Source organism: Melioribacter sp. Ez-97 (genome assembly GCF_051488665.1).
Classification (GTDB): Bacteria; Bacteroidota; Ignavibacteria; order Ignavibacteriales; family Melioribacteraceae; genus Melioribacter.
The window spans coordinates 1-41,958 of record NZ_JBPSEG010000019.1; the positions used below are offsets into that span (position 1 = coordinate 1).

Genomic DNA, 41,958 nt, shown 5'->3' on the forward strand with positions numbered 1-41,958 from the left:
TTCAGAGACTCCTTTTAATTTTTTTTTGTTATTTGCTTAAACAATATTACAAATTATTTGGAGTCTCTTCTTTTTTTATTTTCAACTAAGTTTGAATATACATCCAAAACGACGAAACGAGTTTGCGGGGGAATGACATCTTAAAGATTCTTTGAAAATTTCCTTCTTCATAAATACAGGTTGTCGGTTCGCTATTTATTTCTTGAGCGCTTTTCGTTTACACGTGAATGACTGCCTGTATGTTACTTGGAGATTTCGAGAATGATAAGTTTCTTTCCTTTTTCGTTGCGGCAGTTGGTCGGTTTGTATGCCAGTTCGAAGATGGTGTCTTTCTTAATATATGCTTTATATTTTGTAGCGGCGGTTTTAAGTTCGTCTGACAAGTCTCCGCCTTTAAGCGAAACCAGATACGCTTTTTCTTTAATCAACGGAAGCGCGTAGCGAATCAATATTATCAACGGCACGGTAGCCCGGCTTACGACCATGTCGAAACTGTCGGCGTATTTTTGTATAAACTCTTCGTTTTCGACGCGTGAATTTTCGGCTGTTAAATTAGTGAGTTTGAGTTTGTCGATAAACTCTTTTACGGCGTCGATCTTTTTTGCCGTGGAATCGACAAGCACGCCTTTGAGAAGCGGACGCGTTATTGCGAGCGGTATTCCCGGAAATCCGCCGCCCGTTCCGATATCGATAAATCTTGTTACTTTTTTAGGTATGAATTCGGAAATAAAAGAGGAAATAAATACATGATTCTCGATTATGTTATCAGTGTCTTTTCTGGAGATTAGATTTACTTTCGAATTTTTTTCTACGACCAGTTCGGCAAAGCGAGCAAGCCTTTCGAGTTGATATTCGTCGGGAACTATATTGTTTTCCCAGTAGAAGGTTTTCAGTTCTTTCAGGTATTGTTCAAATAAATCCAAAAACACCTCAAAATTTAGCCCTTCAAATATACTAATAAAACTGAAATATCCGAAGGCGAAACGCCCGAAATGCGAGACGCCTGACCGATAGAACGGGGGCGAACCCTGCTCAGTTTTTCGCGACCTTCGGCGGAAATTGCTTTTAAATTATTATAATTAAAATTAGAAGGAATAAGCAGGTCTTCCATCTTTTCCATCTTTTCGATCAATTCGAATTGGCGTTGAATGTAGCCTTCGTATTTAATTTCAATTTCAACCTGTAGCAGAGCTTTCGGGTCGTTCATCAGCTCTTTGAGCAATTTGTTCTCGCCGTGATTTAAAGAAAGACGGCTCAACAATTCGTCGATTTTTACTTCCGGTCGCTTCAGGACTTTTGCAATTTGTTCAGAGTTGTTGAGCGGAGAGGAGCCGATATTCTCCAAGAGAGGATTGATTTCGTTGGGATGAACTTTTGTATTCAAAAGAAAGTCTTTTGATTTTGTAATTAATATTTCGCGTTGTTGCAAATCATTGTAAAGCTCGTCGGGTATCAAGCCGAATTGATATCCGTATTTCAATAGACGACGGTCTGCATTGTCCTGGCGCAGCACAAGCCGGTGTTCGGCTCTCGAAGTAAACATCCGGTAAGGTTCGTCTGTCGATTTGTCCACAAGATCGTCAATCAAAACGCCGATGTATGCTTCGCTTCTTTTAAGTACGAATTCCGGTCTGCCCTGAATTTTCAGAGCGGCATTTATACCCGCGACGAGTCCCTGAGCCGCAGCTTCTTCGTAACCTGAAGTTCCGTTGATTTGTCCTGCAAAATAGAGTCCTTCGATCAATTTGGTTTCAAGCGTCAAATCGACCTGATAGGGAGGAAAGAAGTCGTATTCAACTGCGTAGCCCGGACGAACCATTTCGACTTCTTCGAGTCCTTTTATTTTCCGGAGCGCTTCGAGTTGAATTTCTTCCGGCAGCGAAGTCGAAAAGCCGTTGATATAAATCAGGTCGGAATCCAAGCCTTCGGGTTCCAGAAAAAGTTGATGTCTGTCTTTGTCGGAAAAGCGGTAAATCTTGTCTTCGATAGAAGGGCAGTAACGGGGTCCGCGACCTTTTATAATGCCCGTAAAAAGGGGGGAGCGTTCAAAACCTTTTTCCAGAATTTTATGAACTTCAGTATCGGTGTAAGTTATGTAGCAGCTCAATTGAGGTTGATACGGAAACTCGTCGGGTGGAGTTCTGAGCGAAAAAGGCTGTGGCGGATTGTCGCCGGGCTGTTCCTGCAGAATATCCCAGTTTATCGAATCTTTTTTGAGGCGGGGAGGAGTGCCGGTTTTAAGTCGTCCCGCTTCGAATCCCATTTTTACAAGCGACTCGGTTAAACCGACTGCGGGCGGTTCGCCGTATCTTCCGCCTTTGAATGCGTTAAGTCCCGTATACATCAATCCGTTCAAAAACGTGCCGGAACAGACAATCAAAGCTTTGCATCCGTATTCGACCCCTTTGGCTGTTTTAACGCCCTTTATTTTTTTGTTCTCTTCAAAAGCCTCTGTTACGGAATCTTCGATAATTTCGATGTTGGGAGTCGTTTGAACGACGCGGGAAGCTTCGGCAGAATAGAGTTCCCTGTCGTTCTGGCTTCGTCCAGCCCAGACGGCCGGACCTTTCGATTTATTCAATGTTCTGAATTGAATTCCGGTGCGGTCTGCAATCAAGCCCATAACGCCGCCGAGGGCGTCGATTTCGTGTACGAGGTGTCCTTTTGCGCTGCCTCCTATAGCGGGATTACACGACATCCTGCCAAAGCCGTTTTTATCCATTGTGATTACGGCTACGGAACAGCCCATTTTGGCGGCTGCTACGGCACCTTCGATTCCGGCGTGTCCTCCGCCAACTACTATTAAATCATAACTTTTCATAATGCTTCCTTTCCGTTTCACGTGAAACGACGGCGAGTTAAAATCAGTTTTTACGAACGAGAGGTTTCACGTGAAACTTCACTTCCCGATACAAAATTTTGCAAATATATTGTTGAGAATATCGTCCGTTGTTACTTTTCCGATAATTTCCCCGAGTGAATTTTCGGCGTTTCTCAGGTCGACCGCCACGAATTCGCCGGTCAGTCCTTCGTTGATCGAATTCTTGGCTCCGGTAAGATGTTCTTTTGCTTTTTTCAATGCATTGTAATGGCGTAAATTTGTTACAACCGCGGATTTCTCGGTATAAGTTCCGCTTCCGAGCGCTTTTTCTTTTAATTTTTTAAACAACTCCTCGATTCCTTCCCCGGTTTTTGCTGAGATGCCCACGTCAAAGCTTTCGTCGAGCCCGGGTTTCAAATCTATCTTGTTTGCCACTTTTAAGATGCGTTCTTCTTTCTGAAGTTTGAGAAGTTCGTCGTATATGTCGATGTCGAAGCCGTGGGTAGAATCGTTGAGAAAAAGGACTACGTCTGCTTCGCTGACGGCTTTGCGGCTCCTTTCGACTCCTTCTTTTTCGATAACGTCTTCGGTAAGCCGGATTCCCGCCGTGTCGTATAATTTGAAAAGGATGCCTTCGATTGTAACTTCTTCCCGGATAATGTCGCGAGTAGTGCCGGGAATTTCGCTTACGATTGCTCGGGCTTCCTTCAATAAATAATTGAGAAGCGAAGACTTCCCTACGTTCGGTTTGCCTACAAGCGCTACATTTATTCCGTCGCGTATTACTCTTCCGAACCGAAATGATTTTAGAAATTCATCGATCTCTTCTTCGATTTCTTCGATATTGGAAATTATTTTTGTTAACGGCAGCAGTTCTATGTCTTCCTCTGCAAAGTCGAGTTCGAGTTCGATAAGCGAGGAGGTGTTGATCAGCTTATTTCTCAATGCGTCGATTTTTTGTGAAAGCAGTCCGTCTAACTGATTTCGCGCGCCTCTGAGCGAGGCGTCGGAACGCGAATTTATAATGTCGGCAACCGCTTCGGCTTGAGCTAAGTCGAGTCTGCCATTTAAAAAAGCGCGCTTTGTAAATTCGCCCGGCTCGGCAATTTTGATTCCGTTTTCGACGAGCAAACCGATAATCTTTTCTGCAATCAATTGACTTCCGTGTATGCTTATTTCGACCGAATCCTCGCCCGTGTATGAGTTAGGCGATCTGAAGACCGACACCAATACGTCGTCAATCACTTCGCCGTCGGCAGCGACGATCGTTCCGTAATGGATTGTATGCGTTTTGCACTCGGAAATTCTTTTCTTTCCTCTGAAAATCAAATCGACTTTCGAAAAAGTATCCGGCCCGCTTACTCTGATTACCGTTATTGCCCCCGAGCCCGGCGGCGTGGCAATTGCCGTAATTGTATCTTCGTTTGTTGATATTGTGTGTGTCATATTTTTAAAAAAATAAATATTGCAAAATTATAATAATTATATCACTTTCGATAGTCTATTTTGAATCCGGCTGCTATATATAATGCAAATTCTGTTTGTTACTAATTAATATTATACTAATTAGTAATATTTTTTTTTGTTTTAGAAACTTTTTATTCTTATACTTTTTATAAGGGCAAAAAAAATTAGGATGAAAAAATGGCATACAACTTTAACAAATTTACAATAAAGGCTCAGGAGACAATACAGAACTCGATTGAGATTGCGCAAAATTACAACAATCAGATAGTCGAGCCCGAGCATATACTTGCAGCGATATTGCAGGACGGCTCGGGAGTAGCGTCTTCGATTATACAGAAAGCCGGAGGCAGTATCGACAAGCTGAAGATAAAGACTGCGGAACTGCTCGAACGGCTGCCGAAAGTTACCGGCGCGGGTTTGGGCAATCAGCAATTGTCGATGAACACGGCAAAAGTATTCGACCGGGCGGTTGAAGAAGCAAAAAGTTTAAAAGACGAATATGTGTCCAACGAACACATATTAATTGCGCTGAGCGACGACAAAGGAGCGGTCGGAAAACTGCTCAATGAAAACGGAGTAAACAAGAACGTTATACTTGCCGCATTAAAAGAGATAAGGGGAAATCAAAGAGTAACGTCTCAAAATCCGGAAGACACTTATCAGGCTTTAAAGAAATACGGGCGCGATTTGAACGAGCTGGCGCGCACAAATAAACTCGATCCCGTAATCGGAAGGGACGAAGAGATTCGCAGAGTGCTGCAGGTGCTCTCGCGCCGCACGAAAAATAATCCCGTTTTAATCGGGGAACCCGGAGTGGGTAAAACCGCCATAGCCGAAGGAATTGCGCACAGAATAGTTTCCGGCGACGTGCCCGAAACTCTCCGCTCGAAAAGAATTGTCGCGCTCGATATGGGCGCGCTGGTTGCGGGCGCTCAATACAGAGGTCAGTTCGAAGAACGCCTGAAAGCAGTAGTTAAGGAAGTGCAGAATTCAAACGGCGAAATTATACTCTTTATCGACGAAATACATCAACTGGTAGGCGCCGGCAGAACCGAAGGAGCAATGGATGCGGCAAACATATTGAAGCCCGCTCTGGCAAGAGGAGAGCTTCATGCAATAGGTGCAACGACTCTCGACGAGTACAGAAAATATATCGAAAAGGACGCCGCGCTCGAAAGACGATTCCTGCCTGTGTTTGTTTCGGAACCGAGCGAGGAAGACGCCATTTCGATTCTCAGAGGCTTGAAAGAACGTTACGAAGTTCATCACGGCGTTCGTATAACCGACGGCGCTATTGTAGCCGCCGTTCAACTTTCCAATCGGTATATTACCGACAGGTTCCTGCCGGATAAGGCAATCGACCTGATCGACGAAGCTGCGTCGAAACTCCGTATCGAAATCGATTCGATGCCTGAAGAATTGGACGCCTTAGAAAGAAAAATAAAACAACTCGAGATAGAACGCGAAGCGTTGAAGCGCGAAAAAGACCCGGACTCCGCCTCGCGTCTGGAAGAACTTCAAAAAGAATTGAATGAATTGATTGCCGAGCGCGACAGGCTGAAAAGCCACTGGATTCTCGAAAAAGAAAAGATCCAGAAAATCCGCGCTATGAAGAGCGATATAGAAAAAGCCAAAGCAGACGCGGAAAGGTACGAACGCGAAGGAGACCTCGGTAAAGTAGCCGAAATCAGATACGGCGTTATTAACGAACTCGAAAGACAGCTTAAGAAAGAGACCGAAGAGCTCGCCAAAATACAGAAAGATATGAAAATGCTGAAAGAGGAGGTTGACGCCGAGGACGTTGCCGAAATCGTAGCTAAATGGACTGGAATTCCAGTCAGCAGAATGCTCGAAAGCGAGCGTTCGAAACTGCTCCGGCTCGAAGAAGAATTACATAAACGCGTAGTCGGGCAGGACGACGCCGTCGCCGCTGTTGCTAATGCAATCAGAAGGTCGAGAGCGGGTCTGCAGGATCCTAATCGACCGATCGGATCGTTTATCTTTATCGGCACTACGGGCGTCGGTAAAACCGAGCTGGCGCGAGCTCTGGCTGAGTTCCTTTTCAACGACGAGCACGCCATGATTCGTATCGACATGAGCGAATATATGGAGAAACATTCGGTCTCCAGACTTATCGGAGCTCCTCCGGGATATGTCGGCTACGAAGAAGGCGGACAATTGACAGAAGCCGTCAGAAGAAGACCATACTCTGTGGTTCTGCTCGACGAAATTGAAAAAGCTCATTCGGACGTTTTCAATATTTTGCTGCAGGTGCTCGACGACGGGCGTTTGACCGACAACAAAGGCAGAACCGTCGACTTCAAAAATACGATTATTATAATGACGTCTAATCTCGGTTCGCATCTAATTCAGGAAAAACTGAGCGAGATTAACGAGGATAATTTCGAAAACATTATGGGCGAATTGCGCATTTCTTTGACAGAGCTGTTGCGTAAGGCTATTCGTCCCGAATTTTTGAACCGGATCGACGAAGTGGTTCTTTTCAAACCGTTGCTGAAATCCGAAATCAACCAGATTGTGGATATTCAATTGCAGCGCGTAGGCAAAATGTTAGCCGAAAAAGGATTGACTCTGGAAGTGGAAGAAGAAGCGAAAGATTTCCTGGTAAGTCACGGATACGACGTAACATACGGCGCGAGACCGTTGAAACGGACTATTCAGAGATATCTGGTAAATCCGCTGGCAAGCGAATTATTAATGAATAATTTCGAAAGCGGCGATACGATCGTTGTGCGATACGACGGCGGAGGTCGTCTCAGCTTTTCGAAGAAGTAAATTTACTTTAAAAAAGAGTATAAGCATATCTTCGGGGATGCTGACTTAGTCGACATCCCCTTTTTTTCACACAGAATTTATAAAATCTTGTAAATAAGAGACAGAGAACTTATATTTGCAATCATTATTTTGACTAAGTCTAAATTAAAATTATGATCAAATATAAATTCCTCTTTTTTATTCTGGTATTATGTTCTTATAGCGCTATTTATGCACAAAAAGGCTCAGCCGTAATTTTCGGAAGAATAACCGATGTAAACGGAGAGCCTCTGCCGGGTATCAATGTATTTATTAAAAGCAGCGGGGTCGGGGCGGCTACGAATGCCGACGGCGCCTACAAAATTTCAAACGTGCCTTCGGGAAAAAACATTATAAATGTCTCCGGAATCGGATTCCTTACTATCACTAAAGAAATTTTAATTTCGGAGGGAGACACTCTGAATCTTAACTTCGAAATGACGGAAAAAGCGGTAGAACTCGGAAGCGTCCTGGTTGAAGGCAAGTCGGAAGCGCAGCTCTTGAGAGAAAGAGGATTTTCTGTTTCAGTTCTGGAAAGCAGAGAAAAGAAAAATTTACCCGTTGACGGAAACCGTCTGCTAAGTTCGGCTCCGGGAATTCATTTGCGTGAAAGCGGGGGCTTGGGTTCCGGCTTTAATTTGAGTATGAACGGACTTTCGGGAAATCAAATCAGATATTTTATCGACGGCATACCTCTGGAGAATTTCGGTTCCGCTCTCGCTTTGAATAACTTCCCCGTTAATTTGATCGAGAAGATAGAAATTTACAAAGGAGTCGTCCCCATATCTCTCGGCGCCGACGCGCTCGGAGGCGCGGTCAATATTGTTACAGGCTACTGGAAAACTTCTTACCTGGATGCATCTTATTCTCTCGGTTCTTTTAACACTCACCGTTTTTCTTTGAACAGTCAGTATGCCGACAATACAAAGAAATATTTTCTCAAAGCTTCTTTGTTCTGGAATTATTCGGACAATGACTTCATTATGAAAAACGCGCCGGTTTACGACCTAAAGCTCGGCAATTTTATTAAGAATATCGATATCAGGCGCTTCCACGACAGTTATAGTTCAATGATGATTAACGCCGAAGCGGGCTTGTTCGAAAGAAAGTATGCCGATAAAATTTCGTTGAGAATAATAGTGGCGGGCAATAATAAAGATTATCAGCACCCGGATAATAATATTTACAGAGTATTCGGTAGATTTCATACGACAAATCAAACTGCAATTGCAGGCGTCAATTATTTGAATCAATTTGACAACCTTGAACTCAAAGCATATTCGGCGGCGGGTATAGTCAGCGAAAGCGTTGTTGATACGTCTCATTTCAAATTTAATTGGGCGGGTGAGTCGATTAAACGCGACGAGGGCGACCCGAAAGGAGAGCTCTTCGAACGTAAATCTTTATTCGAATTTTCCGATTTTATTATTTCCAATAATATCGGAGCGATTTATAAATTTTCTCATTTCCATTCTCTTGGAATTAATTTAGTCCAGAATTATGTCGTTAGAAAGGGAAAGGACAAAGTCGACGAATTTAATCGCTCGTTCGAATCTCCCAATTATATCAACAAGATTCTTGCGGGAGCAGATTACACATTCAAATATAACGACCGCTTTGAGTTCAATCTCTTTGCCAAGAGTTATCTGTACCGCGCAAAAATAATTACTATCGATTATGACGATACGGAAATAATAACCGAACCGGAACTGTTTCGCTCGGGTTACGGTTTTGCCCTGTCATACAGCCCGTTCGAAAATTTACTTATCAAGAATTCTTTTGAGAAAGCCTATAGGATACCGGAAAGTTACGAAATATTGGGCGACGGCATTTATGTTTTGCCTAATCCGAATTTAAGTCCCGAACGAAGCTATAATCTTAATCTTGGGGTCGACTACCGGTTCGAGTCGGGGCTATGGGAGTTTAAAGCCGGAGTAAATTATTTTTATCGTTTATCGAAAGATTTTATACGGTTTAATCCGTTGGGACCCTTCGGGGAATATGAAAATCTAAGGAACGTAAAAACCGACGGAATTGAAGGAGCGTTTTATTTAAATTACGATGATTTCGTATCGTTAAACTCCAATATTACATATCAAAATTTGTTGGACGATACCGAATTCGACGAAGGCTTGCCGAATACTAACTATAAAAGCCGTATTCCGAACGTGCCGTATTTCTTTTTCAACAACTCGCTGGGAATTAGTTTGAGCCGGAAATCATCTCCTAGAAAAATAAACCTCCATTATTCATTGCGTTATGTGCACCAATTTTTTCTGACGTGGGAAAATTTAGGCGATGCGAGAGGAAAGAATGTTATTCCTTCTCAGCTCATTCAGGATATTCATGTCGAAATCAGTATGAATGAAGGCAGGTACAATGTTACATTTTCGATTGCCAATATCTTCGACAAGCTGGCGTACGATAATTTTATGATACAAAAACCCGGAAGGGCATTCAATATAAAACTCAGATATTTTTATAAATAATGCGAGGTATAACATGTCTAATATTGTTTTCAAAAACAAACTCAAATTAATTTTATCAATTATGTTTTCTGCGTTAATCGTCGTATCGTGCGGGGAGTCCGGAACTACCGACCCCGTAGAGCCGGAAGTTACAAAGGGAATTACAATGGCGTTTAAAACCACAGGCGGCGACGAAACAGAATATCTGATAACACAGGAAAACATAATGGAGGGTGAAATTTCCGCCGTCGGACAGGGAATAGAACTGACCGGGTGGAGATTTTTTCATAAAGTAGGCAATACTCTTTTTGCATCGGGATACAGTGAAGACAATCAGTGCGCCGCTTACGTAAAAGATCAAAACGGCAATATTATTAAAAAGGGCGAGTTCATATTTGAGAATTCGCTTGAAATGTTCGGCAATTCGGACGACAATCAAACAATGCTTGCAATGGAAATACCGCGCGCCGGATTTGCAAACAGAAGGCTCTATTTTGTGGACGTGAATAGTGCGCTGGTAAGCAAAATAGTAGGTACCCGGATTTTCGAATCTCAGGAAGACTCGTTAGTCGCCTGGCCTACGGCTTTGCAGGTGAGAGGGGACAAACTTTTTATACCCTTTCATAAACTCGACGCCAAAGGATGGTTTACCACTCCGAGTCCCGACAGCGCATTTATTGCAGTTTATTCGTACCCCGACGTCGGAGCTGTGCCGGAGAAAATAATTTCCGATCCGCGCACGTCGAACATCGGCGTTAACGGCGCGGCAACCGGATTGATTCAAACCGAAAACGGCGATCTCTATTCGTTTTCGTGCGGAGCCTCGATGGCGGGCTTTTCGCCGGCGTCGTCAAAACCTTCGGGCATTTTAAGAATCAAAGCGGGCAGCACCGACTTTGACCCGAATTATTTCTTTAATGTAGAAAGTATTACGGGAGGAAAAATCTTCTGGTTTGACTATCTGGGAAATAATAAAGCGCTTGCCAGGATTCTAACGGACGACAACGGCGGACTGTGGACCGCCTTCGGCAGAACCGTTTTCAACCAAAAACTTGTCATTCTCGACCTTGTTAATCAGACCGTAACAGACGTGGCAAATATTCCGCTCCATGCGAAAAGATATACCTCGTCTCCGCTGCTTGTGGAAGACGGAAAGGTTTATGTAAGCGTTGAAACTGCAGGCGACGCTTACGTCTATCAAATTGACATCGAATCCTCTTCGGCGGTAAGAGGAGCTAAAATAAACGGCAAAACCATTAAAGGCTTTTTTAGAATGTAGTTGAATATAAATGCGGGACTGCACAAAAACCGATTTGGCGCAGTCCCCGCAATTTTTTGAAAGGGGCGGAATGAAAAAAATTATCCTAAAAATACACGAAATTATAGGACTGTTGACGGGCGTCGTTGTTCTGATTGTTTCTTTAACCGGGAGTCTCTGGGTCTTTAATGAAGAAATAAATAATCTGATATACGGGGAGCTCATCGTACCCGTTAGAAACCAGCAGCCATTGACTCCGAGCGCCGCAAAAGAAATTGCCTCGAAAGTTTTTCCCGGAAAATCGATTCACGGCATTTACTACGGCAAAGCCAACGAACCTCTTGAAGTGATTTTTTATGAGCCGGAGCCTGAATTTTACAGCAGCGTATATCTGGATCCGTACAGCGGCAATATACTCAAAAGCGAAAATCATCTGGAAGGTTTTTTTGCTTTTTTGCTTGAAGGGCACCTTAGTTTGTGGCTACCGGAAGAAATCGGCTCGGAGATAGTCAAAGTATCCGTCCTCCTTTTTATGATTGCGTTAATCAGCGGATTTTATCTGTGGACTAAAGGAAAAAATAAAAAAAGACGATTGTGGTTCAATTGGAATATTAATACAAGGTGGAAAAGAAAGAATTACGACCTTCATTCAATTATCGGCTTTTATATTTTCTTTCTTGCTTTCATTATCGCTTTTACGGGCGCAGTAATGGCTTACGATTGGTTTTACTATATAGTTTATAAAGGAGCCGGCGGAGAAAAAGACCCGCGTTTCATTATACCGAACAATGTCTCGATTGGAAAAAACGAAGAAATGCAAACTCGTATTGACGAGCTGCTTCCTATATTGAAGAGCAGTTATCCTGATGCTGACGGATACGAAATCCATTTTCCGCATTCCGATTCTGCATCTATATACGCAGAAGTATATAAAAAGAAAGGGGTTTACTACAACGCCGACTATCTTTTTTTCGATCAATATACTCTGGAAGAAATAAACACCCCGGGTTTATACGGCAGAGAAGAAGATGCGGATTTTGCCGACTCTATTATTAGAATGAACTATGACGTTCACGTAGGCGCAATCGGAGGAATAGCCGGCAAAACCGTTGCATTCTTTGTAAGTCTTTTCAGCGCTTCTCTTCCCGTAACCGGATTTTTGTTATGGTTTGGTAAAAGAAAAAAATAGAACGGTCACCCGCAAATATTTTCCGCCAGCCAATTGTGCAGCGGCAGTAAATCTTTCAGAGTGCGAATGCTGAGTTTTACCGGATCTTTGTCTTCCAAAAAAGACACTTCTTTTTCGTCGTATGCGTAAAGACTGCCGTAGAGCAACAATTCCGAATATTTATAATCTTTGTCGAATCCTCTCGGAATCTGCTTGTAACTTTTGCCTCCGATTGTATATCCTTTCTTTTCGATCTTCTTAAGTAACCGGTTTAATTCTTCGGCGTAGGCTTCAGTCGCCACGGTCTCCCGGTATTTTTTTAATTGTTCTTTGGTAAACTCGTACATTCCCGCCGCAATGAAGAATGATTCGGGATCGACATGAAAATAGAGTCCGCTCGACTCCATTTTCTTACCCTTTCCTTCCCAGAAAAGGATGCCCAGATTGGTTTTGTACGGTTTTTTGTCCTTACTGAATCGAACGTCGCGATGGAGTCTGAAAATCGACTTGTCGATTTTGGGAATTGCCTGGAAGGCGGGTTTGATTTCGATTAAATGCATTGCCATGATTTCGACAAAAGCCTGAGCCGGTTTGAGGAAGTCTTCTTCGTATTCGCGGCGATGTTCTTCGAACCAATTTCGGTTGTTGTTCTTTTTAAGTTTTTTCAAAAAGCTTAGCGGCGCCGCGGGAAATTTGCTCATGTAATTCATATCTGTCATAACAGAACGCTCCTTCCGGAATATTTATTTTATAACTGATTTTTCTTTGCCGGTTTTTTCAAAATCAATCTATCTATGATAGTTTTTTCCATCAATTTAACGGGCGCCAGCGATTTTTCAAGTTTCATTCTCATAATGGCGCCTTCCCAGCTGTTAACTATTAATTGCGCGGTCTTTTTTGTGTTCACGGAAATATCGATTTCGCCGGCGGCAATGGCGTCGTCGAGACAAGCTTTGACGAACGATTCAATTTCTTCAAAAGCCCGGGATACTTTTTGTCTGAATTTTTCATTCAGGTCTCCCATCTCCTGGGCAAGATTGCAGAGCGGACAGCCTCCCGAATAATTCTCGGATTCGAAAATATCGTTGAAGACGGCTATGAGTTTTTTTATTCTTTTGATTCCCGACTTCGATTTGCCGGACGTTATTTCTTCTATCTTGGAACGGAAAAACTCGAGATAAAAATCGATTAATTCGATTCCAAGTTCTTCCTTGCTTTTGAAGTAATAATAAAACGAGCCTTTCGGTACGCCTGCCGTATCAAGAATTTCCTTAATGCCGGTATGATTGAATCCATTTTTTCGTATCAGAAACGCGGCGCTTTGAAGTATTTTGGTTTTTGTGGAATTCATAAATTTAAAATAGACCGGTCGTCTATAAGTGTCAAGATAATTTTTCTTCTTTGCTTTTCACGGGACGGGTTTTTATTTTGAATCGCATTAAAAGTCTTTTTATGGGATTTTATACCCGACATATCAAATATGCCGTATTAATAATTCTGACGTTAATGACGGCATGTAACGAAGCGCCGACGAAGAGCGAAGCAATAGAAATCGGCTTGTTATTCAATACGTGGTACGATTCGTACGAGGAGAAGACCGACAGTACGGATATATTCCGTCCGGAAGGATACAAAGAATTTCCGGTTTCAAGGTTTCGCAGAACAATTGTTTTCAACGACGACGGCACGTGCAGATGGCTGGTTTTGGATCCCGCCGACCGTCACTATTTCGAGAACGGCACATGGAAATTCAACGGCGCCGAAAGATTGATTTTTATTTACAATGATAAGGGCGAGGAAGTCCACATACTGAAAATTCTCGAACTTAACCGCGAATTGCTGAGAGTGTTAATGATTAAATACAGTTACAATTAAATCCGGTTTATGATAAAAAAAGAAACAATATTTAATATACCCGCAGCTTCTCTTACGGCTGTAGCCGGAATTGCCTATTTGTCCGTGCATAAATTAATTTATACGATACAGCCGACGCTCGGCTACGACGCATCGGTACGGTTTACAACGTCTGTTCTCTGGGCGATTTCGAACTTGTCGATTGTTTATATTGCTACGGCGCTTTTAATCAACGAAAAAAGATTGTCTGCCGGCGCAAAGCTTTCTCTAAGGCTGGTGAGTATTTTTATCGCTTCTTTGATACTGTTGAGGATACTCGAAGAGTTGTTCCCCGATTGCCTTCGCGAATTCAGAATAGCAGCCGAGATACTGCGATTGCTCAATTCCCTGGCAATAGTTTTCTTCTTCCTGTTTTTCAGAAGAATAACGAGCGGAAGAAAGCGCTTGAGAAGAGCCGTTAATCTCGTATTGCTGCCCGTTCTGCTGCTGGTAATTATTAATGTGAGAAGCATTTATCATTATTACCTTTTTTTGAAAGAAGGGGTTGTTTTTCGCCCGGGCTTTCAGGTGGAAGTTATTGCCGGAATCGTATTTATAATTGCCTACACCGTCGCCGTTAATTTTCTCTTTGTGCTCTATTCGGAATATAAAACGGATAATTAGAAATTCCGAAATAATTTGCTTGACAAGAAGTAATAATTCCGTTATTTTTACTTTATAAAACAAAGTGCTTTGCAATAGGAGGAAGCGTGGACGGCAACAGGGCGTTGGAGGATCTTAAGTTTATCAGAAAAGTTATTGAAGAAACAAAACGGGAAGTGGTTCATAACGGCAAGGATTATATCTTCTGGGGAATTCTTGTTATTGTCGGTATGCTTGCTATGTATATCCCGATTAAACTTCGTCTTCATTTTAACTATTTCTATATCTGGGTCGTATTGATTCCGGTCGGCTGGCTCTACTCATTTTATAATAAAAGAAAAACGGAGAAAAATTCTCCGATGACATATGCGGGAAAATTGATTTCTTCGGTTTGGCTCGCCGCGGGAATCAGTATGACTTTAATCGGATTTGTCGGCACTCTTTCCGGCAGCATTACACCGCCGTCCATCAATCCGCTTTTATCGGTAATAATGGGCATCGGATATATGGTTACGGGAAAAATTCTCGAGAGCAAATGGTTGACCAACGTATCTGTAGGCTGGTGGTGCGGCGCTCTTATACTTTTCTTTGTTCGCTCGGAAATGCAATTTCTCTTAATGGCTTTAATGATGCTGGCGTTTCAAACCGTCCCCGGAATTGTGATTTACAAAAAATACAAAAAGGAGATGGAGAACAGAATTGACCGATAAATCCGGAAACGATTTTAATTATCAAAAGCTCGATGAAGTTATCCATTCGAGAATACGGCTTGCCATCATGTCGGTTTTGATCGGTCTGGAAGAAGCGGAATTCAATTTTCTCAAAGAAAAAGTAAAAGCCACCGACGGCAATCTCAGCGTTCACTTGCGCAAACTCGAAGACTCGGGTTATATTAGTTCGAAAAAGGAATTTATCGACAGGAAGCCGAAAACAACGTATAAATTGACCGCCAAAGGAAAAAAAGCTTTCGAAGCCTATATCGAACAACTTGAAAAAATAATAGGAAAGAAGTAAGAAATTTTTTTGTTTAATTACTTTATTTTTTAAAGTACTTTGAGGAGGAAAAATGAAATCATTAATTTGTCTGTTCGTTTTGGTTGTATCGTCTGTATTGTATTCTCAAGTTGAGCGCGTCGACAGTCTGATCGGTCTTGCAAAAGGCGCGTATTTGAAATACGACTCGACGGAACTCGAAAAACTCCGCGCCGAATTTAGCGAAGTTTCCTATTCCGGTCAGAATAACATTGCCTCATATTATAACGCGCTTCTCGGTTACAAATTGCTCGAAATGAATATGGGCGACAAGGAAGCTTTCGATCAAATTTACGAAAACGCTTTGAGAGAAGCGGAACGGTTGATCGATATTGACGGGTTTAAAGCCGACGGACTTGTATTGCAGGCTGCCGTTTATATGATGAAAATTGCAACGAATCCGATAAGCGCCGTTACTCTGTCGTCCAAAATTCATCAACTTCTCGACGAAGCTCAATCGATCGACTCCGCTAATCCGTATTCGTACGTAATAAGGGGAATGATGAAATTCAATACGCCTGAAATGTTCGGCGGCAGCTACGAAGAAGCTCTTAAGAATTTCAGCAGGGCTGTTCTTCTTTTCGAAAACAACGGCGAACGTCCCGCATGGGGATACGCCGAATCGCTCGCCTGGCTCGGCAGGACATACGTTGAATTGGGCGACTATCAATCCGCTCTTTTTACATACAGACGGGCTTTGAACGCCGAACCTGAATACGGCTGGGTGAAACATGTCCTCCTGCCGGAAGCGGAAAAAAAATATAAGGAAAGCAAGAATGAATAATCTTTTTTTGAAGACATTAATGTGTCTCCTTATAGCTTGGAATATTATGGTTGCGCAGAACAATTCGACAATTAAAGGCTATGTCAGAGGCACGGACGGCAAACCGATTCCGTATGTGAACGTATTTATAGAAGGCGCTTTCGAAGGCGCGATGACAAACGAGTCGGGCTACTTTGAATTTACTACGTCAATGAAAGGCAGGATAATTTTGAGCGCAAGTATTATCGGATACGAAAAATTTATAAAAGAAATCGAATTGAACGGAAGCGGGCAAATAGAACTGAATATTGTATTAAAAGAAAAAGAAGTCGAACTGAAAGAAACCGTTATATCGGCAAGTTCTTACGGCTCCGAAAAGGAGAAGGGATTGGTAATAAACAGAATGGACGTTCTTACCACGCCCGGCGGAGCCGCGGATTTATATCAGTCGCTCAAAACGATGCCCGGCATCACTCATGTTTCCGAAAGCGCCGAACTTTATGTAAGGGGAGGCGACCCGCTGGAAACCGTTACAATGATAAATCAAACCCCGGTTTATCATCCGTATACGCTGGAGTCCTCTTACGGAGGACTCTTTTCGAATTTGAAACAGAGCGCAATCAAATCGGTTTATTTTTCTAGCGGAGGATTTTCCGCCAAATACGGGAACGTACTCTCGGGCGTGCTCGATATCGAAACAAGAGACCTTCCGGTTAATAACGGCGGAAGCTTCGGGCTGTCTCTTGCAAGTCTGGACATTTCGTTCGGCTATATGCCGGAAAGCGAGTCGGTCGGAATTTACGCCGATTTTTCGAAGAGTTATACGGAACCGATTTTCTGGCTAAACGGAGGAAGCGAAAGAATGACTGTCGCTCCCGTATCCGGAAATTTAACTGCGGGAGCAATTATAAAATATGCCGGGGCTTCGAGACTTAAACTCTTTATTATGGCGGCGGACGACAAACAGGGCGTTAATGTGGAAAGAGCCGAGTACAACGGCGTCTTTAACGGAAACTCTTCTAATTACCTTGTCAATTTGCAATCGATTAATCCTGTCTTCAAAAATTTTCTTATCAAAACCGCCGTCGGGTATAACAGGTTTAACAATTTATGGAGAATCGGCGCGCTCGACGTTACAAAAACTGAAAATGTGATTTCCTTCAGGAGCGATGCGGAATATCAGATAGCGGGAAACGTTAAATTGCTTGGCGGCATCGAATTCGAATCGAGAAAAATCAACTATCTCGGTAAAGTTCCGTATTACGATTACGATATCAGACCGGACGCGGAATACACAAATATTGACGCTAACATTAACGGCGACAGGGCTGGATTGTATGCCGAACTTCAATACGCAGACTTATTCGGTATAAAAAATTTTTCGACTGCCGCAGGTATCCGATACGATAGAATTATTCAATTAAATGCGGAATGGGCGGATCCGAGAATTTCATTCAGCTACAGACCGTCTGAAAAATCTACATTTCGATTGGGTGCGGGAATGTTCAGACAAATGCCCGACCCGCGTCTGCTGAATCCCAACGACGGAAATCCCGGCTTGAATCCGATGAGCGCGGAGCATTATATTTTCTCGTATGAATTTACTCCTGACGATCATAACTCGCTCCGTCTTGAATTTTATTACAAAGATTACGACGACCTTCCGGCTGAAAACAATTTTGCTAATTATGACAATTCCGGATACGGTTTTGCAAAAGGAATCGATTTTATATATAAAGGGATTTTTCCGTACGGAATTACAGGCTGGATTTCGTACAGTTATATCGACACAAAAAGAAAATGGATCGATTTCGAGAATTTAACGCTCAGTTCGTACGATATTACTCACAATTTGAATCTGGTTATGAAATTTACTCTTTCGGATTATTTTCAATTGGGATTTACCTGCAGATACGCTACCGGCAGACCATACACTCCCGTTGTGGGAGCGGTCTATAAGGAAAAATACGACATCTACGAACCGGTTTACGGAGACGATAATTCAGTCCGCTTTCCCGACTATAAACGAATCGATCTAAGATTGACTTATTACAATATGCTCTTTAGTAAGTATTATCTTGTCGTTTATGCGGAAGCGTTGAATATATTCGGCTTCAAAAACTTATTCGGTTACAGTTACACGTTCGATTACGGACAAAAAAAAGAAATCGAAAGTTATTTCGGAAGACGCATGCTCGTATTCGGTTTTATGCTGCAAATCTGATCTCTCAAAATTTATTTTCTGTATGCGCCGAAGAATATCCCTCTAAATTCTTATCTTTCGATAAAAAAATCGGAATGACATTCGAGAACAAAACCGTATTGATTACCGGCGCTTCGAGCGGCATTGGCAAAGCTCTGGCTGAAAGTCTGTCGCTCAAAAATTGCAGACTCGTTCTCTGCTCCAGAAATATCGATCGACTCGATTTAAGCGGCGAAAAGATTCTTAAATTAAAATGCGACGTTACAAAAAAAGAAGAAGTGAACGCGGCGTATAATGCCGCAATCGAAAAATTCGGAAAAATCGATATCGCTATTTTAAATTCGGGCGTCGGGCACAGAATGAACGTCGAAAATTATAACTCGCAATTTGCGGAAGAAACATTCTCGGTTAATCAGCTCGGTATGGTCTATTGGATTGAAAAGTTACTGCCAGATTTTTTGAAAAGAAGAGAGGGAGTAATAGCGGGAGTGTCGAGTCTTGCGGACAATCGCGGATTTTCCGGAAGCGGTTTCTACTGCGCCAGTAAAGCCGCAGCCACAATTATGCTAGAAGGTTTGAGAGTCGAATTGAAGCCTTACAGCGTTAAAGTGATTACCATTAAACCCGGCTTCGTTAGAACTCCGATGACCGACAAGAACGAATTTAAGATGCCGTTTCTTATGAAACCCGAAAAAGCGGCGAAAATTATAGTAAAAGGAATTGAAAAAGAGAAAAGAATTATTCAATTTCCATTGCCGACGGTATTGATGTCTAAGTTTGTGGGAATGTTGCCGTCGGGTGTATATGAATTTTTAGCGGCAAAAATTAAAACATGATAAATAACGAGGGAAGTATGAATTACAGAGAACTCGGACGAACAGGATGGAAAGTATCCGAAGTTAGTTTCGGCGCGTGGGCTATCGGCGGTTCGTGGGGAAAAGTCGACGACAAGGATTCGATAAAAGCGCTTCATAAAGCCGTCGAAATGGGCGTGAATTTTTTTGATACCGCCGACGTCTATGGCGACGGACGCAGCGAACGCCTGCTCGCCAAACTGAGAAAGGAATACAAAGACAAAATTCATATAGCAACAAAAGCCGGCAGACGGCTCGATCCGCATACAGCCGAAGGCTACAACCGGCAAAATTTGACTTCGTTCGTGGAGAGAAGTCTTAAAAATCTTGATACCGATTCGATCGATTTGTTACAGCTTCACTGTCCGCCTACTCAGGTTTATTATATGCCGGAAGTTTTCGATATACTCGACGATCTTGTTAAGGAAGGGAAAATTAAGTATTACGGAGTAAGCGTTGAAAAGGTAGAAGAAGGAATTAAAGCAATCGAATATCCGAACGTTCAGTCAGTTCAGATAATTTATAATATGTTCAGACAGCGACCGGCGGAGTTGTTTTTCGAACTGGCTAAAAAAAAGAAAGTCGGAATACTCGCCCGCGTGCCTCTTGCATCCGGACTTTTAACCGGTAAAATGAAGCCGGATACGAAATTCGAGCCCGACGACCACAGAGCTTTCAACCGTCACGGCGAATCTTTCGACAAAGGAGAAACTTTCGCCGGCATCGATTACGAAGTCGGTTTGAAAGCCGTCGAAGAATTGAAGTCGATTTGTCCTTCGGGAATGACGATGGCTCAATTTGCTTTAAGGTGGATTTTGATGAACGACACTGTTACTTGCGCCATACCGGGAGCTAAAAATGAGAAACAAGCCCAAGACAATTTTTCGGCGGGAGATTTTCCACCCCTTCCGGATGAAATTATGTCGAAAGTAAAAGAGATTTACGAAAAGTATATTTACAATTATGTGCACCATCGATGGTAGTCAAAAAGGATAACATGCTGGTTGAAAAATTTATAAAATATCCGCCCGAAAGGGATGTGGTTTTTGTTCTGGGAGCTGGGGCTTCAAATCCGGACGGCGTGCCTCTTCAAAAGGAACTGCTGCCTCAAATTTTAAATCCCTCGCTCGAAGAAATACGGAATTCGACCATCGGAAAAGTTGTAATCGAATTCATCGAAGAAAATTTCAAGTTCGACAGAGAATTGAATCTTTATCCCAGGCTCGAAGCCGTCTTCGGATTCATCGATTATTTTATTCAACATAACGAGAGTTTAAACAGCAAATACAATGTGGCGCGCATACGGGAAATCCGCGAATATCTTATAAAGCTAATTCATTACATAGTTAATCTGAATACGGACAAGAAAAGTCACTATTATCATCTTTTCTGGAAAAACATAATCGGCAAAGCGCCGAATTCTTCCATAATCACATTAAATTACGACACTCTGCTCGAGCAGGCATTCGAGACCAACGGCGATAACGAATCGTTTTTCGATAAAAATTTCTATCTCGACTATTGCATGCATTTCATGAATTACGAAAAGATTCCGCAATTAAAAGAATATCATTACTGGATAAATCCGAGAGAGCCGCTTCTGCTGGACGAATCGATTGAGCCGAAAGCATTTAAAATCATAAAGCTGCACGGAAGTCTCAACTGGAAGTACTGCAGTTGTTGCAATCAGACGCTGTTGACTACGTGGGATCGAAAAATCGATTTAAACAGGGGAAAATTTTTGGGTTATACTCATCCCGACAGAGTGGAATACGAATATCGTTGTCCGATAGACGGAACCGATTTCGAAACGTTGATAATGCCTCCTTCTTATTTGAAATCGTTGCATCATCCCGTGATTTCTCAATTATTGGTTGAGGCGTCCAAAGAGATACGGGCGGCTAAAAAGATAGTGTTTATCGGATATTCGCTTTCGGAGAGCGATCTGCACATAAAAGCGCTGCTCAAAAAAAACATCAGACCGGGCGCCGAATTGATAGTAATTAATCCGAAAAAAAAGGAATCCCTGGAATTGAATTACCGGTCGCTGGCGGAGCGGGTGGATTTTATGAATATGACGTTCGAGGAATTGATAGAAGAGGGAGATTTTTCCGGATTTAAGTCGCAAAAAGATTGAGTAGTCAAAAAATTAACTTGACAAAAAAATTTGAAAGGCGTAGATTGCAAACGTTTGCAATTGAGAATTCTTCCCCTCTTTGATTTTATTTACTTTATAACTTTAATGAGGATTTTTATGAACAGGTTTCTTATTCTCTTTTTATTACCCCTTCTTACTCTCCGGGCTCAAATTTCCATTAACGATTATATCGAAAATCCGCGGCGTTTCAGCGAAAATACCGAACCTCATGCCGCATTGGTTATCCCTTTTGATAATGTCGAATCCGCCCTCGGCTACTATAAAGAAAATTCGAATCTTGTTCTGAGCCTTAACGGCAATTGGAAATTCAAATGGTTCGTTAATCCGCAGGCTTCGCCGAATGATTTTTATAAAAGAGAATTTAATTGTTCGGATTGGAACGACATCAACGTGCCCTCGAACTGGCAGACCGAAGGTTTCGGTTATCTGATGTATCGTAACGTACCAATGGAATTCGAACCGTATGACCCGCCCAATGTGCCCGACAGCATTAATCCGACAGGTCTTTATAAACGAAGCTTCGAATTGACAAAGGAATGGCTTAGTAATAAAAAATTGTACTTGCGTTTCGAAGGCGTTAAATCGGCGGCTTTCTTCTGGCTCAACGATACGTATCTCGGCTACCACGAAGACGGTATGACTCCCGCTGAATTCGATATCACTGACAAAGTATCCGATGGCAAAAACATCCTCGCAGTTAAAGTGTTAAGATGGTGCGACGGCTCGTATCTGGAAGACCAGGATATGTTCCGTTTCTCCGGCATTTACAGAGACGTATTTATTTATGCCAAACCCAAAATTAATATCCGCGATATCTTTATTAAAACAGATCTGGACGAAGAATACAAAGACGCCGCGCTTAACTTGGATTTATTGGTTAAAAACTATACTGGTTCTCAAAAAGTTTTTTCGGTTCGTTATTCGTTATACGACAGCGACAAAAATGTCGTAACTAAAAATACGTCAGAAAAATATACCATTGATTCCGGGCTTAACATTTCGTTGGAAACAAAAGTAAAAAATCCGCATAAGTGGTCGGACGAACATCCCTATCTTTATACATTGATTGTTGAATTGCTCGATGCGGAGGGGAATCCCGTTGAAATTACAAGTAAAAGAATAGGATTCAGAAAACTCGAAATTAAGAACGGCATCGCGCTATTAAATGGTATGCCGGTCTATTTCCGTGGGACTAACAGGCACGAACACGATCCGTATAAAGGACGCGCAGTACCCCGCCAAAATATGATTGAAGAAATAAAACTACTGAAGCGCTTTAATTTCAATGCCGTGCGAACGAGCCATTATCCCAACTCGCCCGATTGGTACGACCTGTGCGACGAATACGGAATTTTATTGATGGACGAAGTAAACGCCGAATGTCATTATACCGAATACGTCTTTCCGTCTCGGGAAGATTATTTCGACGCATTTATGGACAGATTTATTGCGATGGTACAACGCGACAAAAACCATCCGAGCGTCGTTATCTGGAGCACGGGAAACGAGTGCGGACTAGATAAACCTCATTATGCAATGGCAGAATACATTAAAAAGTATGACCCGTCTCGATTTTTAATGCATCAATCGAACTGGCCTGACGGCGAAGCTCCTTATGTCGATATTATCGGGCCTCGTTACCCTACTCCCGCAGGCTTGAGGATTATCGGAAAAAGAAGCGACAAGCCGGTTGTTATGGGCGAATATGCCCACGCCATGGGAAACAGTTTGGGCAATTATGACGAGTTTTGGGAAACAATTTATGAAATTCCGTCTTTGCAGGGCGGATTCGTATGGGATTGGATCGACCAGGGCTTGTTCGTTAAATCGCAATTCGTAAAAGATTATTCCGGCAACGATATTCAGTGCGGTATAATGGGAAGACCGGAATTGGTTGAAGGTAAAAACGACAAAGCTCTCGCGCTTAGCGGTCTCGACGACTGGGTAGAAGTTTACGACGACCCGATTCTCGATTTGAAAGGCAATGACCTTGAGATAGAAGTTACTTTGATGCCCCGTCGTTTTTATTCGGAAAATCCTTTTGTTACCAAAGCGATGCAATACGGTTTGACTCAATTAAACGCCGACACAATTGCGTTTTATATTAATGACTATAAGAATTTATTGAAAGCAAAAACTCCTTCGGATTGGTATAATAAATGGCATAATGTAAAAGCTTCTTACGACGGTTCGTCGATGAAGTTGTATATCGACGATAAGCCGGTTGCCGAAAAAAATTATAAAGCGGAAATAAGAAGCAAACATTATCCCGTAAATATCGGAAGGGACGCATTTAAGCATACCGATCAGCATCTGGGATGGATTTCGAATTATGTCTACGACGAAGTAAAGATATCTTCGAAAGGAAAATCTCTGCTGTGGTTAAAATTCGACGAAATAATCGACGGCGGCGAAGAATATCTGACATTTGGAATAAGTCCTTTCTGCATAAACGGTATGATTACAGCCGACAGAAAACCTCAGCCGGAACTATGGCAGGCAAAGAAAAGCATGTCTCCGATCCGCTTTTATGCAGTTGACGCGCAAAAAGGAATATTCCGCGCGGTTAACAAATACGGCTTTACAAATCTTAACGAATTCGATACGGAATGGATTTTATATAAGGATAATAAAGTCATAGGAAGCGGAAAACTGAATCTGGATGTTCCTCCGCAAAAGGAGAAGGTATTCGAAGCGCCTATTGGAAAAATTGATTCCGAAGCCGATTACATATTGGAATTTTCGTGCCGTTTGAAAGAAAACGCTTTTTATGCCGACAAAGGTTTCGAGGTCGCTTTCGAACAATTCATCCTGAATGAAAAAGAGATTAATATTGAAAAATATTTGGGAGCTTCTTCCGCAGGAAAAGTAAACTATAAAGAAGAAAAAGAAAAAATTATTATAAATGCAGACGGAAAACAGTTTGTTTTTGACAAATCTTCGGGCAATTTAGAAGTTAAGAATGACAATGACGTTGTTGTTGCGGGATTGGGCTTTAATATCTGGCGGGCTCCGATATCCAACGAAAAATCGTTTTGGGGAAAAGCCGAAGCGGAAGACTGGTATCGGATGGGTCTGAATGAATTTACAAATCGTCCAGAAAAGATTAATGTAAAAGCAGCTAAAGACGAAACCGCCGTTACAGTCGAAGCCATAACTTACACTCGCTTTTCATACAGTTACGATTTAGTTGAAAATAATTTTAAATACACTGTTTACGGCAGCGGGAAGTTATTAATTGAGCATAAATTGACGCCGCTGGGAAGATTCGACGTATCGTGGCTGCCTGCAGCGGGAATCAAATTCGAGGTTCCGAAAAATTTCGAACAATTAACTTTTTACGGCAGAGGTCCTCATGAAAATTACGGCGACAGAAAAACCGGGCAGCGTTTGGGCATCCATAAGCTGCAAGTTTCCGAAATAGAACAACCTTATTTGGAACCGCAGGAATACGGCAATTTTTCCGATGTCAAATGGTTCGAGTTAACGTCCGGCAGCGCCGCCGTCAAAGTTACATCTGTTACGCCGATTGGCTTTTCGGTAGCGCCTTACGCCAATCTGGACCGGGCGGAATATCTGTATCAACTCAAAAAGGGCGACAATTATCGAGTTAGAATCGATTACAAACCTGTTTCCGTCGGCGACACCCCCAATCCGGTAATGCCGCGCTACAGGATATATCCCGAAGAATACGAAGGCAAACTTTTAATTGAGATACGTTAGTTGATAAGTTAAAGAAAAAAGAAAGGAGCCAAGCCGTTAGAAAATAAAAAAAATTAGAAGACGGCAATAAATTTCTTGACAAAAATAAAGTAAAAAAGTAATTTGCAATCGTTTGCGGGAACGATTGACAAAATATGTTGACTTTTTGTTTTTTCCGGGGGTTAATACTCAAATTAATTTAATAATAGCAGGAGGAGGCTATGGGAAAAAAAATCTTACTCTTTATTTCTTTCTTCTCGTTTTTATTCGTTCAAACTCAATTCTCTTACGCTGCCGGCAGAATATCTGGTAAAGTTACTGATGCGGTAACGGGAGAGGCTCTTATTGGAGCCAACATCATTATCGTTGGCACTAGCCTGGGAACGGCTTCGGACGTTGAGGGTAAATACATAATTTCGAGCGTACCCGAAGGCAAGCATGTTATCAGGGTTTCGTATATCGGTTATGAACCAAAAGAAACCGAAGTGGAGATCAAGGATAATCAGCACATTCAAATTAATTTTGAATTGGATGTCGTTTCCGTGGCTGCTCAGGAAGTCGTAATTACCGCGCAAGCCAGCGGACAGAATGAAGCAATCAACAAACAGCTATCTTCGGAAAATATTGTCAACGTTGTTTCATCCGCGCGTATACAGGAGTTGCCGGATGCAAACGCCGCCGAATCAATCGGACGATTGCCCGGTATTTCATTGGTCAGAACCGGAGGTCAGGCTACTCAGGTTGTTATTCGCGGTTTGAGTCCCGAATATAATCAAATTACAATTAACGGCGTCCCCGTGCCTTCCAATGAAAGCGGCGACAGGCGCAGCATTGATATGCGCATGATTTCTTCGAGCTCTCTGGGAAGCATCGAAGTTTATAAAACCAATACGCCCGATATGGACGCTGCGGTGCTGGGCGGTACGGTAAATCTCGGGATAAGAAAAGCGAGCAAGTACCTTTCCGATAAACCTCTCGGTTTTGCAGATATGCCGGCTATTTCATTCCAGGCTCAAGGCGGCTATACCGACCTGACTAACGAATATAACAATTACAAACTTGATTTGAGTTTTGAAAAACGTTATCTCGATAACCGTTTTGGGGTTTTTGTTCAGGGCATTATTCAGCAGCAAAATCTGACTTCGAATCGGCTTGACGCAAACTATACCCAGATTGCAAGAACTGTAAATCCGGATTCTCTGGCATTAACGAGTTTGAATCTCTATTTCTACCCGCGCGAAGAAAAAAGATATAACGGAACGCTGACGTTTGATTATGACCTGGAGGACGGAAATATCGCTTTGATGAATATGTTGAGCCAGAGCAAATCAAATACGAATTACTATCAACAGCAATACGGACTCGAGCGCGGAGGCAATAATGTTCATTATTATGTCAATGAATCTCCTAAAACAATAAACCTTATTTCGAATATTCTTAGTTATAATCAAAAAACTCCGTTGGTTGACATCGACGCTACTTTATCGCATTCTTATTCGGAAAACATTTATCCGGATTCCTGGACTATCACTTTCGAACAATTATCAGTAGGCACCGATAAAATTGACGACAAATTGCCTCCAGTCGAAATAGCAAGATTGGCGCACCAGCTTGTCGACAAAGAGGGTTTGGAGCTGAGAAATGTCGAAACGTCAAACAGCTTCTTAAGGCAAAGAGACATACGCGCTTCGATTGATTTTTCGAAAGATATTAATATCTCCGATTTTCTGTCTGTTAAACTGAAAACCGGAGCTATGTATTTATACACTAAACGTAATTATGATTACAATTACGGCTACGGTTATGTCTGGTTTGGAGAGATAGGCAAGAGAATCGTTGAAGCTTTCCCGTGGCTGGAAGATTACGGCATTAAACCCGAAACCAACGAAAGAATATTTTTATTGCCATTCCTGGATCCCGATATAAATGTGGGAACGTTTCTTAACGGCAATTATACTTTCGACAATACCGTAAATCTCGACCACATGAGGAGAATAAAGGATATAGTTGTTGATTACGGGTTGAATCTGGATGCAGCTCCTACGGGCGGAGCGGGCGCGTGGGTTCCGAATATGCATTCCTCGCAGGCATGGGATTACTCAGGTAACGAAAAACGAAGCGCCGGATATATTATGGGTACGTTCCGTATAGGTCAGTCTTTGTCGATTATGACAGGTGTGAGATATCAAAATCTGACTACTTCGTATCGGGCGAATAGATTTTACAACGCCAGCGCGTCGAATCCCTATCCTAACGAATTGCCGCATATCGATACGACCGTTACAAAAACTCACGGTTACTGGCTGCCGGCTGTTAATATTAAATTTGATCCGCTTCCGTGGCTCAGTTTAAGAGGCGCTTATACGAATACGTTGGCTTATCCGAATTTTCAGGCTATCGTTCCCTGGATCGACGTCTATACCGGTTCCGTCAGATGGAACAATGTAAATCTTAAGCCGATAAGGTCGGAGAATTTCGACGTTCAGGTATCGGTTTATAACAATGAAATCGGCTTATTCTCATTGGGAGGATTCTTAAAGCGTATTGACGATTTCGTATTTTATTATTCCAGTTATATTATTGATCCTACTCAATACGAAGGATTACATAACGTCCCGCAATATCCTAATCTTAACGTAAAAGGTTACTCGCTAGACGCTTATTATAACAACCCCAACACAGTTGAAGTTTGGGGTATCGAGGGAGAATGGCAAACGCATTTCTGGTACCTGCCTTCGCCTCTCGACGGCTTGGTGCTCAATATCAATTACACGCATGCGTTTTCCGAAGCTAAATATCCGTATACAATTGTCGGCAACACAGGCTTCCCTTATTTCAGACCGACTTATACCGACACCACTTACACAGACCGTTTGATAAATCAGCCGGATGATATTGTTAACGTTTCTTTGGGCTGGGATTACAAAGATTTTTCGATTCTCTTTTCGATGATCTATCAATCCAAAATATTCAACAGTACGAATTACTGGAACGCTCTCAGAACAGATAAAGACAAATATTTGCGATGGGATGTTGTTGCAAAACAGAGACTTCCCTGGTACAATATCGAAGTGTTCCTGAATTTGAATAACCTTAACGGCGCTAACGATACATACTTAATGAGAGGTAATAATTTCAAAGATACCGATGAATCCTACGGTCTAAGAGCCGAATTGGGATTCAGAGTTAATTTCCGTTAATATGAAAAATAATAAAAATAAACAGACGGATATATCCGGCTAATTAAACAATCAATCATTAATTGAAGGAGTACAATATGAAGTTAGTTACCAAGACTCTGACGCTTGTGATGCTCTTTTTGTCGTGCACAAGTCTCCAATTATTCGCACAGCCCAAAGATACACTCATTGTTCATGCTTTACCTCCAGGCAATCTGAATAATGTTATTAATGCCGATACAACTACCGGCGGGGAAGCCAGACATGTTTATCTCCTTGCTCAGGACGGTCCCATCGATACAACATATTTTATTACCGAAGAAATTAGAGTTAAAAATCTCGACCTGATCGGTAAAATTAATCCGAATACAGGAAATTTGCCCGTTATCGCTCCTTTTATCCGTGAAGATAACTCGTCGCCCGGTAATATTGCCGTTGCAATTAACAACGGATATATTCATTTCAAAAATCTTTATTTGTTGGGTACCCGTACCGACGGTTCGCAGGTTACTCAGCAATGCATCAGCAGCAGCGACAGTTGCCGCATAATCGTTGAAGGGTGCGTTATCGAGAATTTCGGTTCAACCGGAACGCCGAACATTATCAATACATGGAATGCAATCGGATCTGATATATTCGTCTATAATACTTTGTTCCGCAACAATCAGAGTAATATTCCACAGAATCCCGGTATGAACTGGGCTGGTCCGGGAGTTAATGCAATCGATACGATGATTGTAAAAAATTGTACTTTCTTCGTTATGGGCGGTAATGTCGAAGGTTCCGGCTCGTCTATGGGTTATATCGAATTCGACCATAATACAATATTCATGCATACCAAATCGTCTCCTTTCTCAATGCGCCAGATGCACAACGCCGTAATCAAGAACAACATCTTCTTCAGCGTCTATTCTGCCGGTTTGGATTCCAATCACGCTTATAACGAACAGGTATATAACGCTAACTTCTTCAGTCCTCCCGCAGTAATAACGCTTGACTCGTTATACGAGCAGCTGGAAGGCGACCCTTACTTCTTAACTGAAGCCGACAGAAGAATTGTAGTTGAAAATAACGCATACTTCTGGCCTAAAAAAATTGTCGATAATTTCGATATACTCAACAGCGACCCGAAGTATCAGCAAGTAGGAGGAAAAATATTAGCTCCCACTTGGGTAGCCACACGTCCTGGCGCCGAACCGATACTCGATTTACCGAATATCAGAGTCGCCGAAGAATATAACTTCCATATGGACCCCGGTTTTGACGCTGCTCTTGTCGATGCCGCTGCCGACAGTATGGCTCGATTCGTAAGATATGTATGGGAAAACGGCGGCGACGGAACCGGTTCCAGAAACTTTGTCTATCCGGCAAATCCGATCAATCCGTATGAAGGCGTTCCGTCCGATTGGAAATCCACAAAAGGTTATCCGGTAAGGGAAAATCTGCGTTACACCAACGAAACTCTTCTTAAAGCGGACAATGGCAAACCTCTCGGCGATTTAACCTGGTTCCCCGAAATTCCTACTGACGTAAGAAATATTTCAAACGAAATACCTTCTGAGTATACTCTTAATCAAAATTATCCCAATCCTTTCAACCCCGTAACAAATATTAAATATTCGATTCCCAAAGCGGGACACGTAACTCTTAAAGTATTCAACGTGCTTGGTCAGGAAGTTGCAACACTGGTTAATAAAGAACAATCGCCGGGTTCTTACGTTGTCGATTTCGATGCATCCAGACTGGCTAGCGGTATCTACCTCTACAGTCTGCAGACTGAAAATACTATAATCACCAAGAAAATGATGTTGATCAAGTAGTCTCCCGTATTGTAACTATCTTGGGTGTTAACCTCCGGTCAGCCGGTTGAATAAACCGGCTGACTTATTATTACTATATACCGGTTCTTTTAATTATGATAAGAAATCATATTTCATAACTCCCGCTTCTGTTTACTAAAAATAGCCGGAAGGATTATGCCCTCAAAAAATATTAAATACTGTGCTTTGTTCTTTTTAATAACATTGTGCAGTACGACTATCATTAGAGCTCAGGACTATACGCTCTCAATCGATACAACTATCCGGTACCAGACAATTGACAATTTCGGCGCTTCGGATTGCTGGTCTTTTCAAAATATTGGAGAGTGGAACGAATCGAAAAAAAACGAAGTAGCCGACCTCCTCTTTTCAACAGATAAAGGAATCGGGCTTTCGGCGTGGAGATTTAATCTGGGGGGCGGCAAGGAGTATAGCAGAATCAGTCATCCGTGGAGAAGTGTAAATACATATGAAGTGTCTAAGGGTGTTTATGACTGGAGCCGTCAGGCAAAAGAAGCCTGGTTTTTGCAAGCTGCCAAACAACGCGGAGTAGAACAATTTATTGCGTTTGTTAATTCGCCTCCGGGAAGAATGACAAGAAACGGATTTACCAACTGCGACGACGGGGTCGGATCCACTAATTTGAAGGACGGTTATGAAAAGGAGTTCGCAGTTTATTTAGCCGATATCATTGAACATTTTCGGAATGAAGAAGATATCAATTTCGGCTTTGTAAGCCCTGTCAACGAACCCTATTGGGAATGGAACAACAGCAATCAGGAAGGAAACAGAGCAAGCAACGAAGATATCAAAAAAATAGTAAAAGCAATTCACGCAGAATTCGAAAAAAGAAATTTAAATACCGAAATCATAATTCCCGAAGCGGGAAGTCTCGAATCCTGGTATCGCCGCATCGACGGCATTTCCAATAAATACGGAAAACTTTATGGGAATTATCTCGAAGATTTTTGCAGTGATACTACGGTCAATAAAATAATCAGTAAAAATTTGTGCGGTCATTCTTATTGGTCGGAACGATTGAACGAAATTTATTCCGATCGATTTAATCTGAGCCTTTATTTCTCGCCCTATTTTTCAAAAGGATGGAAATACTGGATGACTGAATATTGCCAACTCGAAGGACCGAATGGCGAAGGCGGAAGCGGACGGGATTTGTCGATTAATACGGCTCTGAACGTTGCCCGTATTATTCATTATGACCTTACCGTTCTAAATGCCAGCGCGTGGCAATGGTGGACAGCGGTATCGCCCGAAAATTTCAAAGACGGATTGCTTTATACCGACTATAAAAATCCCGGAGACTATCCCTCGATTTACAGGTCGAAATTGCTCTGGGCTCTGGGAAATTTCAGCCGGTTCATAAGACCCGGCTCGGTGCGTATCGAGTGTAAAGGCGCATCGGATATGAATAATATTATGGCGTCTGCTTACTTCGATAAAAAAAACAAGAGGGTTATAGTAGTTGCGATTAATATGTCTAATTCTTCCAAAGAATTATTAATCGATTTTAAAGGTTTGGAAAACCAAATAAAACTTACGCCGTACATTACTTCGAATAAATCGGGCGACGATTTAAAAGAGGGAACGGATCTTTTTTCCGGCGAAACTTTTAATATGCCCGCTCGCTCGATTGTAACTTTTGTCGGCGACTTAAACATTACCACCGATTTAAAAGAAGATTCGAACTCGAATAACAAACTTGAATTCGGTCTATGGCCAAATCCGTTCAATTCTACATCAAAAATTTCTTTCAGCATAAAAAAAAACGAGCATGTGGTTATTGAAGTCTATGATTTGCTCGGAAAAAAGGTAGACGATTTGTGGAACGGCGAGAAAAAACCGGGTAACTACATTATAACTTATAATCCCGGAAATCTTGTTTCGGGTGTTTATATTCTCACGTTTCGCGCAGGAGACAAAACGTTAAACAAAAAGTTTGTGCTATTGAAATAGTATTAAAAACGAGGAAATCAACCATGAAATTAAAGTTAACTCGAAATTTATTGATATTGCTGGTTCTCGCGTCGGTAAATTATTATCCGCAGCAAAAAGGCAGCAGCCTATTGCTCGACCTCGAAAAAGCGCATTATAAAATCGACAGAAATATCTACGGTCACTTTACCGAGCATCTGGGCAGATGTATTTACGGAGGAATATGGGTCGGTGAGAATTCTTCAATTCCCAATGTACGGGGTATCAGAAAAGATATAGTCGACGCAATGAAAAAAATCAAAGTTCCGTTTTTGAGATGGCCCGGAGGATGTTTTGCCGACGAATATCATTGGATGGACGGAATCGGTCCGCGTGCTAAACGTCCTACCATGATCAATACAAACTGGGGCGGGGTTACCGAAGACAACAGTTTCGGCACTCATGAATTTCTCGACCTTTGCGAACAAGTGGGTTGCGAACCCTATTTCAGCGGGAATCTCGGCAGCGGAACCGTGCGTGAACTTTCACAATGGGTCGAGTACGTCAATTCGGATAATGTGAGTCCAATGACGGAATTGAGAAAGAAAAACGGAAGACCGGAACCGTGGAGCGTTAAATTTTGGGGCATCGGCAACGAATCGTGGGGCTGCGGCGGCGATATGGAACCCGATTATTATTCGGATCTCGCCAAAAGATACGGACGCTTTATGAAAGACTTCGGCGATACAAGACTTAATAAAATTGCCGTCGGTCCGAACGGAAACGACTATAACTGGACGGAAGTAGTGATGAAAGAACTCGGCAATTCAGTCTGGGGATTATCGCTCCACTATTATACGTGGAATACGGGTGAACACGCTACCGACGTTACCGAAAAAAGCTGGTATAACTCCCTTCACAATACGTTAATGATGAATGAATTGATAGAAAAGCATTCGAAGATTATGGATAAATATGATCCGGGCAAAAGCGTGGCTCTGGTAGTTGACGAATGGGGTATGTGGCACGCGGTCGAACCAGGTACGAATCCGGGCTTTTTATATCAGCAAAACACGCTTCGCGACGCGCTCGTTGCGGGCATCAATTTGAATATTTTTAACAATCATTGCGACAGAGTAAAAATGGCGGCAATTGCTCAGGCGGTTAATGTTTTGCAGGCAATTATTCTTACCGAAAACGAAAAGATGATCCTTACGCCGACTTATCATGTTTTCGATATGTATAAAGTTCATCAGGACGCTATTATGATTCCGTCCGTATTGAAAACAGACAGCATTTCCACAGACCGGGGCAATATTCCGAATTTAAGCGTTTCTTCGTCGTTGGACAAGAACGGAAAAATTCATATCACCGTTTGCAATCTGAGCGCAACAGACGACGAAAGCCTGATTTGTAATTTAAATGCTTTTTCAGTGAAATCCTGCGAGGGTCAAATTCTTACTGCGGAAAAGTTAAACGCGCATAACACTTTTGATGATCCGGATAAAGTTGTTGTTAATTCATTCAAAGATTTTAAGATAGGCAAGGATAAAATAGAAATTAACGTTCCTAAACATTCCGTTATCGCGCTGGAACTGACCGGAGATTTAAATCTGAAATCCGAAAGTATCGATCCGTCAAAAATGAAACCCGGACTTTTATATAAATATTATGAAGGCGAATTCCGCAGACTTCCGGATTTTTACGAACTGAAACCGGTAAGAAGCGGCGCGGTAAATAATGTAGTATTTCCCGAAGGCACTCCGGAATACAATTACGGACTTGTTTTTGAAGGCTATATAAAAATTGACAGAGACGGTTTGTACGAGTTTTACCTTACCTCCGACGACGGTTCTAAAATGACGATCGACAATAAAGAGATTATTCTTAACGACGGCTTGCACGCTATGATTGAAAAATCGGGTGCGCTTTTTCTCAACAAAGGATTTCATAAGATTAACATTGCGTTTTTCCAGTTGGGCGGAGGCAGAGGACTTAATCTGAAAATGAAAGCTCCCGACGGACAGAAAGAAGTAATCGACGACAGCCTTCTCTATCATATCGAAGAGTAAACGGGTTTTTTAAATGATGGAAATAAAAAGAAATATATTTAATCTCTTCAAAAAAAGGGCTGTTAAATTAATCCTCCCGGCGGTGTTGCTTGCGGCTTGTTCATCCGGATTAAAAACAAATACGACCGACATTGCCGAAGGCTGGTCTGCAAACTCTATCAACACGGTAATCTTCAGACGTAATTCCGTTGTTAGTTCGGACAAAAATCAGTACGCAGCATTCTATGATACTTCGGGTTATGTTATACTTGCCAGAAGGTCGCTCGGTTCAACTGATTGGGAAATAAGAAAAACGCGATTTAAAGGAAACGTACTTGACGCGCACAACAGTATCAGTATTATGATTGACGGAGCGGGATATTTGCACATGGTCTGGAACGAACATAATTCCGAACTTCATTACTGCGTTAGCAAAGAACCGGAGGAATTGGAGTTAACGGAAATTAACCGCATGACCGGTAAAAATGAAAACAGCGTTTCGTATCCTCAATTTTTTAAGCTTAGGAACGGAGATTTGATCTTTGTTTACCGGGACGGCGAATCGGGCAACGGCAATATGGTTGTCAATTATTACGACACCGGCAAAAAAACATGGACTATGCTGCATGACAATTTGATTGACGGCGAGGGCAAAAGGAATGCATACTGGCAGCTTGATATTGACGACAACGACGTAATTCATCTTTCGTGGGTCTGGAGAGAAACTCCCGACGTAGCCAGCAATCACGATATCTGTTATGCCAGATCAAAAGACGGCGGAAAAACATGGGAAAAATCGAACGGCGAAAAGTACGCTCTTCCGATTACGTTGCAATCGGCTGAATATGCGGCAATTATTCCGCAGGGGAGCGAACTTATTAATCAAACGTCGATGTGCGCCGACAAAGAAGGAAAACCCTGCATAGTTAATTACTGGACTCCCGAAGGAAGCAATGTTCCTCAATATCATCTTGTTTATAACGACGGGAAAAGCTGGCATGCAAAACAGATATCGCAATTAACAACGCCCTTTAGCTTGAGCGGAGTCGGAACTAAAAGAATACCGATTTCAAGACCTTTAATATTATGCGACAAGAACAATTCGTTATACCTGATTTACAGAAGTTCCGAAACGGGAAATAGAATTACGCTTTCCGTCTGCAAAGACGGCAAACGAAGCGAATGGGTGCCGATCGAAATTACTGATTTCAGCGTCGGTATGTGGGAACCGACATACGATACCGAACGGTGGCGAAACTCCGGCATACTGAATCTCTTTGTGCAAAAAGTGGGTCAGGGCGACGCCGAAACAATTGAAAAAATTCCGCCTCAAACAGTTTCGGTTCTGGAAGTGAATTTAACCGAGTGATTTGATGGATACTTAACTGCGCCCGAAAATATGGCGGCTTGATTGCTTTGAGTTTTTTATTAACCGAAGATGATAGATGATAATACTTTCCTTTTAATTATGCTTACTGGGAGTGAGGTGGCGGAGCTTTAAATATCAGTCTCTCGATATTTCCATTTGCCTGCTATCCTTGCAGGTCGTCGGATTAATAATAAAAACCAGAACGAAAACAAATTACCGGGATCCGGAAATGAAAAAAAGGATGATATTTTTAGCGGCAATGTTTTTTCTGATAAGTCAAAGTTATCCGCAGAACTTTGAGAAATTAGAAAGATGCAATGCATTCGACAAAAATTGGCGTTTTCACCTCGGTGATATTAAGGGAGCGGAGAATCCCGCTTTTGACGATTCTAATTGGAGAGTCTTGAATTTACCGCACGACTATAGTATTGAAGGGGATTTCGATTCGACATATGCAAGCGCAACGGGATATTTACCGGGCGGTATCGGCTGGTACAGAAAAGAATTTAGATTGTCCCCAGACGACAAAAATTATAATTACTATCTGCAGTTCGACGGAGTTTATGAGAGAAGCGAGGTTTGGTTGAACGGTCGATTCCTGGGGCGTCGTCCTTACGGATTTATCAGTTTTTATTACGACCTCACGCCGTATCTTAATTTCGGGGACAAAAATAATGTAATTGCCGTGCGCGTGGACAATTCGGATGTTGCCGATTCCAGATGGTATACCGGCAGCGGAATTTTCCGGCACGTCTGGCTTTATAAGAAAAACAGAATTCATGTTGCTAACTGGGGCGCTTTTGTTACCTCGCATTTTGTAAATAAAAAGCGGGCGAATGTAAGAGCGGTAACGGAAGTCGAGAACAATATGAACGACGACAAATTGGTGAAACTTCAGAGTATAATTATCGATTCCGAAGGGAATGTTGTAGGACAAACCGAATCCGAAATAATTATTCCCGCTGGCGCTAAGCATGAATACGAGGCTTCCATTAACATCAAAGACCCGCGTCTCTGGTCGATTGATGAGCCTTACATTTATCGGTGGGTTAATAAAGTTTACGACGGTAAACTGCTTGTTGATAACGATACCGTTAATTTCGGCGTCAGGACGATACGAATCGACGCTAACGAAGGTTTCTTCTTAAATGATAAACCGGTTACGATAAAAGGAGTGTGTTTGCACAACGACGCAGGCCCGCTCGGCTCGGCTGTGCCTGTGCGGGAATGGGAAAGTAGATTGGAGCTTATGAAAGAAATGGGAGCCAATGCTATTAGAACGAGTCACAATCCTCCGCCGCCGGAATTGCTGGACTTATGTGACCGTATGGGTTTCCTGGTTATGGACGAAGCGTTTGATGAATGGAAAATCGGAAAGAAAAAATGGATTAAAGGTTGGAATGTAGGTCAGGAAGCAGGCGCCTCGGGTCTAAATAAGTATTATTCTCAAAACGGTTACAGCGATTATTTCGAAGAATGGGCAAAGAGGGACCTGCAGCATTTTGTAAAACGCGACAGAAATCATCCTTCCGTTATTATGTGGAGTATCGGCAATGAAATCGATTATCCCAACGATCCGTATACCGATCCAACACGGGACAATTACGAACCGTGGCGTCCGCCCGCATTTGAATTAGCCGAAATTGCAAAACGACTTTATGATTATATAAAAGAAATCGATACAACCCGTCCGGTAACTGCTGCTCTTGCCAATATTCCGCTTTCGAATGAAATCGGATACGCCCAGATTCTGGATGTTGTGGGCTACAATTATCAGGAGCAATATTATAAACGCTATCACGCAAGATTCCCCGAAAGAAAAATTATCGGCAGCGAAAACGGCGATTCATACAGCGCGTGGCTTGCAGTTAAAAATAATCCTTTTGTCTCCGGTCAGTTTTTATGGACGGGAATCGATTATTTGGGAGAAGCAGGCAAGTTCCCCTCGCGCAGCAATACTTCTGGCTTGATAGATTTGTGCGACTTTAAAAAACCCGGATTTTATTACAGAAAAAGTTTATGGACCGACGATCCGATGGTCTTCGTCTCGGTAACGCCTCCTTACGATACTTTGAATCGCTTCCGGTTTAATACCGTCGAAAGCTGGAACTGGGATAATTATAAAGAAAAAGAATTACAGGTAGTTGCTTTTACAAATTGCGACAGCGTACAGCTGCTGGTAAATAACCGTAAAGTATCCGCAAAAAAGTTATCCGACGCCGAAGACGCTATGATCTTTTGGAAAGTGAAATATGAACCCGGCGAATTAACCGCACTGGCTTATCGAAACGGCGACGTAGTTGCCAAACATATTATTAAGACCGCATCGGAGCCGGAATCGATTATTCTGAAGTCCGACCGATCTTCAATTAAAGCCGACGGCAAGGACATTGCGAGAATTGAAATAATCGTTGTCGATAAAAACGGCAACAGGGTTCCATATGCCGATAATAAAGTCGAAATTGAAGTTGAAGGCGAAGGCATTAATATCGGCTTCGGTAACGGCGACAATAAGAATCTCGAATCATTCAAATCCGATACGCATACGGTTTATAGGGGAAGAGCCCGGCTGTTTGTTCAATCGAACGGCAATAAAGGTAAAATAATCGTGAGGGCAAAATCAAAAAATTTGAAGCCCGGCGAAATTATAATTAACGCAAATTGACAAAGAGGTTTAATATGATAAGAAAAATGCTTCCGGCGGTTTTCTACTTTATTAGCGTTGTCGTAACGGGACAAAATTTTGCCGGCGTAAAACATATTGATAAAACGGGAAATCATTCCGAAAGTTACCAATCGTTAACATTCGACGGAGCCTGGTGTTGGTTTTCCGACCCGCGCGCGGTTTACTACGAAGGCAATCATCGACGCACTTATGCTGCGTGGGTCGACAGCTACGGCGATGTTATCGTCGGCTATTACGATCATGACGCGAAGAAGATTGCTTCTAAAGTTCTGGAAGACAATTTCGAAATCGACGATCACGATAATCCTTCTCTTCTCTTTATGCCGGACGGCAGATTAATGGTCTTTTTTACGAAGCACAGCAGTAAATATCCGATTCTCCTTTTTACAATGAAAAATCCCGAGGATATTTCCTCCTGGGAAAGAAAAGAATTGCATCTTAACGACGAGGAGACTTACAAAGGATTTCACAGCAGTTATACATATGCTAATCCCGTTATGCTTTCAGCGGAAAATAACAGAATCTATTTATTCTGGAGAGGAATCGATTATAAACCGAATTATTCCTATTCAGACGACATGGGAAAAACCTGGAGGAAAAGCAGAATTTTAATTTTACCCGAAAGAATCTACAACCTCCGAAGACCATATTTGAAAATTGCGTCCAACGGCAAAGATAAAATTGCCTTTGCTTTTACCGACGGGCATCCTCGCAACGAGAGCGAAAACAGCGTCTACTATATGTATTATAAAAAAGGCGCTTTCTACGACGCAGAGAACAATGAAATTGGAAAACTCGACGGCGAGCCCGTTAAACCGCAAAATGCCTCGGTGGTTTATGACGCAAAACTTACAAAACAAAAAGCCTGGGTATGGGATGTAGCCCTCGACAGGGAAGAAAATCCCGTAATTGTTTATTCGAAATTTCCCGACGATTCTAACCACGTTTATTGTTATGCTCGGTGGAACAAAAAGAGTTGGAACAACTACGACCTGGTTAATTCAGGTAAATGGTTTCCCGAAACTCCCGATGGCGCTATCGAACGAGAACCGAATTACTCCGGCGGGATAAGTATCGATCATGAAAATCCGAACGTAGTTTATTTGTCCGTAAAAAGAGATTCCGTTTTTGAAATAGAAAAATGGACGCTCGAAAAAAACAAAAAATGGATTGCGGAAAATATTACGAAAGGCTCGAGCAAAAATAACGTGCGACCCGTTTCGGTTTTAAATGCCGACGAAGATAATCCGTTGCAGGTTTTGTGGATGCAAAATACGCGTTACGTTCACTATACGGACTTTTTCTCGTCAATAAAAATGAATCTCCCTTCCCCAAAGATTACAAATCCGTTTAATGTAGACGAAATAAAAAATTTGATGCGTCAGGCGGCGGATTGGCAGCTGGCAAATCCGATTAAAGAGTCGAAGCTCGACTGGCACTACGGCGCGTTTTATATCGGGCTCGAAGCTTTGTACGAAACCGTTGAAGAAGACAGATATTTGAACGAAATGATTAACGTCGGTCAAAAAAACAAATGGCGATTACTGAATCATATTTTTAATGCGGACAGACTAACGATTGCCGATGTTTATGTGTGGCTTTACGAAAGGGAAAAAAATCCGGAGATGATCGATATTGCAAAGTGGGTTATGGATATTCACAAAGTCCGAACCGTAAAAGCCGACCCGAGATATGATAAAAACAATTATCGTTTTGAATGGTGGACCTGGTGCGACGCCCTCTTTATGGCTCCGCCTTCTTTTGCGAGAATGTATCGGGTAACGGGAGATTCCGGCTATCTCAAATATGCAATTGATCACTGGTGGATTACTTCGGATTATCTTTACTCGAAAGAAGACAGTCTCTTTTATCGCGACGACAGATTCTTCGATAAAAAATCGGAAAACGGTGAAAAGATTTTCTGGTGCCGCGGAAACGGATGGGTGATTGCCGGTCTCGCAAGAATGTTGAATATAATTCCGAAAGACGATCCGTCGCGACCGAAATTTGAAAATCAATTTAAGGAAATGGCTCATAAATTACTTTCGTTACAACGGGAACACGGTTTGTGGACGGCAAGTTTGTACGATCCGGAACAGCTTCCGATGGGAGAATCGAGCGGCAGCGCTTTTTATACGTATGCGCTTGCATGGGGAATTAATAACGGACTGCTTGATAAAGCTGTTTTCGAACCCGCCGTTAAAAAAGCATGGAAAGCGCTCTGTGCAAACGTTAATGAATGGGGACGACTGGGCTATGTTCAGCAGGTTGCCGGCGACCCTTATCCGTTCTACGAAAATCAGTGGCAGGTTTATGCAACCGGAGCTTTTCTCCTTTGCGGCAAAGAAATGATAACGTTATTGAATAACAATTAATAAAACTCGCTTGTTTTAGACAGTATAAATTTCAGAACAAGCGTTTATGCCAATGTAAAGGGAGCAAAATAAAGTGAATCGTAAAATTATAATCTTGTTATTTGCGGGTTATTTTATATCCGTTGTTGACCTGCAAGCCCAGCATTTGCCGCCATCGGAATATGATTTGGTATGGAGCGATGAATTCGACGGCGAAAATCTTAATCCCGACGATTGGGGCGCTGGCATGAAACCGTGGGGCGCTAAAGACAATAATCCGTGTTTGATTGTTCCGGAAGACACATACATTGAAGACGGAAATCTTGTGTTGAGAATCAAAGAAGGAAACTACGGTCAATATAAATATTCGTGCGGTTGGGCGTGGACCAAAAAATGGTTTAAGTACGGTTATTTTGAAATGCGCGCCAAATATCCGAAAGGTAAAGGACAATGGCCCGCATGGTGGATGTTGAAAGAGGGATGGCCTCCCGAGATCGATATCGCCGAGTATCGCGGAGAACCCAAAAGTTATATGACTCAGGCTTTCTATTGGGGCAATTGGAGTACAAATTTGTTAAAAGAAAGCGAGGGCTGGGACTTTACCGAATGGCATACGTACGCTCTTCATTGGGGTCCGCAATTTTTGATATGGTATGTCGACGGGAAAATTACAAAATATTTTTATGGCGATGAAGTTCCAACAGATCCGATGTATATGATTTTCAGCGCGGGACTGGACGGCTCCGACGCAGATTCCGCTACGGATTTTCCCAATTACTATGCGATAGATTATGTCCGCGTTTATCAAAGCTCCGATACAAGCGATTGTTTCTCTACTCCGGTTGTGCCGAATGTGCAGATAAACTTCGGCGCATGGCAAATAACCGATACAATTTATGCGAAGAAAGGTGAATATATCGGGCTGGCTCCTTATCCTTCATCCGGAGGCGAATGGATCTGGAGCGGCTCAGGCTTGTCGGGTTCGTCATATCCTCAATATTTTATTGCTCAACAAAACGATACGATAGTTGCTAAATTTGTTAATGCTTGCGGAGATACCAGCGCGCTGAATTTTTATCTTTTTGTAAATCTGACCGGAATAGAAGAAGAAAAAAAATTGAAAGACGATTATACGCTTTTGCAAAACTATCCGAACCCTTTTAATCCCGTTACTACCATTAAATACCGGACTCCTGCGTATGGAAAAATTGAATTAAAGGTATATGACATTTTCGGACAGGAAATTACAACTCTTGTAAACGGCTTAAAAGCGCCCGGAATCTACGAAGAAAAGTTTGACGGCAGTAATTTGCCAAGCGGTATTTATTTTTACAGACTTCAGACCGAAAGCGGATACGGCGAA

General features: G+C 42.3%; 27 protein-coding genes and 1 pseudogene. 23 read left to right on the top strand and 5 right to left on the bottom strand.

Annotated features, from left to right (window positions below):
• Nucleotides 1-242: 242 nt before the first annotated feature.
• From rsmG to mnmE, 3 genes are all read right to left on the bottom strand, one after another.
• Complete coding sequence (gene rsmG / locus ACSSWA_RS14285) at nucleotides 243-923, bottom strand: 16S rRNA (guanine(527)-N(7))-methyltransferase RsmG (protein ID WP_437357229.1); 681 nt, start codon at nucleotides 921-923, stop codon at nucleotides 243-245.
• 14 nt (nucleotides 924-937) lie between these two features.
• Nucleotides 938-2,821, bottom strand: a complete 1,884-nt coding sequence (gene mnmG / locus ACSSWA_RS14290; RefSeq protein ID WP_437357230.1) for a tRNA uridine-5-carboxymethylaminomethyl(34) synthesis enzyme MnmG — start codon at nucleotides 2,819-2,821, stop codon at nucleotides 938-940.
• A gap of 78 nt (nucleotides 2,822-2,899) precedes the next feature.
• Nucleotides 2,900-4,267 carry a tRNA uridine-5-carboxymethylaminomethyl(34) synthesis GTPase MnmE gene (gene mnmE / locus ACSSWA_RS14295; protein WP_437357231.1) on the bottom strand — a complete coding sequence of 456 codons (1,368 nt, stop codon included), beginning with the start codon at nucleotides 4,265-4,267 and terminating at the stop codon, nucleotides 2,900-2,902.
• 198 nt (nucleotides 4,268-4,465) lie between these two features.
• Here mnmE and clpB point away from each other — a divergent pair, with 198 nt between their 5' ends.
• The 4 genes from clpB (at nucleotide 4,466) to ACSSWA_RS14315 (ending at nucleotide 12,017) form a co-directional block, all read left to right on the top strand.
• The gene (gene clpB / locus ACSSWA_RS14300) at nucleotides 4,466-7,084 is read left to right on the top strand and encodes an ATP-dependent chaperone ClpB (RefSeq protein WP_437357232.1); all 2,619 of its coding nucleotides are present in this window, start codon (nucleotides 4,466-4,468) and stop codon (nucleotides 7,082-7,084) included.
• A gap of 152 nt (nucleotides 7,085-7,236) precedes the next feature.
• Complete coding sequence (locus ACSSWA_RS14305; RefSeq protein ID WP_437357233.1) at nucleotides 7,237-9,591, top strand: TonB-dependent receptor; 2,355 nt, start codon at nucleotides 7,237-7,239, stop codon at nucleotides 9,589-9,591.
• A gap of 13 nt (nucleotides 9,592-9,604) precedes the next feature.
• Nucleotides 9,605-10,849 carry a DUF4374 domain-containing protein gene (locus ACSSWA_RS14310; protein WP_437357234.1) on the top strand — a complete coding sequence of 415 codons (1,245 nt, stop codon included), beginning with the start codon at nucleotides 9,605-9,607 and terminating at the stop codon, nucleotides 10,847-10,849.
• Between the two features lie 70 nt (nucleotides 10,850-10,919).
• Complete coding sequence (locus ACSSWA_RS14315; protein ID WP_437357235.1) at nucleotides 10,920-12,017, top strand: PepSY-associated TM helix domain-containing protein; 1,098 nt, start codon at nucleotides 10,920-10,922, stop codon at nucleotides 12,015-12,017.
• 5 nt (nucleotides 12,018-12,022) lie between these two features.
• Here the strand turns inward: ACSSWA_RS14315 and ACSSWA_RS14320 are convergent, their stop codons facing one another.
• Together ACSSWA_RS14320 and ACSSWA_RS14325 are read right to left on the bottom strand one after the other, a co-directional pair.
• Complete coding sequence (locus ACSSWA_RS14320) at nucleotides 12,023-12,715, bottom strand: DUF2461 domain-containing protein (protein WP_437357236.1); 693 nt, start codon at nucleotides 12,713-12,715, stop codon at nucleotides 12,023-12,025.
• A 29-nt stretch (nucleotides 12,716-12,744) separates the two neighbouring features.
• Nucleotides 12,745-13,347, bottom strand: coding sequence for a TetR family transcriptional regulator C-terminal domain-containing protein (locus ACSSWA_RS14325; protein WP_437357237.1), 603 nt, complete (start codon nucleotides 13,345-13,347; stop codon nucleotides 12,745-12,747).
• Between the two features lie 77 nt (nucleotides 13,348-13,424).
• Here ACSSWA_RS14325 and ACSSWA_RS14330 point away from each other — a divergent pair, with 77 nt between their 5' ends.
• From ACSSWA_RS14330 to ACSSWA_RS14420, 19 genes and pseudogenes are all read left to right on the top strand, one after another.
• Nucleotides 13,425-13,871, top strand: a complete 447-nt coding sequence (locus ACSSWA_RS14330; protein WP_437357238.1) for a hypothetical protein — start codon at nucleotides 13,425-13,427, stop codon at nucleotides 13,869-13,871.
• A gap of 9 nt (nucleotides 13,872-13,880) precedes the next feature.
• Nucleotides 13,881-14,513, top strand: coding sequence for a hypothetical protein (locus tag ACSSWA_RS14335; protein ID WP_437357239.1), 633 nt, complete (start codon nucleotides 13,881-13,883; stop codon nucleotides 14,511-14,513).
• An 86-nt stretch (nucleotides 14,514-14,599) separates the two neighbouring features.
• Nucleotides 14,600-15,202: a hypothetical protein gene (locus ACSSWA_RS14340; RefSeq protein ID WP_437357240.1), complete on the top strand. Its 603-nt coding sequence runs from the start codon at nucleotides 14,600-14,602 to the stop codon at nucleotides 15,200-15,202.
• On the top strand, nucleotides 15,192-15,506 hold the full coding sequence (locus tag ACSSWA_RS14345; RefSeq protein WP_437357241.1) for a winged helix-turn-helix domain-containing protein: 315 nt from the start codon (nucleotides 15,192-15,194) through the stop codon (nucleotides 15,504-15,506). Before ACSSWA_RS14340 ends, ACSSWA_RS14345 begins: the two co-directional genes overlap by 11 nt.
• A gap of 52 nt (nucleotides 15,507-15,558) precedes the next feature.
• Entirely contained in the window at nucleotides 15,559-16,308 is a 750-nt protein-coding gene (locus tag ACSSWA_RS14350) for a tetratricopeptide repeat protein (RefSeq protein WP_437357242.1), read from the top strand.
• Entirely contained in the window at nucleotides 16,301-18,511 is a 2,211-nt protein-coding gene (locus tag ACSSWA_RS14355; protein WP_437357243.1) for a TonB-dependent receptor, read from the top strand. The genes ACSSWA_RS14350 and ACSSWA_RS14355 overlap by 8 nt, the downstream gene beginning before the upstream one ends.
• A 74-nt stretch (nucleotides 18,512-18,585) precedes the next feature.
• Nucleotides 18,586-19,326: an SDR family NAD(P)-dependent oxidoreductase gene (locus tag ACSSWA_RS14360; protein ID WP_437357244.1), complete on the top strand. Its 741-nt coding sequence runs from the start codon at nucleotides 18,586-18,588 to the stop codon at nucleotides 19,324-19,326.
• Between the two features lie 17 nt (nucleotides 19,327-19,343).
• Complete coding sequence (locus ACSSWA_RS14365) at nucleotides 19,344-20,327, top strand: aldo/keto reductase (protein WP_437357245.1); 984 nt, start codon at nucleotides 19,344-19,346, stop codon at nucleotides 20,325-20,327.
• Nucleotides 20,321-21,481, top strand: coding sequence for an SIR2 family protein (locus ACSSWA_RS14370; RefSeq protein WP_437357246.1), 1,161 nt, complete (start codon nucleotides 20,321-20,323; stop codon nucleotides 21,479-21,481). Before ACSSWA_RS14365 ends, ACSSWA_RS14370 begins: the two co-directional genes overlap by 7 nt.
• Before the next feature lie 117 nt (nucleotides 21,482-21,598).
• Nucleotides 21,599-25,225 (top strand): glycoside hydrolase family 2 TIM barrel-domain containing protein, encoded by a 3,627-nt coding sequence (locus ACSSWA_RS14375; protein ID WP_437357248.1) that lies wholly within the window; start codon nucleotides 21,599-21,601, stop codon nucleotides 25,223-25,225.
• 200 nt (nucleotides 25,226-25,425) lie between these two features.
• Nucleotides 25,426-28,404, top strand: coding sequence for a TonB-dependent receptor (locus ACSSWA_RS14380; RefSeq protein WP_437357250.1), 2,979 nt, complete (start codon nucleotides 25,426-25,428; stop codon nucleotides 28,402-28,404).
• 77 nt (nucleotides 28,405-28,481) lie between these two features.
• Entirely contained in the window at nucleotides 28,482-30,203 is a 1,722-nt protein-coding gene (locus tag ACSSWA_RS14385) for a T9SS type A sorting domain-containing protein (RefSeq protein ID WP_437357252.1), read from the top strand.
• A 156-nt stretch (nucleotides 30,204-30,359) separates the two neighbouring features.
• Complete coding sequence (locus ACSSWA_RS14390) at nucleotides 30,360-32,177, top strand: glycoside hydrolase (RefSeq protein WP_437357254.1); 1,818 nt, start codon at nucleotides 30,360-30,362, stop codon at nucleotides 32,175-32,177.
• A 23-nt stretch (nucleotides 32,178-32,200) separates the two neighbouring features.
• Nucleotides 32,201-33,733: pseudogene (locus ACSSWA_RS14395) on the top strand (alpha-N-arabinofuranosidase); the annotation flags it as partial.
• Between the two features lie 45 nt (nucleotides 33,734-33,778).
• Entirely contained in the window at nucleotides 33,779-34,207 is a 429-nt protein-coding gene (locus tag ACSSWA_RS14400) for a PA14 domain-containing protein (RefSeq protein ID WP_437357264.1), read from the top strand.
• Nucleotides 34,208-34,220: 13 nt separating this feature from the next.
• A complete protein-coding gene (locus tag ACSSWA_RS14405) occupies nucleotides 34,221-35,555 on the top strand; it encodes a BNR repeat-containing protein (RefSeq protein WP_437357256.1) in 1,335 nt (444 codons plus the stop codon).
• Between the two features lie 229 nt (nucleotides 35,556-35,784).
• Nucleotides 35,785-38,220, top strand: coding sequence for a glycoside hydrolase family 2 TIM barrel-domain containing protein (locus tag ACSSWA_RS14410; protein ID WP_437357258.1), 2,436 nt, complete (start codon nucleotides 35,785-35,787; stop codon nucleotides 38,218-38,220).
• A 14-nt stretch (nucleotides 38,221-38,234) separates the two neighbouring features.
• The gene (locus ACSSWA_RS14415) at nucleotides 38,235-40,616 is read left to right on the top strand and encodes a glycoside hydrolase family 88 protein (RefSeq protein WP_437357260.1); all 2,382 of its coding nucleotides are present in this window, start codon (nucleotides 38,235-38,237) and stop codon (nucleotides 40,614-40,616) included.
• A gap of 73 nt (nucleotides 40,617-40,689) precedes the next feature.
• Nucleotides 40,690-41,958, top strand: a 1,269-nt coding sequence (locus ACSSWA_RS14420; RefSeq protein WP_437357262.1) for a family 16 glycosylhydrolase, incomplete at its 3' end; no start/stop codon positions are given.

Coding starts and splice junctions, on each gene's coding strand:
- ACSSWA_RS14350 (WP_437357242.1), top strand. CDS start 15,559: ATGAAATCATTAATTTGTCTGTTCGTTTTGGTTGTATCGTCTGTATTG.
- ACSSWA_RS14385 (WP_437357252.1), top strand. CDS start 28,482: ATGAAGTTAGTTACCAAGACTCTGACGCTTGTGATGCTCTTTTTGTCG.
- ACSSWA_RS14415 (WP_437357260.1), top strand. CDS start 38,235: ATGATAAGAAAAATGCTTCCGGCGGTTTTCTACTTTATTAGCGTTGTC.
- ACSSWA_RS14380 (WP_437357250.1), top strand. CDS start 25,426: ATGGGAAAAAAAATCTTACTCTTTATTTCTTTCTTCTCGTTTTTATTC.
- ACSSWA_RS14325 (WP_437357237.1), bottom strand. CDS start 13,347: ATGAATTCCACAAAAACCAAAATACTTCAAAGCGCCGCGTTTCTGATA.
- ACSSWA_RS14400 (WP_437357264.1), top strand. CDS start 33,779: ATGAAACCCGGACTTTTATATAAATATTATGAAGGCGAATTCCGCAGA.
- ACSSWA_RS14370 (WP_437357246.1), top strand. CDS start 20,321: ATGGTAGTCAAAAAGGATAACATGCTGGTTGAAAAATTTATAAAATAT.
- ACSSWA_RS14315 (WP_437357235.1), top strand. CDS start 10,920: ATGAAAAAAATTATCCTAAAAATACACGAAATTATAGGACTGTTGACG.
- ACSSWA_RS14305 (WP_437357233.1), top strand. CDS start 7,237: ATGATCAAATATAAATTCCTCTTTTTTATTCTGGTATTATGTTCTTAT.
- ACSSWA_RS14390 (WP_437357254.1), top strand. CDS start 30,360: ATGCCCTCAAAAAATATTAAATACTGTGCTTTGTTCTTTTTAATAACA.
- mnmE (WP_437357231.1), bottom strand. CDS start 4,267: ATGACACACACAATATCAACAAACGAAGATACAATTACGGCAATTGCC.
- ACSSWA_RS14410 (WP_437357258.1), top strand. CDS start 35,785: ATGAAAAAAAGGATGATATTTTTAGCGGCAATGTTTTTTCTGATAAGT.
- ACSSWA_RS14355 (WP_437357243.1), top strand. CDS start 16,301: ATGAATAATCTTTTTTTGAAGACATTAATGTGTCTCCTTATAGCTTGG.
- mnmG (WP_437357230.1), bottom strand. CDS start 2,821: ATGAAAAGTTATGATTTAATAGTAGTTGGCGGAGGACACGCCGGAATC.
- ACSSWA_RS14320 (WP_437357236.1), bottom strand. CDS start 12,715: ATGACAGATATGAATTACATGAGCAAATTTCCCGCGGCGCCGCTAAGC.
- ACSSWA_RS14375 (WP_437357248.1), top strand. CDS start 21,599: ATGAACAGGTTTCTTATTCTCTTTTTATTACCCCTTCTTACTCTCCGG.
- ACSSWA_RS14360 (WP_437357244.1), top strand. CDS start 18,586: ATGACATTCGAGAACAAAACCGTATTGATTACCGGCGCTTCGAGCGGC.
- ACSSWA_RS14335 (WP_437357239.1), top strand. CDS start 13,881: ATGATAAAAAAAGAAACAATATTTAATATACCCGCAGCTTCTCTTACG.
- clpB (WP_437357232.1), top strand. CDS start 4,466: ATGGCATACAACTTTAACAAATTTACAATAAAGGCTCAGGAGACAATA.
- ACSSWA_RS14405 (WP_437357256.1), top strand. CDS start 34,221: ATGATGGAAATAAAAAGAAATATATTTAATCTCTTCAAAAAAAGGGCT.
- ACSSWA_RS14365 (WP_437357245.1), top strand. CDS start 19,344: ATGAATTACAGAGAACTCGGACGAACAGGATGGAAAGTATCCGAAGTT.
- ACSSWA_RS14310 (WP_437357234.1), top strand. CDS start 9,605: ATGTCTAATATTGTTTTCAAAAACAAACTCAAATTAATTTTATCAATT.